At 59.4% G+C, this 55,132-nt stretch carries 62 protein-coding genes and 1 pseudogene (1 of these 63 cut by a window edge); 58 read left to right on the plus strand and 5 right to left on the minus strand.

Annotated elements, in window-relative coordinates; genetic code table 11:
- From ACQ4WZ_RS23160 to ACQ4WZ_RS23170, 3 genes are all read left to right on the plus strand, one after another.
- The coding region (locus tag ACQ4WZ_RS23160) for an EF-Tu C-terminal domain-related protein (RefSeq protein ID WP_436574616.1) at positions 1-430 on the plus strand (430 nt) is incomplete at its 5' end.
- Between the two features lie 179 nt (positions 431-609).
- Entirely contained in the window at positions 610-927 is a 318-nt protein-coding gene (gene rpsJ, locus ACQ4WZ_RS23165) for a 30S ribosomal protein S10 (RefSeq protein WP_010394389.1), read from the plus strand.
- Positions 928-1,142: 215 nt separating this feature from the next.
- Complete coding sequence (locus ACQ4WZ_RS23170; RefSeq protein WP_436574617.1) at positions 1,143-1,988, plus strand: DUF817 domain-containing protein; 846 nt, start codon at positions 1,143-1,145, stop codon at positions 1,986-1,988.
- A gap of 18 nt (positions 1,989-2,006) precedes the next feature.
- Here ACQ4WZ_RS23170 and ACQ4WZ_RS23175 read toward each other — a convergent pair whose 3' ends face one another.
- The gene (locus tag ACQ4WZ_RS23175; RefSeq protein WP_436574618.1) at positions 2,007-2,555 is read right to left on the minus strand and encodes a tetratricopeptide repeat protein; all 549 of its coding nucleotides are present in this window, start codon (positions 2,553-2,555) and stop codon (positions 2,007-2,009) included.
- 175 nt (positions 2,556-2,730) lie between these two features.
- Between ACQ4WZ_RS23175 and creB the strand changes: the two genes are divergently transcribed.
- The 33 genes from creB (at position 2,731) to dsbD (ending at position 23,420) form a co-directional block, all read left to right on the plus strand.
- Positions 2,731-3,462 (plus strand): two-component system response regulator CreB, encoded by a 732-nt coding sequence (gene creB, locus ACQ4WZ_RS23180; protein ID WP_101484825.1) that lies wholly within the window; start codon positions 2,731-2,733, stop codon positions 3,460-3,462.
- Positions 3,459-4,880 carry a two-component system sensor histidine kinase CreC gene (creC, locus tag ACQ4WZ_RS23185; RefSeq protein WP_436574619.1) on the plus strand — a complete coding sequence of 474 codons (1,422 nt, stop codon included), beginning with the start codon at positions 3,459-3,461 and terminating at the stop codon, positions 4,878-4,880. Before creB ends, creC begins: the two co-directional genes overlap by 4 nt.
- Positions 4,881-4,972: 92 nt before the next feature.
- Positions 4,973-6,370 carry a cell envelope integrity protein CreD gene (gene creD / locus ACQ4WZ_RS23190; RefSeq protein ID WP_436574620.1) on the plus strand — a complete coding sequence of 466 codons (1,398 nt, stop codon included), beginning with the start codon at positions 4,973-4,975 and terminating at the stop codon, positions 6,368-6,370.
- Positions 6,371-6,634: 264 nt separating this feature from the next.
- Positions 6,635-6,823, plus strand: a complete 189-nt coding sequence (locus ACQ4WZ_RS23195; RefSeq protein WP_101483582.1) for a hypothetical protein — start codon at positions 6,635-6,637, stop codon at positions 6,821-6,823.
- A gap of 366 nt (positions 6,824-7,189) precedes the next feature.
- On the plus strand, positions 7,190-7,846 hold the full coding sequence (gene rplC / locus ACQ4WZ_RS23200; protein WP_010394393.1) for a 50S ribosomal protein L3: 657 nt from the start codon (positions 7,190-7,192) through the stop codon (positions 7,844-7,846).
- 3 nt (positions 7,847-7,849) lie between these two features.
- Positions 7,850-8,470, plus strand: coding sequence for a 50S ribosomal protein L4 (gene rplD, locus ACQ4WZ_RS23205; protein ID WP_101483583.1), 621 nt, complete (start codon positions 7,850-7,852; stop codon positions 8,468-8,470).
- The gene (gene rplW, locus ACQ4WZ_RS23210; protein WP_010394398.1) at positions 8,467-8,784 is read left to right on the plus strand and encodes a 50S ribosomal protein L23; all 318 of its coding nucleotides are present in this window, start codon (positions 8,467-8,469) and stop codon (positions 8,782-8,784) included. The genes rplD and rplW overlap by 4 nt, the downstream gene beginning before the upstream one ends.
- Positions 8,784-9,611 (plus strand): 50S ribosomal protein L2, encoded by an 828-nt coding sequence (gene rplB, locus ACQ4WZ_RS23215; RefSeq protein ID WP_010394400.1) that lies wholly within the window; start codon positions 8,784-8,786, stop codon positions 9,609-9,611. The genes rplW and rplB overlap by 1 nt, the downstream gene beginning before the upstream one ends.
- A 10-nt stretch (positions 9,612-9,621) precedes the next feature.
- Positions 9,622-9,897, plus strand: a complete 276-nt coding sequence (gene rpsS / locus ACQ4WZ_RS23220; RefSeq protein WP_008444295.1) for a 30S ribosomal protein S19 — start codon at positions 9,622-9,624, stop codon at positions 9,895-9,897.
- Positions 9,894-10,226, plus strand: coding sequence for a 50S ribosomal protein L22 (rplV, locus tag ACQ4WZ_RS23225; RefSeq protein WP_170840583.1), 333 nt, complete (start codon positions 9,894-9,896; stop codon positions 10,224-10,226). Before rpsS ends, rplV begins: the two co-directional genes overlap by 4 nt.
- 9 nt (positions 10,227-10,235) lie before the next feature.
- A complete protein-coding gene (rpsC, locus tag ACQ4WZ_RS23230) occupies positions 10,236-11,060 on the plus strand; it encodes a 30S ribosomal protein S3 (RefSeq protein ID WP_034753199.1) in 825 nt (274 codons plus the stop codon).
- Between the two features lie 2 nt (positions 11,061-11,062).
- Positions 11,063-11,482 carry a 50S ribosomal protein L16 gene (gene rplP / locus ACQ4WZ_RS23235; protein WP_034753201.1) on the plus strand — a complete coding sequence of 140 codons (420 nt, stop codon included), beginning with the start codon at positions 11,063-11,065 and terminating at the stop codon, positions 11,480-11,482.
- Positions 11,483-11,494: 12 nt separating this feature from the next.
- On the plus strand, positions 11,495-11,686 hold the full coding sequence (rpmC, locus tag ACQ4WZ_RS23240) for a 50S ribosomal protein L29 (RefSeq protein WP_010394412.1): 192 nt from the start codon (positions 11,495-11,497) through the stop codon (positions 11,684-11,686).
- Positions 11,683-11,955, plus strand: a complete 273-nt coding sequence (gene rpsQ / locus ACQ4WZ_RS23245; protein WP_010394415.1) for a 30S ribosomal protein S17 — start codon at positions 11,683-11,685, stop codon at positions 11,953-11,955. Before rpmC ends, rpsQ begins: the two co-directional genes overlap by 4 nt.
- A 253-nt stretch (positions 11,956-12,208) precedes the next feature.
- Complete coding sequence (gene rplN, locus ACQ4WZ_RS23250) at positions 12,209-12,577, plus strand: 50S ribosomal protein L14 (protein WP_008444317.1); 369 nt, start codon at positions 12,209-12,211, stop codon at positions 12,575-12,577.
- 9 nt (positions 12,578-12,586) lie between these two features.
- Positions 12,587-12,901, plus strand: a complete 315-nt coding sequence (rplX, locus tag ACQ4WZ_RS23255; protein ID WP_034753204.1) for a 50S ribosomal protein L24 — start codon at positions 12,587-12,589, stop codon at positions 12,899-12,901.
- A gap of 6 nt (positions 12,902-12,907) precedes the next feature.
- Positions 12,908-13,447, plus strand: coding sequence for a 50S ribosomal protein L5 (gene rplE, locus ACQ4WZ_RS23260; protein ID WP_010394421.1), 540 nt, complete (start codon positions 12,908-12,910; stop codon positions 13,445-13,447).
- 2 nt (positions 13,448-13,449) lie between these two features.
- Positions 13,450-13,755 (plus strand): 30S ribosomal protein S14, encoded by a 306-nt coding sequence (rpsN, locus tag ACQ4WZ_RS23265; protein ID WP_010394423.1) that lies wholly within the window; start codon positions 13,450-13,452, stop codon positions 13,753-13,755.
- A gap of 14 nt (positions 13,756-13,769) precedes the next feature.
- Positions 13,770-14,165 (plus strand): 30S ribosomal protein S8, encoded by a 396-nt coding sequence (gene rpsH / locus ACQ4WZ_RS23270; protein WP_034753208.1) that lies wholly within the window; start codon positions 13,770-13,772, stop codon positions 14,163-14,165.
- A 10-nt stretch (positions 14,166-14,175) separates the two neighbouring features.
- On the plus strand, positions 14,176-14,709 hold the full coding sequence (gene rplF, locus ACQ4WZ_RS23275; protein WP_034778281.1) for a 50S ribosomal protein L6: 534 nt from the start codon (positions 14,176-14,178) through the stop codon (positions 14,707-14,709).
- 13 nt (positions 14,710-14,722) lie between these two features.
- Positions 14,723-15,085, plus strand: a complete 363-nt coding sequence (rplR, locus tag ACQ4WZ_RS23280) for a 50S ribosomal protein L18 (RefSeq protein ID WP_071079767.1) — start codon at positions 14,723-14,725, stop codon at positions 15,083-15,085.
- Positions 15,086-15,094: 9 nt separating this feature from the next.
- Entirely contained in the window at positions 15,095-15,613 is a 519-nt protein-coding gene (rpsE, locus tag ACQ4WZ_RS23285; RefSeq protein ID WP_010394433.1) for a 30S ribosomal protein S5, read from the plus strand.
- Positions 15,614-15,623: 10 nt separating this feature from the next.
- Positions 15,624-15,803 (plus strand): 50S ribosomal protein L30, encoded by a 180-nt coding sequence (rpmD, locus tag ACQ4WZ_RS23290; RefSeq protein ID WP_010394435.1) that lies wholly within the window; start codon positions 15,624-15,626, stop codon positions 15,801-15,803.
- Between the two features lie 30 nt (positions 15,804-15,833).
- Entirely contained in the window at positions 15,834-16,265 is a 432-nt protein-coding gene (gene rplO / locus ACQ4WZ_RS23295; RefSeq protein WP_034753211.1) for a 50S ribosomal protein L15, read from the plus strand.
- Positions 16,266-16,297: 32 nt separating this feature from the next.
- A complete protein-coding gene (gene secY / locus ACQ4WZ_RS23300; protein WP_010394438.1) occupies positions 16,298-17,632 on the plus strand; it encodes a preprotein translocase subunit SecY in 1,335 nt (444 codons plus the stop codon).
- An 18-nt stretch (positions 17,633-17,650) separates the two neighbouring features.
- The gene (gene infA / locus ACQ4WZ_RS23305) at positions 17,651-17,869 is read left to right on the plus strand and encodes a translation initiation factor IF-1 (protein ID WP_005663428.1); all 219 of its coding nucleotides are present in this window, start codon (positions 17,651-17,653) and stop codon (positions 17,867-17,869) included.
- Positions 17,870-17,911: 42 nt separating this feature from the next.
- Positions 17,912-18,025 (plus strand): 50S ribosomal protein L36, encoded by a 114-nt coding sequence (rpmJ, locus tag ACQ4WZ_RS23310; RefSeq protein WP_010394471.1) that lies wholly within the window; start codon positions 17,912-17,914, stop codon positions 18,023-18,025.
- A 14-nt stretch (positions 18,026-18,039) separates the two neighbouring features.
- Complete coding sequence (gene rpsM / locus ACQ4WZ_RS23315; protein WP_046681666.1) at positions 18,040-18,405, plus strand: 30S ribosomal protein S13; 366 nt, start codon at positions 18,040-18,042, stop codon at positions 18,403-18,405.
- Positions 18,406-18,422: 17 nt separating this feature from the next.
- The gene (gene rpsK / locus ACQ4WZ_RS23320; RefSeq protein WP_010394475.1) at positions 18,423-18,827 is read left to right on the plus strand and encodes a 30S ribosomal protein S11; all 405 of its coding nucleotides are present in this window, start codon (positions 18,423-18,425) and stop codon (positions 18,825-18,827) included.
- 257 nt (positions 18,828-19,084) lie between these two features.
- The gene (gene rpsD, locus ACQ4WZ_RS23325) at positions 19,085-19,708 is read left to right on the plus strand and encodes a 30S ribosomal protein S4 (RefSeq protein ID WP_010394478.1); all 624 of its coding nucleotides are present in this window, start codon (positions 19,085-19,087) and stop codon (positions 19,706-19,708) included.
- Positions 19,709-19,810: 102 nt separating this feature from the next.
- A complete protein-coding gene (locus ACQ4WZ_RS23330; protein ID WP_008444343.1) occupies positions 19,811-20,788 on the plus strand; it encodes a DNA-directed RNA polymerase subunit alpha in 978 nt (325 codons plus the stop codon).
- A gap of 134 nt (positions 20,789-20,922) precedes the next feature.
- The gene (rplQ, locus tag ACQ4WZ_RS23335) at positions 20,923-21,315 is read left to right on the plus strand and encodes a 50S ribosomal protein L17 (RefSeq protein WP_010394482.1); all 393 of its coding nucleotides are present in this window, start codon (positions 20,923-20,925) and stop codon (positions 21,313-21,315) included.
- Between the two features lie 158 nt (positions 21,316-21,473).
- Entirely contained in the window at positions 21,474-23,420 is a 1,947-nt protein-coding gene (dsbD, locus tag ACQ4WZ_RS23340) for a protein-disulfide reductase DsbD (protein ID WP_436574621.1), read from the plus strand.
- Positions 23,421-23,507: 87 nt separating this feature from the next.
- Here dsbD and ACQ4WZ_RS23345 read toward each other — a convergent pair whose 3' ends face one another.
- Positions 23,508-24,041, minus strand: coding sequence for a Spy/CpxP family protein refolding chaperone (locus ACQ4WZ_RS23345; protein ID WP_436574622.1), 534 nt, complete (start codon positions 24,039-24,041; stop codon positions 23,508-23,510).
- A 187-nt stretch (positions 24,042-24,228) separates the two neighbouring features.
- On the opposite strand from ACQ4WZ_RS23345, the gene ACQ4WZ_RS23350 reads away from it, so the two are divergent.
- The 5 genes from ACQ4WZ_RS23350 to ACQ4WZ_RS23370 all read left to right on the plus strand — a co-directional run bounded on the left by ACQ4WZ_RS23350 (position 24,229) and on the right by ACQ4WZ_RS23370 (position 31,848).
- Positions 24,229-24,957 carry a response regulator gene (locus ACQ4WZ_RS23350; RefSeq protein WP_101483586.1) on the plus strand — a complete coding sequence of 243 codons (729 nt, stop codon included), beginning with the start codon at positions 24,229-24,231 and terminating at the stop codon, positions 24,955-24,957.
- Positions 24,954-26,312, plus strand: coding sequence for an ATP-binding protein (locus ACQ4WZ_RS23355; protein WP_436574623.1), 1,359 nt, complete (start codon positions 24,954-24,956; stop codon positions 26,310-26,312). The genes ACQ4WZ_RS23350 and ACQ4WZ_RS23355 overlap by 4 nt, the downstream gene beginning before the upstream one ends.
- An 88-nt stretch (positions 26,313-26,400) precedes the next feature.
- Positions 26,401-27,573, plus strand: coding sequence for an efflux RND transporter periplasmic adaptor subunit (locus tag ACQ4WZ_RS23360; RefSeq protein WP_436574624.1), 1,173 nt, complete (start codon positions 26,401-26,403; stop codon positions 27,571-27,573).
- The gene (locus tag ACQ4WZ_RS23365; RefSeq protein WP_436574625.1) at positions 27,570-30,680 is read left to right on the plus strand and encodes an efflux RND transporter permease subunit; all 3,111 of its coding nucleotides are present in this window, start codon (positions 27,570-27,572) and stop codon (positions 30,678-30,680) included. Before ACQ4WZ_RS23360 ends, ACQ4WZ_RS23365 begins: the two co-directional genes overlap by 4 nt.
- 259 nt (positions 30,681-30,939) lie before the next feature.
- Positions 30,940-31,848 carry a hypothetical protein gene (locus tag ACQ4WZ_RS23370; RefSeq protein ID WP_180338561.1) on the plus strand — a complete coding sequence of 303 codons (909 nt, stop codon included), beginning with the start codon at positions 30,940-30,942 and terminating at the stop codon, positions 31,846-31,848.
- A 70-nt stretch (positions 31,849-31,918) separates the two neighbouring features.
- On the opposite strand, the gene yihA is transcribed toward ACQ4WZ_RS23370, so the two are convergent.
- A complete protein-coding gene (yihA, locus tag ACQ4WZ_RS23375; protein ID WP_077398853.1) occupies positions 31,919-32,656 on the minus strand; it encodes a ribosome biogenesis GTP-binding protein YihA/YsxC in 738 nt (245 codons plus the stop codon).
- 186 nt (positions 32,657-32,842) lie between these two features.
- Between yihA and ACQ4WZ_RS23380 the strand changes: the two genes are divergently transcribed.
- From ACQ4WZ_RS23380 to msrQ, 5 genes are all read left to right on the plus strand, one after another.
- The gene (locus ACQ4WZ_RS23380; RefSeq protein ID WP_101483590.1) at positions 32,843-33,514 is read left to right on the plus strand and encodes a c-type cytochrome; all 672 of its coding nucleotides are present in this window, start codon (positions 32,843-32,845) and stop codon (positions 33,512-33,514) included.
- A gap of 183 nt (positions 33,515-33,697) precedes the next feature.
- Positions 33,698-35,794 (plus strand): cytochrome c biogenesis protein ResB, encoded by a 2,097-nt coding sequence (locus ACQ4WZ_RS23385; RefSeq protein WP_101483591.1) that lies wholly within the window; start codon positions 33,698-33,700, stop codon positions 35,792-35,794.
- 49 nt (positions 35,795-35,843) lie between these two features.
- Entirely contained in the window at positions 35,844-36,995 is a 1,152-nt protein-coding gene (ccsB, locus tag ACQ4WZ_RS23390; RefSeq protein WP_219136222.1) for a c-type cytochrome biogenesis protein CcsB, read from the plus strand.
- Between the two features lie 149 nt (positions 36,996-37,144).
- Positions 37,145-38,122, plus strand: a complete 978-nt coding sequence (gene msrP / locus ACQ4WZ_RS23395) for a protein-methionine-sulfoxide reductase catalytic subunit MsrP (RefSeq protein ID WP_101483593.1) — start codon at positions 37,145-37,147, stop codon at positions 38,120-38,122.
- Positions 38,123-38,131: 9 nt separating this feature from the next.
- Positions 38,132-38,785 (plus strand): protein-methionine-sulfoxide reductase heme-binding subunit MsrQ, encoded by a 654-nt coding sequence (gene msrQ, locus ACQ4WZ_RS23400; RefSeq protein ID WP_101483594.1) that lies wholly within the window; start codon positions 38,132-38,134, stop codon positions 38,783-38,785.
- Here msrQ and lptM read toward each other — a convergent pair.
- Positions 38,782-38,964, minus strand: coding sequence for an LPS translocon maturation chaperone LptM (gene lptM, locus ACQ4WZ_RS23405; RefSeq protein ID WP_070221692.1), 183 nt, complete (start codon positions 38,962-38,964; stop codon positions 38,782-38,784). The genes msrQ and lptM overlap by 4 nt on opposite strands.
- A 40-nt stretch (positions 38,965-39,004) precedes the next feature.
- On the opposite strand from lptM, the gene cyaY reads away from it, so the two are divergent.
- Positions 39,005-39,334, plus strand: coding sequence for an iron donor protein CyaY (gene cyaY, locus ACQ4WZ_RS23410; protein WP_034753246.1), 330 nt, complete (start codon positions 39,005-39,007; stop codon positions 39,332-39,334).
- A 64-nt stretch (positions 39,335-39,398) separates the two neighbouring features.
- On the opposite strand, the gene ACQ4WZ_RS23415 is transcribed toward cyaY, so the two are convergent.
- The gene (locus ACQ4WZ_RS23415) at positions 39,399-41,744 is read right to left on the minus strand and encodes a penicillin-binding protein 1A (protein ID WP_101483596.1); all 2,346 of its coding nucleotides are present in this window, start codon (positions 41,742-41,744) and stop codon (positions 39,399-39,401) included.
- A 301-nt stretch (positions 41,745-42,045) separates the two neighbouring features.
- On the opposite strand from ACQ4WZ_RS23415, the gene pilM reads away from it, so the two are divergent.
- The 11 genes and pseudogenes from pilM to ACQ4WZ_RS23470 form a co-directional block, all read left to right on the plus strand.
- Positions 42,046-42,678, plus strand: coding sequence for a pilus assembly protein PilM (gene pilM, locus ACQ4WZ_RS23420; RefSeq protein ID WP_436574626.1), 633 nt, complete (start codon positions 42,046-42,048; stop codon positions 42,676-42,678).
- A 65-nt stretch (positions 42,679-42,743) separates the two neighbouring features.
- The gene (locus tag ACQ4WZ_RS23425; RefSeq protein ID WP_436574627.1) at positions 42,744-43,247 is read left to right on the plus strand and encodes a PilN domain-containing protein; all 504 of its coding nucleotides are present in this window, start codon (positions 42,744-42,746) and stop codon (positions 43,245-43,247) included.
- A gap of 12 nt (positions 43,248-43,259) precedes the next feature.
- The gene (locus ACQ4WZ_RS23430) at positions 43,260-44,297 is read left to right on the plus strand and encodes a pilus assembly protein PilP (protein WP_436574628.1); all 1,038 of its coding nucleotides are present in this window, start codon (positions 43,260-43,262) and stop codon (positions 44,295-44,297) included.
- Between the two features lie 98 nt (positions 44,298-44,395).
- Positions 44,396-45,721 (plus strand): annotated as a pseudogene (locus ACQ4WZ_RS23435) (type IV pilus secretin PilQ); the annotation flags it as partial.
- A gap of 46 nt (positions 45,722-45,767) precedes the next feature.
- Positions 45,768-46,610: an Ig-like domain-containing protein gene (locus ACQ4WZ_RS23440; RefSeq protein WP_436574629.1), complete on the plus strand. Its 843-nt coding sequence runs from the start codon at positions 45,768-45,770 to the stop codon at positions 46,608-46,610.
- Between the two features lie 165 nt (positions 46,611-46,775).
- Complete coding sequence (locus ACQ4WZ_RS23445; protein ID WP_436574630.1) at positions 46,776-47,144, plus strand: hypothetical protein; 369 nt, start codon at positions 46,776-46,778, stop codon at positions 47,142-47,144.
- A gap of 108 nt (positions 47,145-47,252) precedes the next feature.
- Positions 47,253-48,878, plus strand: a complete 1,626-nt coding sequence (gene aroKB, locus ACQ4WZ_RS23450) for a bifunctional shikimate kinase/3-dehydroquinate synthase AroKB (protein ID WP_436574714.1) — start codon at positions 47,253-47,255, stop codon at positions 48,876-48,878.
- Entirely contained in the window at positions 48,875-50,011 is a 1,137-nt protein-coding gene (locus tag ACQ4WZ_RS23455) for a deoxyguanosinetriphosphate triphosphohydrolase (RefSeq protein WP_101483602.1), read from the plus strand. Before aroKB ends, ACQ4WZ_RS23455 begins: the two co-directional genes overlap by 4 nt.
- Positions 50,012-50,239: 228 nt before the next feature.
- Entirely contained in the window at positions 50,240-50,950 is a 711-nt protein-coding gene (dsrO, locus tag ACQ4WZ_RS23460; RefSeq protein ID WP_071079747.1) for a sulfate reduction electron transfer complex DsrMKJOP subunit DsrO, read from the plus strand.
- Between the two features lie 3 nt (positions 50,951-50,953).
- Positions 50,954-52,066, plus strand: coding sequence for an NrfD/PsrC family molybdoenzyme membrane anchor subunit (gene nrfD / locus ACQ4WZ_RS23465; RefSeq protein ID WP_133988807.1), 1,113 nt, complete (start codon positions 50,954-50,956; stop codon positions 52,064-52,066).
- Between the two features lie 7 nt (positions 52,067-52,073).
- Positions 52,074-55,132: the 5' portion of a molybdopterin dinucleotide binding domain-containing protein gene (locus tag ACQ4WZ_RS23470; protein ID WP_436574631.1), read on the plus strand. It continues 166 nt past the right edge of the window; 3,059 of the gene's 3,225 nt are visible here — the first part of the coding sequence; the start codon lies at positions 52,074-52,076; its stop codon lies beyond the right edge, outside the window.

Here is a 55,132-nt window from a genome sequence, read left to right on the forward strand (position 1 = left end):
CAAAACGACTTGCACCGGCGTGGAAATGTTCCGCAAACTGCTGGACCAAGGTCAAGCAGGCGACAACGTTGGTCTGCTGCTGCGCGGCACCAAGCGTGAAGACGTGCAACGTGGTCAAGTTCTGGCAAAGCCAGGCTCGATCAAGCCGCATGCTCACTTCACCGGCGAGATCTATGTTCTGTCGAAAGACGAAGGCGGCCGTCATACGCCATTCTTCAACAACTACCGTCCACAGTTCTACTTCCGCACGACGGACGTGACTGGTTCGATCGAGTTGCCAGCAGACAAAGAAATGGTTATGCCAGGCGATAACGTGTCGATCACCGTCAAGCTGATCAACCCGATCGCGATGGAAGAAGGTCTGCGCTTCGCTATCCGCGAAGGCGGTCGTACCGTCGGCGCTGGTGTTGTTGCAAAAATCCTGGCTTAATTCTTAAGCCTGCATAAAAGAAGACGCGTCGTCGCCCGGCGCCCTTCTTTTTATTCAACTGCCGGGGTTGGCAAGCATTTTGGTGCTATCATGTCGACCCTGACGGTTGTTGCGTCAGAAATTCCCGTATGACCTCATTGCCGTGCAGACTGCGCGGTTCGTTCTTTTAAGGAAATATCATGTCGGCACCAAACCAAAAAATCCGTATCCGCCTGAAGGCTTTCGATTACAAACTGATCGACCAGTCCGCTCTGGAAATCGTTGAAACCGCGAAGCGCACCGGCGCTGTCGTCAAAGGCCCAGTACCACTGCCTACCCGTATTCAACGTTTCGATGTGCTGCGTTCCCCGCACGTCAACAAAACTTCGCGCGATCAGTTCGAGATCCGTACGCACCAACGCCTGATGGACATCGTTGACCCAACGGACAAAACCGTTGACGCGCTGATGAAGCTGGACCTGCCAGCTGGTGTTGATGTTGAAATCAAACTGCAATAAGAGTTTCAAGGGCAGCTGACAATACCGTAGCATCAGGTGTTGACAGTTGTTCCAGGCTGGCGGGGTGTCCCGCTGCCTGATGATGGGGCCGGGCCTGCTCACAATCGTGAGTGCGCCCGGCCCCATTGCTATTGGTGCTAGGTCGACAATGGCTGCAAGGCCGTACGCGAGCAAAATTGCTTTACAGCGTTGCGGCCGCTCGATAAAGTTCCGGCATGCTCAATGCCCTCGATACCCACCTGTTAAATGCCGCGCCCCGTAACCGCTTGCGCGGCTGGCCGCGTTTCCTGACCGAATTCCTGTATTTTGGCATCAAGGAGGCGAGGTCGTGCCTGTTCGTGGGGCTGTTTTTTACTGCCGTGTTCCTGGTGCCGCGCGCCGGCCTGTTCGGCCTGCCGCGTTATGACGTGCTTCTGCTGGTCGCCCTGGCGATCCAGGGCGCGATGGTCTGGCGCGGGCTGGAAACATGGGATGAGTTGAAAGCCATCTGCCTGTTTCACGCGGTCGGCTTCGCGTTGGAGGTGTTCAAGGTATCGGGGTCGATCCAGTCATGGAGCTATCCTGATTTCGCCTACAGCAAGGTGTTCGGCGTCCCCCTGTTCTCCGGCTTCATGTATGCGGCCGTCGGTAGCTACATCATCCAGACCTGGCGCCTGCTCGACATGCGGATACGCCACCATCCGCCGTACTGGATGGCGGTGCTGATCGCGCTGCTGATCTATGCCAACTTCTTTACCCATCACTACATCGGCGACTATCGCTGGTATCTGGCCGCCTGCGCGCTGGGCTTGTACGCGCGCACCACTGTGGTGTTTCGTCCGCTCGACCGCGACCGCAGCATGCCCTTGCTGCTCGGTTTCGTGCTGGTTGGCTTTTTTATCTGGCTGGCCGAAAACATCAGCACCTTCTGGGGCGTGTGGCGCTATCCCAACCAGCTTGGCGCCTGGTCGGTGGTGCATGTCAGCAAATGGAGCTCATGGTCGCTGCTGGTGGTGATGACGTTCACCATCGTGGCCCACCTCAAGCACATCAAGGCCAGCATCCACGTCGCCCAGCCCTAGGCCGGGCCCTGGGGCCACTTATTGCAGGCTGGCCGCGACTGCTGCAAAGCGTACGGCCAGCGCTGCTTGCGGGCCGCCTTGCAGCTGCCTGGCGTACTGGCGCAGCACTTCCGCCGAATACGTGCGCGCAGCGGGCGACAGCTTCGGCAGCAGCGGTAGCACGCGTTCCAGATAGCCCGTGCCTTCCTGCCACTTCCCTTGCGCCGCCAGCGCCGACGCCAGTTCCACCGTGCGACGGCCGACACGTGCCTCGCTGCGTGGCTGCGCCGCTTCTTCCGTGGCCAGGGCTTGCCGGTACAGTTGCTCCGCTTCGGCATTCTTGCCCTGCAAGCGCTTGATGCGGCCCAGGTTGTACTGGCGCTGGGAGAGGATGTCTGCGCTGGCACCGGCCTGCTCGGCGCTGCGCAGCGCCTGTACGCAAGCCAGTTCCGCTTCGCCAAACTGTCCCTTGAGTTCGGCCGCGTTGCAGGCGTCGTGTTGTGCGTTGGAGGTGGTGAGTGTCGCTGGCGCCGCGCAGGCGGCCAGCAGGCTGACAGCGCATAGCAGGCTGATGGTATGGTTCTTCATAGTCTCCTCGGACGGGTGTTGGACACGGTGTATCAGTGGAGTCATGCTGCGATAAATATACTATAAGTTTTTTTGGCTCGGTGGCTTTTTGCCGGCGCACCGCAAAGCGCGCGATTGACGCCGCTTGCGTGCGTCGGGGATACTCCGGGTCTGTCCACTAATGCGTGCCGCCGCCATGTCCAAGACTGTCCTGATCGTGGAAGATGAACAGGCGATTGCCGACAGCATCGCCTATGCCCTGCGCACGGACGGCTTTACGCCGCGTCATGTGATGTTGGGCGAGCAAGCCCTGGCCGCGCTGCGCCCAACGCCCGGCGAAGCGGCGCAGATGCCCGTTCTGGTGGTGCTCGACGTGGGCTTGCCTGACATGAGCGGGCTGGAAGTGTGTCGCCGCCTGCGCCAGTTTTCCGAAGTGCCAGTGATCTTCCTGACGGCCCGCAGCGACGAGATCGACCGCATCGTCGGCCTGGAAATCGGCGCCGATGACTACGTCACCAAGCCGTTTTCGCCGCGCGAACTGGTGGCGCGCATCCGCGTCATCCTGCGCCGCGCAGGTGTCGCGCCAGCGCCCCGCGAGACTGGCATGGCGATAGCCGCTCCTGTCGCCGCGACCGCTCCGGCCCGCTTCGCGTTGCGCGCGCTGGAGGCGAAAGTACTGTTTCACGGCCAGCCGCTGGACCTGACCCGCTATGAATACCTGTTGCTGAAGACCTTGCTCGAGCATCCGGGCCACGTCCTGTCGCGCGCGCAGCTGATGGAGCGTGTGTGGAGCGGGGCGCCCGACACGCTAGAGCGCACCGTCGATGCGCACGTCAAATCGCTGCGCGCCAAGCTGCGCGCCATCGATGCGCAGGTCGATCCCATTCATACCCACCGTGGCCTCGGCTACAGCCTGAGCGGCGCATGAAGATCGGCCTGCGCATCCTGCTCGGCTACTTCCTGATCGTCGGCCTTGCCGCGTGGTTCCTGTTGAACGTCTTCATGGAGCAGGTCAAGCCTGGCGTGCGCTCGACCCTGGAAGACACCCTGGTCGATACCTCGCAACTGCTGGCTAACCTGGTGGCGCCCGACGTGGCGGCGGGCACGCTGGCACAGTCGCCCATAGCCGAACGCATGCAGGACTACGCGCGCCATGGCGTGGACGTCAATATCAATGGCGTGCGCAAGCGCACGCTCGATTACCGCATTACCATCACGGACCGGCACGGCATCGTGCTGTTCGATTCCAGCGGGCGCGACGTAGGGCGCGACTATTCGCGCTGGAATGACGTGTATCTCACCTTGCAGGGCAAGTATGGCGCGCGCAGCACGCGCAGCCGGCCAGACGACGAGATGTCGACGGTGATGCACGTGGCCGCGCCGATTCGCGACGGCAATGAAGTGATCGGCGTGCTGACGGTGGCCAAGCCGAATGCCAGCGTGCAAGCGTTTGTCGAACGCAGCCAGCGCAAGATATTGCAGCGTGGCGCCATCCTGTTGCTGCTGTCGCTGCTGATCGGCCTGGCATTCGCCTGGTGGTTGCACCATGCGCTGGGCAAGCTGATGCATTACATCGGCGACGTGGAAGCAGGGCGCAAGGTGGCGCTGCCGGCGCTGGGCAAGAACGAGATTGGCACCTTGGGCCGGGCGCTGGAGGCGATGCGCACGCGCCTGGAAGGCAAGGAATATGTGGAGCAGCTGATGCACACGCTGGCGCATGAGTTGAAAAGCCCGATCGCCGCCATCCAGGCCTCGGCGGAACTGCTGCAGGAAGACATGCCGCCGGCCGAGCGGCGCCAGTTCCTGGCCAGTATCCTGGAACAGAACGCGCGTCAGCGGCAGCTGATCGACAAGCTGCTGGCCCTGGTGCGCGTGGAAAAGCAGCAGCGGCTGGAGCATCCCGAGCGCATCGCACTGAGGCCGTTGCTGGCGCAAGTGGCGCAGGACGCGGCCGCCACCCTGGCGACACGCGGCGTGCGCCTGCAGATGCAGGCGGACGAGGCGAGCGTGGCCGGGGACGCCCTGCTGCTGCGCCAGGCCCTGGGTAACCTGCTCGACAACGCGGCCGGCTTTGCGCCGCCGGGCAGCTGCATCGATCTGACGGCGCATTGCCAGGGCAGCCAGGTGGAAATTGCCGTGCGAGACCAAGGCGCAGGCATCCCCGCGTATGCGCTCGAACGCGTCTTCGAGCGCTTTTATTCCTTGCCGCGCCCGAGCGCGGGCAAGAGTACTGGCCTGGGCCTGCCCTTCGTGCGCGAGGTCGCTTCCCTGCACGGCGGCGCGGTCGAGGTGCTCAATCATGCGGAGGGCGGCGCCTGCGCGCGCCTGTGCCTGCCGCTGGCCTAGGCTCAGCGCACTTTATTTGCCGGCTTCACACAGACTGCATCGTCAGCGCATACAACTTTTTTACACTGGCATTCTTTATTCAAGGATGCGCCATGCAAAAAACTCTATTCGTCAAAGCGTTGATGGTGTTCGGCCTGATGCTGGTGATCGGCCTGCCTTTGCTGATGATTCAGGAAACGATCAAGGAGCGGATGGAATTCCGCCAGGAAGCCGTCGACAGCATCGCCGCCGATTCGGTGCGCGAACAAACTATCATCGGCCCCATCCTGGTGATCCCCTACACGGAACAATATGAAGAGCGCGTGGAAGTGGGGAAGGGCGATGACAAGACACAGGCAGAGAGTGGGCCTGTGCGCACGGAGTTGCTGCGCCGTACGGTGCAGCGCCGCTTGCTCGTGTACCCGAACCTTTTGCTGCAGGTGGGAACCATTGAGACCGACCGCCGCTACCGTGGTATCCACCAGGTGCTGGTGTACAGCGGCCAGCATGCGTTCAAGGGCGACTTCACGGTGCCGAGTCTTGACCAACTGCCGCGCAAGACGCCGGACGCGCGTATTGCCGTTGGTCAGCCTTTCATTGCGCTATCGATCGAGGATGTGCGTGGCATTCACAATATCCCGAAAATCGATTGGGGCGGGCGCCAAATCGAGTTTGAACAGGGCACCGACCTGTTTGCCTTCCGCAGCGGGCTGCACGCGCCGCTGGGCGCCATGGCGCTGGCGCAAACGCAAGAGGTGAAATTCAGCTTTGACCTGGGACTGGACGGCATCGAACGCCAGCATTTCGTGCCGGTGGCGAAAAACAGCCAGATCAGCATCAAGTCGAATTGGCCTCATCCGCAGTTTGGCGGGCGCTTCCTGCCGTCGCCGAAATATCGCCAGATCAACGCCGATGGCTTTCAGACCGAGTGGAACATCTCGTCGCTGGCCAGCAATGCGCAAACGCAGCTGAGCACCATCGAGGGGGAATTCAAGGTGCTCGACAGTGCGCCGCTGGGCCGGGTGGATCGCTTCAGCGTCGGCTTCATCGAGCCGGTGAACGTGTACTCGCAATCGGACCGCGCCACCAAATATGGATTGCTGTTCGTGGCGCTGACCTTTGCCGCCTTCTTCATCTTTGAAATTTTGAAAAGCCTGCCGATCCATCCGGTGCAGTATTTGCTGGTGGGCCTGTCGCTGGTGATCTTCTTCCTGCTGCTGGTGGGCCTGGCCGAGCATATCGCCTTCCTCGCCGCCTATCTGATTGCCAGCGCCGCCTGTATCGTGCTGACCAGCTTTTACCTGACTTACGTACTCAGGAGCACCGGGCGTGCGATCGGCTTTGGCGTGGCCCTGATGGTGCTGTATGGCGCCTTGTACGGCTTGCTGAACTCGGAAAACAATGCGCTGGTGATGGGCAGCATTCTATTGTTTGCCGTGCTGGCGGCCATCATGGTGGTAACGCGCAAGGTGGACTGGTATCAAATTGGCAGAGGATCAGCGCAAGAGTAGGGCGGCGATATGTGCCCGGCTGCGGCATGGCATTGGCGAGTTGCAGATGATTCCGCGGCTCGCCATTTGTATGGCTGAAGGCGAGCGCGCCAAACGCATAAACTTATCTGGTTTCTACATAAATTGGTGTTTGGTTGGTATTGTTTACGGTATTCTATTGGTGTTACTTTTTTAGTAATGGCGGGCCGTCCGTAGTGTCGTGATGGCGTGGCGGTCCTGCCGGTTCTTCCATCATTTTGTAGATAACCCGAACGGAGACATACCATGATCAAGAAAACCACGGCCTTCCTGTTTGCGCTCGGCCTGAGCGCTTCGTATGCGTTTGCCGGCAATGACTGCACGCTGGAGTGTGCCATCCGGGCCAATGTGTGTTCGGGCGGCATGCCCGGCTCGGCCTCCAGTCCCATCTGTGAGATGATTTACAAGCATTGCATCGAGCAGTGCAAGGTCTGAAATGAGGTGCGCCCGCGGGTGCACCATGCGTGATTGACGAGGTGAAGAGGGCGCGTATGCTGTGTACGCGCCCTCGTTGTTTCTGTCGCTGCCAGCGTGTGCCGCGCGCGCTGTTCATCGCTTCAAGGCCGCATGCGGCCGCGCTTTGGGTGCTTTGCATTGCCTTGCGGCAGCGTTTTTCAAGCCCGCCGACAACTCCCGCAGGGGCGTCGCGCAACACTTTGACATACCTCGTGTTAACTTGTTGCGTCAAGGGTTTTTGTGCTATATACTAGCCGGCTTCGGTATGGATTCGTCTTTTTTGAGTCCTACGTTACTTTGTAGTTAAACAAGCCCCGCCCAATCGCAGGTGGGAATGGAGAAAAAATGAGCCTAGGCCTTCTCGGTCGCAAGGTTGGTATGATGCGCATTTTCACGGATGAAGGGGATTCGATCCCGGTCACCGTGTTGGACGTATCGAACAACCGTGTTGCGCAAATCAAAACCCCTGAAACAGATGGTTACTCCGCTGTTCAGGTCGCATTCGGTCAACGTCGCGCTTCCCGCGTGACCAAAGCTGTTGCTGGTCATCACGCTAAAGCTGGTGTTGAAGCCGGTACTCTGTTGAAAGAGTTCCGTGTCGACGCTGCTAAAGCCGCTGAACTGAAAGCTGGCGATGTTGTCGCTGCTTCCCTGTTCGAAGTCGGTCAAAAGATCGACGTGCAAGGCGTTACCATCGGTAAAGGCTATGCAGGCGTTATCAAACGTTACCACTTCGCTTCTGGCCGTGCAACGCACGGTAACTCGCGTTCGCATAACGTTCCAGGTTCCATCGGTATGGCACAAGATCCAGGTCGCGTTTTCCCTGGTAAGCGCATGACCGGTCATCTGGGTGACGTTAACCGTACGATCCAGAACCTCGTGATCGCCCGTATCGATGCCGACCGTCAGCTGTTGCTGGTCAAAGGCGCGATTCCAGGTGCGAAAAATGGCCAGGTAGTTGTCTCGCCAGCCATCAAAACCAAAGCCAAGAAGGGAGCTTAAACGATGGAACTCAAGCTTCTGAATGCGCAAGGTCAAGCCGCCTCGAACGTTGCTGCAGCCGATACGATTTTCGGCCGTGACTACAATGAAGCGCTGATCCACCAAGTCGTCATCGCTTATCAAGCGAATGCACGTAGTGGTAACCGCAAGCAAAAAGACCGTGAAGAAGTTCACCACACGACGAAAAAGCCATGGCGCCAAAAAGGTACCGGCCGCGCTCGTGCTGGTATGTCGTCGTCGCCACTGTGGCGCGGCGGTGGTCGGATTTTCCCGAACTCGCCTGACGAAAACTTCACCCACAAAGTGAACAAAAAAATGTATCGCGCAGGTATCTGCTCGATCCTGTCGCAGCTGGCTCGCGAAGAGCGCCTGATCGTCATCGACGATCTGACGATCGACGCGCCAAAAACCAAGCTGCTGTCGCAAAAATTGAGCGGCCTGGGCTTTGATTCGGTTCTGATCATCACCGACGTTCTGAACGAAAACCTGGAACTGGCATCGCGCAACCTGCCTAACGTACTCGTCGTTGAGCCACGTCACGCAGACCCGATGTCCCTGGTGTTCTACAAGAAGATCTTGGTCACCAAAGCTGCATTGGCTAAGATTGAGGAGATGCTGGCATGAGCGCGATTTTGAAACATAGCGAAGAACGCTTGATGAAGGTGCTGTTGGCGCCGGTCATTTCCGAAAAGGCCACCATGGTCGCGGAAAAGAACGAGCAAATTGTATTCCGCGTATTGCCGGATGCAACCAAGCCTGAAATCAAGGCAGCGGTCGAACTGCTGTTCAAGGTTGAAGTTCTGTCCGTGCAAACTGCAAACCGCGAAGGTAAGCAAAAGCGCACCGGCAAGTTCAACGGTCGTCGTAACCATACCAAGCGTGCTTTCGTGTGCCTGAAGCCTGGCCAGGAAATCAACTTCTCCGAGGAGGCTGCATAATGGCACTCGTTAAGATGAAACCAACCTCGCCAGGCCGTCGCGGCATGGTAAAGGTGGTGAACCCAGATCTGTACAAAGGTCGTCCGTTCGCTGCCCTGGTTGAAAAGAAATCCAAGACCGCTGGTCGTAACAACAACGGTCACATCACCACCCGTCATATCGGTGGTGGTCATAAGCAACACTATCGCTTGATCGACTTCAAGCGCACCAAAGATGGTATTCCAGCGAAAGTGGAACGTATCGAATACGATCCAAACCGCACCGCGAATATCGCTCTGCTGTGCTACGCCGACGGCGAACGTCACTACATCATCGCAACCAAAGGCATGGCCGTTGGCGACAGCGTGATGAACGGTTCGGAAGCACCGATCAAATCGGGTAACTGCTTGCCAATCCGTAACATCCCAGTCGGCACCGTGATGCATTGCGTCGAGATGCTGCCAGGTAAAGGTGCCCAAATGGCACGTACCGCTGGTGCTGGTGTTGTGCTGATGGCGCGTGAAGGTACCTACGCTCAAGTGCGTCTGCGCTCGGGTGAAGTACGTCGCGTGCACATCGAGTGCCGTGCAACGGTTGGTGAAGTCGGCAATGCCGAGCACAGCCTGCGTAAAATCGGTAAAGCTGGCGCGATGCGCTGGCGCGGTGTTCGTCCTACCGTTCGCGGTGTGGTCATGAACCCGGTCGATCACCCGCACGGTGGTGGTGAAGGTAAAACAGCAGCTGGTCGTCATCCAGTTTCGCCATGGGGCCAACAGACCAAGGGTAAGAAAACACGCAGCAACAAGCGTACGACTTCCATGATCGTCTCGCGCCGCGGCAAGAAATAAGGGGTAGCACATGACACGTTCATTGAAAAAAGGGCCGTTCTGTGACGCCCACCTGGTGAAAAAAGTTGAAGCCGCGCAAGCAGCCAAAGACAAAAAGCCAATCAAAACCTGGTCGCGTCGTTCGACAATCATGCCTGACTTCATCGGCCTGACGATCGCGGTTCATAACGGCAAGCTGCACGTGCCGGTTTATGTTTCCGAAAACATGGTTGGTCACAAGCTCGGCGAATTCGCACTGACCCGTACGTTCAAGGGCCATGCAGCTGACAAAAAGGCTAAGAAATAATGGAAACTAAAGCTATCCTCAAAGGTGTGCGCCTGTCGGACCAAAAGGGCCGCCTGGTTGCTGACCTGATCCGTGGCAAGAAAGTTGACGCTGCACTCAACATCTTGCAATTCAGCCCGAAAAAAGGTGCTGCGATCATCAAACGCGTTCTGGAATCCGCTATTGCGAATGCCGAGCACAATGATGGCGCGGACATCGACGAATTGTTCGTGAAAACGATCTACGTCGAAAAGGGCCCCGTCCTGAAGCGCTTCACCGCGCGTGCAAAAGGCCGTGGCGACCGTATTTCGAAACAATCCTGTCACGTTTACGTGACTGTCGGTAACTAAGGAGCCACGATGGGTCAGAAAATTCATCCAACCGGTTTCCGTCTGGCGGTCACCCGTAACTGGGCTTCGCGCTGGTATGCAGGCAACGGTAATTTCGCTGCCATGCTGAACGAAGACTTGAAAGCACGTGCTTACCTGAAAAAGAAACTGAAGAACGCTTCCGTTGGCCGCATCGTTATCGAGCGCCCAGCCAAGAACGCGCGCTTCACGATCTACAGCTCGCGTCCAGGCGTGGTCATTGGTAAAAAAGGCGAAGACATCGAAGTACTGAAGTCCGCGCTGACCAAGATCATGGGCGTACCTGTTCACGTGAACATCGAAGAAATTCGCAAGCCAGAAATCGACTCGCAACTGATCGCCGATTCGATCGCTCAGCAGCTGGAAAAACGGATCATGTTCCGCCGCGCCATGAAGCGTGCAATGCAAAATGCAATGCGCCTGGGTGCTCTCGGTATCAAGATCATGTCGTCCGGCCGTCTGAACGGTATCGAAATCGCGCGTAAAGAGTGGTACCGCGAAGGCCGCGTGCCTCTGCATACCCTGCGCGCCGATATCGACTACGGTACCAGCGAAGCGTCGACCACCTACGGCATCATCGGTGTCAAGGTGTGGGTATACAAAGGTGACCGCGCGCCTAACGGCGATGCACCAGTCATCGATACCCCAGCTGACGAGAAGAAAAGCCGCGGCCCACGCCGTGACGATGGCAAGCCAGCTGGCCGTCCACGTCCAGCCGGTGCCGGTGCGAAACCATCCACAGCACCAGGTGCACGTGTGCGTACCGCCGCTAAACCGGCCGCCGCAGCAGCACCAGCTGAGAAAGCAGGAGAATAATCATGCTGCAACCAGCACGCAGAAAGTATCGTAAAGAGCAGAAAGGCCGTAACACCGGTATTTCGCACAGCCGCGGCACCGCCGTGTCGTTTGGCGAATTCGGTCTGAAGGCAGTTGCGCGCGGTCGTATCACTGCGCGTCAAATTGAAGCGGCGCGTCGTGCAATGACGCGTCACATCAAGCGCGGTGGCCGTATCTGGATCCGTATTTTCCCGGACAAACCGATTTCGAACAAACCGGCTGAAGTCCGTATGGGTAACGGTAAAGGTAATCCTGAGTACTACGTCGCTGAAATTCAGCCAGGCAAAGTACTGTACGAAATGGATGGCGTTGATGAAGCGCTGGCACGGGAAGCATTCCGTCTTGCCGCCGCTAAACTGCCACTGGCGACGACGTTTGTCATCCGCCAAGTCGGCCAATAATTGGAGTTGTATATGAAAGCATCTGAACTCCGCGGCAAGGACCAGCCAGCTCTGCAAAAAGAGCTGAATGACCTGTTGAAGGCACAGTTCGGCCTGCGCATGCAAATCGCTACGCAGCAGCTGAGCAACACTTCGCAGCTCAAGAAGGTACGCCGCGATATCGCGCGTGTGAAGACGGTAATGAATCTGAAGGAAGCCAAATGAACGAACCAGTGAAACAGTCGCTCAAGCGCACGCTGATCGGTAAAGTGGTTTCGGACAAGATGGACAAGACCGTTACCGTTCTGATCGAGCGCCACGTAAAACATCCTTTGTATGGCAAGATCATCATGCGCTCGAACAAGTATCACGCGCATGACGAGACCAACCAAGTCAAGGCCGGTGATACGGTCGAGATCCAGGAAGGTCGCCCGATCTCCAAAACGAAGGCATGGACGGTGACACGTGTGGTTCAAGCCGCACCAACCGTTTAAATAAAAACCACCGTTTCGGCGGTGGGTTTTAATTAGTACTTGCAGGCCCGCAAATTGTATGTAATACTTGCGGGCTTCGTTCATGTAACGCCGCAAAGTGTCTGGCCACAGACAGTAGCATTCGCGGTCAGTTGATGTATGAAGGTCATGCACCCAAACAGTGAAGCCCAGCAGGGCGGCTCTGGCGGGACCAAGACTGACCGTGGGTCTACATTGTGTGGATTCTTCGGCTTAAGTTGGGAAAGAGAATACTATGATTCAAACTGAAAGCCGGCTCGAAGTGGCTGACAATACCGGTGCCAAAGAAGTAATGTGCATCAAGGTATTGGGCGGCTCCAAGCGCCGTTATGCTGGCATTGGCGATGTGATCAAGGTAACCGTTAAGGTTGCTGCGCCACGTGGCCGTGTCAAAAAAGGTGAAATTTATAACGCCGTGGTTGTGCGCACCGCTAAAGGTGTTCGCCGCCAAGACGGTTCCCTGGTGAAGTTCGACGGCAACGCCGCCGTTCTGTTGAACGCCAAGCTGGAACCGATCGGTACCCGTATTTTTGGACCTGTCACACGCGAACTGCGTACTGAGAAGTTCATGAAAATCGTGTCCCTGGCACCGGAAGTCCTGTAAGGAGTCGTAATGGATAAGATTCGTAAAAACGACGAAGTCATCGTTCTGACCGGGAAAGACAAGGGCAAACGTGGTGTGGTACAGCAGCGTATCGATGCTGAACATATCGTGGTTGATGGCATTAACATCGCTAAAAAAGCGACTAAGCCAAACCCGATGACTGGCGTAACTGGTGGTATCGTCGATAAGACCATGCCAATTCACGTGTCCAACGTTGCATTGTTTAATGCAGCGACTGGCAAGGCAGATCGCGTGGGTTTCAAAGAAGTGGACGGCAAGAAAGTCCGCATCTTTAAATCCTCCGGCGAAGTAGTGAAGGCTTAAGAAATCATGGCACGTCTCCAAGAATTCTATAAAGAAAAAGTCGTTGCCGACCTGACCAGCAAGTTTGGTTACAAGTCGGTAATGGAAGTTCCACGCCTGACCAAAATCACCCTGAACATGGGTGTTGGTGAGGCTATCGCGGATAAAAAAGTTCTCGAGCACGCAGTTGCTGACTTGACCAAGATCGCCGGCCAGAAGCCAGTGACCACCAAGTCCCGCAAAGCGATCGCAGGCTTCAAAATCCGTGAAGGTTACCCGATCGGTACGATGGTCACCCTGCGCGGCGCTCGCATGTACGAGTTCCTGGATCGCTTCATTACCGTGGCTCTGCCGCGCGTACGCGATTTCCGTGGTGTGAACGGCCGTGCATTTGATGGTCGTGGTAACTACAACATCGGTGTCAAGGAACAGATCATTTTCCCTGAAATCGAATACGACAAGATTGACGCGTTGCGCGGTATGAATATCAGCATCACGACAACCGCTAAGACCGATGACGAAGCCAAAGCTTTGCTCGCCGCCTTTAAATTCCCTTTCAGGAACTGATCATGGCCAAACTGTCACTGATTAATCGTGAGATCAAGCGTGCTGACCTGGTGGCGAAATTCGCCCCTAAGCGCGAAGCTCTCAAGGCCATCGTCGATGACCAATCGAAATCGGAAGAAGAGCGCTACGAAGCTCGCCTGAAATTGCAGGCGCTGCCACGTAACTCGAACCCGACGCGTCAACGTAATCGTTGCGCCATCACCGGTCGTCCGCGCGGCACATTCCGTAAATTCGGTCTGGGTCGTATCAAGCTCCGTGAATTCGCCATGCGTGGTGAAATTCCGGGTATGACAAAAGCAAGCTGGTAATAGGAGAATATGCAATGAGTATGAGCGATCCTATCGCCGATATGCTGACCCGCATTCGCAATGCACAAGGCGTGCAAAAGACGACCGTGGCCATGCCATCGTCGAAAGTCAAAATTGCGATTGCCAGCGTCCTGAAGGACGAGGGTTACATTGAAGATTTCGCTGTTGCCGAAGCTGGTGGCAAAGCGGAACTGAAAATCGGTTTGAAGTATTATGTTGGCCGTCCCGTTATTGAGCGCTTGGAGCGCGTGTCCCGTCCGGGTCTGCGCGTCTACAAGGGTAAAGACGAGATCCCTGTTGTGATGAATGGCTTGGGTGTGGCGATCGTGTCGACTCCGCAAGGCGTCATGACTGACCGCAAAGCACGCGCTACCGGTGTCGGCGGCGAAGTTATTTGCTACGTGGCTTAAGGAGTTACACATGTCTCGAGTAGCTAAAATGCCTATCGTAGTGCCAGCTGGCGCCGAAGTCGCCATCTCCGCACAAGCGATCACCGTAAAAGGCCCGCTGGGCGTACTTTCCCAGGCCCTTACCGGTCAGGTCAAAGTAGAAAACAATGCAGGAACCCTGAGTTTCGACGTGGCGAACGACAGCCGCGAAGCCAATGCCATGTCCGGCACGCTGCGCGCACTGGTCAACAACATGGTTGTTGGTGTCACCAAGGGTTTCGAGAAAAAGCTGAACCTGGTAGGCGTGGGTTACAAGGCGCAAGCTCAAGGCGACAAGTTGAATCTGTCCCTGGGTTTCTCGCACCCTGTAGTGCATGACATGCCAGCTGGCGTTACCTGCGCAACACCAACCCCGACCGAGATCCTGATTAAAGGTATCGACCGTCAACAGGTTGGCCAGGTAGCCGCTGAAGTTCGTGCTTACCGCGCTCCTGAGCCTTATAAAGGCAAGGGCGTTCGCTATGCGGACGAAGTGGTTAAGCTTAAAGAAACCAAGAAGAAGTAATTAGGGGCTGACGATGGATAAGAAAGAATCACGGCTTCGCCGCGGACGCCAAACCCGCATCAAGATTGCGGAATTGAAAGTAAATCGCTTGTCGGTGCATCGCACCAACCTGCACATTTACGCCAACCTGATCAGCCCGGATGCAAAAATCCTGGTTTCGGCCTCGACGGCTGAAGCGGAAGTTCGCGCTGAACTGGCAGGCCAATCCGGCAAAGGCGGCAATGCCGCTGCTGCAGCCTTGATCGGCAAGCGCGTCGCTGAAAAAGCGTTGAAAGCAGGGATTACCGAAGTTGCGTTTGACCGCTCCGGTTTCCGTTACCACGGCCGTGTGAAAGCGTTGGCAGAAGCCGCACGCGAAGCCGGTCTGAAGTTCTAAGGATCAATCATGGCAAAAATGCAAGCAAAAATGCAAAGCGACAAGCCGGATGATGGCATGCGCGAAAAAATGATCGCGATCAACCGCGTGACCAAAGTGGTCAAGGGTGGTCGTATCATGGGTTTCGCCGCGCTGACCGTAGTTGGTGATGGCGATGGCCGCGTCGGCATGGGCAAGGGCAAATCGAAAGAAGTGCCAGTTGGCGTGCAGAAGGCAATGGAAGAAGCCCGTCGCAATCTGATCAAAGTACCGCTCAAAAACGGTACCTTGCATCACACGGTTGTTGGTCGTCACGGCGCCTCCAAGGTCCTGATGAACCCAGCTAAGCCTGGTACTGGCGTTATCGCTGGTGGCGCAATGCGCGCTATCTTCGAAGTGATGGGCGTGACGGACGTGGTGGCGAAATCCACCGGTTCGAACAACCCATACAACCTGGTACGCGCTACGCTGGACGGCCTGTCGAAAATGAGCACTGCTTCCGATATCGCTGCCAAACGCGGCAAGTCGGTCGAAGACATTCTGGCTTAAGGTGGACAAAATGACAAACACAGTCAAAGTGCAATTGGTCAAGGGCTTGATCGGTACGCGCGAATCGCATCGCGCTACCGTGCGCGGTCTGGGTCTGCGTCGTGTAAATTCGGTTTCCGAATTGCAAGACACCCCATCCGTACGCGGCATGATCAATAAAGTATCGTATCTCGTTAAAGTTGTCGGGTAAGCCTTCGGGCTTACACGAACGGAGCAAATCATGGAATTGAATACTATTGCACCAGCCGAAGGCGCTAAGCACTACAAGCGTCGCGTCGGTCGCGGTATCGGCTCCGGCCTGGGTAAAACCTCGGGTCGTGGTCACAAAGGTCAGAAATCGCGTTCGGGCGGCTTTCATAAAGTCGGTTTCGAAGGCGGTCAGATGCCTCTGCAACGCCGTCTGCCTAAGCGCGGTTTCAAATCGATGCACGCAACCTTCAAAGCTGAAGTGCGCCTGTCCGATCTGAACAACCTGGCTGTTGGCGATGTCGACATTCTGGTCTTGAAGCAAGCTGGCGTTCTGGGCGTGTTGGCCCGTGACGTGCGCGTGATCTTGTCCGGCGAAATCACCAAAGCGGTGAATTTGAAGGGCTTGAAAGTGTCCGCTGGCGCGAAAGCAGCCATCGAAGCAGCCGGCGGCTCGGTAGCCTGAGTTGACCGCTAACAGCTTGATCGGAGCGAAAATTGGCGACTAATCCACAACTTGCTAAAAGTGCAGCGGCCGGTTTCCCTTGGGGACGGCTCTGGTTTTTGCTTGGCGCATTGGTGGTTTATCGTATCGGTGCTCACGTCCCGGTTCCCGGGATTGACCCGACACAATTAGCCTCGCTGTTCAAGGAGCACGAAGGCGGCGTCCTGGGCATGTTCAACATGTTCTCGGGCGGTGCCTTGTCTCGTTTTACAGTGTTTGCGCTGGGTATCATGCCTTATATCTCGGCCTCGATCATCATGCAGTTGCTGTCGATCGTGTCACCGCAGATGGAAGCGTTGAAAAAAGAAGGCGAAGCAGGTCGTCGCAAGATCACCCAGTACACCCGGTATTTCACGGTTGCCCTGGCACTGTTCCAAGCGTTGGGCATTGCAGTCGCACTGGAGTCGCAAGCTGGTCTCGTGTTGGAACCTGGTCTTGCATTCCGCTTCGTGACGGTCGTCACTTTGTTGACCGGTACAATGTTTTTGATGTGGTTGGGTGAGCAAATTACCGAGCGTGGTTTGGGTAATGGCATCTCGATCATCATTTTTGCCGGGATTGCAGCAGGTCTGCCGTCGGCGTTGGGTGGCTTGTTCACTCAGGTGTCGAATGGTTCGATCGGCAGCTTCAGCGCGATTTTCATCGTGATTCTGGTAGCACTGGTAACGTACTTCGTTGTATTCGTCGAACGTGGTCAGCGCAAAATATTGGTCAATTACGCGAAGCGCCAGGTAGGCAACAAGATTTATGGCGGTCAAACCAGCCATTTGCCGTTGAAGCTGAACATGGCCGGCGTGATCCCGCCGATCTTTGCTTCTTCGATCATCTTGTTTCCGGCCACTATCGTGGACTGGTTTTCGAAGGGCGCCGACAACGCTAACCCTGCGGTGCGGTTCTTGAAAGATTTGGCAGCATCGATGGGGCCTGGTGAGCCTATCCATGCGCTGTTGTACGCAGTGGCGATCGTGTTTTTCTGTTTCTTCTATACAGCGCTGGTGTTTAACAGCAAGGAAACAGCGGATAACTTGAAGAAAAGCGGTGCGTTCATTCCCGGGATCCGTCCAGGCGAGCAAACAGCCCGTTACATCGACAAGATCCTGACACGCTTGACACTTGCCGGCGCAGTCTACATCACCCTGGTGTGTTTATTGCCGGAATTTATGCAAGCCCAGTGGAAAGTACCATTCTATTTCGGCGGTACTTCTTTATTGATTATTGTAGTTGTCACCATGGATTTCATGGCGCAAGTACAGAACTACGTGATGTCGCAGCAATATGATTCGCTGCTGCGCAAAGCAAATTTCAAGGGCGGAATTCCGACGCGTTAAGCGCGGTAAACATACCGAATGGCAAAAGACGACGTCATACAGATGCAGGGCGAGATTCTTGAGAATCTCCCAAATGCAACATTTCGAGTGAAGCTGGAGAACGGACACGTGGTGCTCGGGCATATTTCAGGTAAAATGCGGATGAACTATATTCGCATTCTCCCTGGAGACAAGGTGACGGTGGAGTTAACGCCGTACGACCTGAGCCGAGCCCGCATTGTGTTCCGTACCAAGTAACACACTGAATCAAACCAAAGAAGCGAAAGAAAGAGCCCAAAAATGAAAGTTCTCGCATCAGTCAAGCGGATCTGCCGCAACTGCAAGATCATCAAGCGCAAAGGCGTAGTCCGCGTAATCTGCGTGGAACCACGTCACAAGCAGCGTCAAGGTTAATCGAGGAATAACAAATGGCACGTATTGCAGGGGTTAATATCCCAAATCATCAGCATACCGTTATCGGCCTGACGGCCATCTACGGTGTGGGCCGTCCACGCGCAGAGAAAATCTGTGCATCGACCGGTGTAGCAACCAACAAAAAGATCAAAGATCTGGATGACAGCGAACTGGAAAAACTGCGCGATGAAGTAGGTAAATTCATCGTCGAAGGCGATCTGCGTCGTGAACTGTCCATGAACATCAAGCGTTTGATGGATCTGGGTTGCTACCGCGGCATGCGTCATCGTAAGGGTCTGCCTTGCCGTGGCCAGCGTACGCGTACGAACGCACGTACCCGCAAGGGACCGCGTAAAGCCGCTCAATCGCTGAAAAAATAATCCGCTAGGGAATAATTATGGCTAAGTCGCAAAATAACGCCGCATCAGCACGCGTGCGTAAAAAAGTTAAAAAGAACGTCGCTGAAGGCATTGCACATGTCCACGCTTCGTTCAATAACACCATCATTACCATCACCGATCGTCAAGGCAATGCCTTGTCGTGGGCTACCTCCGGCGGTGCAGGCTTCAAGGGTTCGCGTAAATCGACCCCGTTCGCAGCGCAGGTCGCCGCGGAAGCCGCTGGTAAAGTGGCTGTTGAGTGTGGCGTCAAGAACCTGGAAGTACGTATCAAGGGCCCAGGTCCTGGTCGTGAGTCCGCCGTTCGCGCGCTGAACAACCTGGGCATCAAGATCACCGAGATCCAGGACGTGACGCCGGTACCGCACAACGGTTGCCGTCCACCGAAACGTCGTCGTATCTAAGATAGTGTTGCAGAGGGCGCTTCGGCGCCAGCTGCTTTGCTGTCTGTTGTAACTCAGTACAGTTGTGTGAAATCGCTGGAGCAGGGAGCCGGAAACGGTTATACTGCCCGGCTGTTCTTGCCTGTCAAATTCAATTTGACGGGTTTTTCGTTTTCAGCCACCGTCTGATTGAAACCAAATCAGACTAGCGCCTAACCGCATCAGTGTGTTTCATCATGCATGTGGCTGGGGCGTTATCATTAAAAAAAGGAAGTATCGTGGCACGTTATATCGGACCTAAAGCAAAACTCTCCCGCCGTGAAGGTACTGACCTGTTCCTGAAGAGCGCACGTCGCTCGCTGGACAGCAAGTGCAAACTGGATGTCAAACCAGGCCAGCACGGTGTCAAATCCGGCGCCCGCACCTCGGACTACGGTAACCAACTGCGCGAAAAGCAAAAAGTCAAGCGCATGTACGGCGTGCTGGAACGTCAATTCCGCCGCTACTTCGCTGAAGCAGACCGTCGTAAAGGCAACACCGGCGAAACGCTGTTGAAGTTGCTGGAAACGCGTCTGGACAACGTTTGCTACCGCATGGGCTTTGGCTCGACCCGCGCTGAAGCGCGTCAATTGGTCAGCCACAAAGCGTTCACCGTGAACGGTATCGTTGTCAACATCGCTTCATACGCTGTCAAAGTTGGCGACATCGTTGCTGTTCGTGAAAAATCGAAAAAGCAAGTGCGTATCGTTGAAGCACTGTCGCTGGCTGAACAAGTCGGCATGCCTAGCTGGGTTTCGGTTGATGCCAAGAAAATGGAAGGTACCTTCAAGTCCCTGCCAGAGCGTAACGAAATCGCTAACGACGTCAACGAATCGCTGATCGTCGAGCTGTACTCGCGTTAATAGTAGTTAGCACCATCACCGCCCACTCGATCGAGTGGGCGTTTTACTAATGCCATCAGCCTTATCGGTGTAATGAGCCGAGGGTATTGAAAAGGACATTTCATGCAAAACAGTTTGTTGAAGCCACGTATTATCGATGTTGAAGCTCTCGGTGCCGGTCACGCCAAAGTCGTGATGGAGCCGTTCGAGCGCGGCTATGGCCACACATTGGGTAACGCGTTGCGCCGCGTTCTGCTGTCGTCGATGGTAGGCTATGCGCCAACCGAAGTGACGATCGCTGGCGTCGTCCACGAATATTCCTCCCTCGATGGCGTGCAAGAAGACGTCGTCGATCTGTTGCTGAACTTGAAGGGTGTGGTTTTCAAAGTCCACAACCGCGATTCGGTAACCCTGACCCTGAAAAAAGAAGGCGAAGGCGCGATCCTGGCCTCCGACATCGACCTGCCGCATGACGTCGAACTGATCAACCCTGACCACGTGATCGCCCACCTGACCGCCGGTGGCAAGCTGGACATGCAGATCAAGGTTGAAAAAGGCCGCGGCTACGTTCCTGGTAACGTGCGTCGCCTGTCGGAAGACACGAACAAGACCATCGGTCGCATCATCCTGGACGCGTCGTTCTCGCCAGTGCGCCGTGTATCGTACTTCGTTGAATCGGCCCGCGTTGAACAGCGTACCGACCTGGACAAGCTGATCATCAACATCGAAACCAACGGCGTGATCTCGCCGGAAGAAGCGATCCGCCAGTCGGCCCGCGTTCTGGTGGACCAGTTGAATGTGTTCGCTGCCCTGGAAGGCACGGAAGCTGCCGCCGAAGCGCCATCGCGCGCTCCGCTGGTCGATCCTATCCTGTTGCGTCCAGTCGACGACCTGGAGTTGACCGTGCGTTCGGCGAACTGCCTGAAAGCGGAAAACATCTACTACATCGGCGACCTGATCCAACGTTCGGAAAACGAACTGCTGAAAACGCCAAATCTGGGTCGCAAGTCCCTGAACGAAATCAAGGAAGTGCTGGCATCGCGCGGCTTGACCTTGGGCATGAAGCTGGAAAACTGGCCGCCTGCAGGCCTGGAAAAGTAATTCGTAGTTGTAGCAAACTGCCTGGGACAGGTGTCCCAGGCTTTTATTTTTGAAGTAACAAACCGGCCCGCGATGTTGCACTAGCTTCATCGATCGAAGAGCTGGAATTTAAACACTCACCGAAAGGATTTATCATGCGTCACGGTCACGGCCTCCGTAAACTGAATCGTACCTCGTCCCACCGTCTGGCAATGCTGCGCAACATGACAGTATCGCTGCTGCGTCACGAAGCGATCAAAACCACCCTGCCAAAAGCAAAAGAACTGCGCCGCGTTGTCGAGCCAATTCTGACCCTGGGCAAAACTGACTGCCTGGCAAACAAGCGTCTGGCTTTCAACCGCCTGCGCGATCGTGAAATGGTCTTGAAGCTGTTCGCTGAACTGGGCCCACGTTACGCCAACCGTAACGGCGGCTATGTGCGTATCCTGAAAATGGGTTTCCGCGTCGGCGATAACGCTCCTATGGCGTTCGTTGAACTGATGGATCGTCCAGATACGACCGAAGCAGTTGAAATCGCTGGCGAGTAATCCCAGTAATTGCATCTAAGAAAGCCAGGCCTAGCCTGGCTTTTTTGTTTTCTGCTGCAGCTATCCTTTCAGCGGTGTACTATTCTCCTTTCGCGCCGGCCCGGCACATGCGCTGCCTGCTCCGCGCGTCCTCTGTCGAATGGTTGAAAAGGTAGTTCATGTCCCGTTTCCCCTCCAGCGCCACTGCGGGCGCCGCGCCGCGCCATCCTTTCCTCACCTGGTTTGCGGCCTGCCTCTTCCTGTTGATCGCCGTTTTTGGCGCCGGCCATGCCCGTGCCGACGATGAGTTCCTTGATCCCGAACTGGCTTTCAAATTTTCCGCCCGCATGCAGGACCCGGCCACCATCGCCGTCACCTATGTGATTGCCGATGGTTACTATATGTACCACGAGCGCTTCAAGTTCGACGCCGTGGGCGCCAAGCTGGGCACGCCCGTGTATCCGGCCGGCAAGGTCAAGTTTGACGACACTTTCCAGAAGAACGTGGAAACGTTCCGCAAGACACTCACCATCACCATTCCTGTCGAGGCGGCTGGTGCGTTTACTCTGAAGGCGACGGGACAGGGCTGTTCCGACAAGGGATTGTGCTATGCGCCGCAGGATGCTGCGGCCCAGCTGGTGGGTGGTGGCGGCGGCCAGAGCATGGCGCCCGGTGGCGTGGCATCGAAGTTCGCCTTGCCGGCCGCGCCGGCAGCCGACACGGCGGCCGTCAACGGCCCGCAGGCGCAAGCGTCGCCTGGCGTATCAGTGATAAGCATCGCCACCCCCGATATCACGGCCACGCCCGACCCGGTGGCGGTGGCTCCCGTGGCGGCAAACCCGGCGCCGGCGCAGAACGAGCTGGGCAAGATCGAATCGGCGCTGAAGGGAGGCAAGCTGCTGGTCATCTTGCCCCTGTTCATGTTGCTGGGCCTGGGGCTGGCGTTCACCCCGTGCGTGCTGCCGATGGTGCCGATCTTGTCGTCGATCATCATCGGCGATGGTGCCAAGGTCAGCCGCTCACGTGGCTTGCTGTTGTCGCTGACATACGCGCTGGGCATGGCCATCGTCTACACGGCGCTGGGCGTGGCAGCCGGCTTGGCGGGCGAAGGCCTCGCGGCCAAGCTGCAAAATCCGTGGGTGCTTGGCGTTTTCGCCTTGCTGATGGCGGGCCTGGCGCTGTCGATGTTCGGCTTGTATGAGTTGCAAGTGCCAGCTTTCCTGCAGGGCAAGCTGACATCCGTGTCGAACCAGCAGTCCTCGGGCCGCCTGGCGGGCGTATTTGTCATGGGCGCCATTTCCGCCCTGATTGTGGGGCCATGCGTGGCCGCGCCGCTGGCCGGCGCCTTGCTGTACATCAGCCAGACGCGCGACGTCGTCATCGGCGGCGGCGCCCTGTTCGCCATGGCCGTGGGCATGAGCGTGCCTTTGCTGTTGGTGGGTATTTCGGCCGGCACCTTGCTGCCCCGTGCCGGAGCCTGGATGGATGCCGTCAAGCGCTTCTTTGGTGTGCTGCAATTGGGCGTGGCTTGGTGGCTGGTCTCGCCCGTGCTACCGGGAGCCGTGCAGATGCTGGGCTGGACGGTGCTGTTCGTCGGTTACGGCATGTATCTGCTGGTGGGCAAGAGCGGTGCGAAGAACGCCTGGGTAGCCAAGGCCTTCGGCCTGGTGTTTGCCGTGTTGGGCGTGCTGCAACTGGTCGGCGTGGCCAGCGGTGGGCGCGACCCGCTGGCGCCGTTGGCCCACCTGGGCGGCGGACAGGTACATGCGCAGCCGTTTACGCGCGTGAAAACCGTGGCGCAGCTCGACGCGGCGCTGGCGCAGCTCAATGGCAAGCCAGCCTTGCTGGATTTTTATGCGGACTGGTGCGTGTCCTGCATTGAAATGGAAAAGCTGACCTTTGTCGACCCTGCCGTGCGCGAGAAGATGGGACAAGCCGTGCTGCTGCAAGTGGACGTGACGGCCAATGACGCCGACGACAAGGCCATGCTGAAGCGTTTCCAGTTGTTCGGCCCACCGGGGATCATCATGTTCAACCAGCAGGGGCAGGAAATCGCCCAGTCGCGCGTGATCGGTTTCCAAAATGCATCGACGTTCCTGACTTCCCTGCGCAAGCTCGAGGAGTAGGTCGGGTTAGCCCGTCAGGGCGTAACCCGACACCACCGTACACGCCAACAAAGTTGTTGGGTTACGGTCCTGCGGACCTAATCCTACTTATCCAGCTTTGGGATGCTCCTGCATGCCGTGGTGGCCACCACGATGGCCGCCATGCTTGCCGCCAGGCACGTTGTCATCAAATACTTTCTTTTGCTCCGGCGTCAGTACGGCATAGAAGGTTTTCAGCGAGGCCAAACGGCTTTCCTGGCCAGCGATGCGTTCCTTCGACATGGCAATCCATTGCTCCATACGTTCCGGCGCCGACAGCTTGGCCATCGCTTCGTGCCTGGCCTTCCAGTCGCCCATCGGCTTCTTCGGCGCGTTGGCGGCCGTGAAGGTGGTCCAGGCCGGTTCCTGTGCGGCTGTCAGTTTCAGCTTGTCGTGCAGGCGGGCCTGGTATTTGGCCATGCGTTCGGCGGGATTGCCACCACGGTGCTGGCCGCGCTGGCCGTCATGTTGCATCTTGGTACTGGCGGCAGGCGCACTGGCCGCCGCTTCCTGGGCGTGGACGGTCAGCGATGCCGCACCCATGCCGAGTACGCTCATGGCGATGATCAAGTTCTTGCGCAAGGTTGTCATTGAGGCGTTCATCTGGATTCCTTTGTAAAAGATGAGGGATGTACATGTTGCTGCACATGAATCCATGTTGGACGCGCCATGTTTCCCCGAAGTGTCCGCTGCCAGACAGTTTGTATCTATATGTTTCTTCGGGTCTCCTATATACAAGACGATACAAATGCGTTGTGCAAGGGCGGGGGAAGTGGGGATAATTCGTACCATGGAACCCACTTCTACAATTCTCATCGTCGATGATGACCGCGACATCCGCAGTTTGCTGGCGGACTACCTGGAAACGAACGCCTACCGCACCCTGGGCGCGGCAGATGGCACGGCCATGTGGAAAATCCTCGATGAAACGCGGCCCGACCTGATCGTGCTCGACTTGAACCTGCCGGGTGACGACGGCCTGACCTTGTGCCGCAAACTGCGTGCCCAATCGACGGTGCCGGTGATCATGCTGACGGCGCGCAATGAGCCGCTGGACCGCATCCTGGGCCTGGAAATGGGTGCCGACGATTATTTGCCGAAACCGTTCGAGCCGCGTGAATTGCTGGCGCGCATACGCAGCGTGCTGCGCCGCAGTCACGCCATGCCGTCGAATGCCCCGTCCGACAAGGCGCAGCAAATCCGCTTTTCCGGCTGGACCCTGGACTTGACGGCGCGCCACCTGCTCAATCCCACCGGCCTGGTGATCATGCTGTCGGGCGCCGAGTTCCGCCTGTTGCGCGTGTTCCTGGAACATCCGAACCGCGTGCTCAACCGTGACCAGCTGCTGAACCTGACGCAGGGGCGCGACGCCGACCCGTTCGACCGCTCCATCGATATCCAGATCAGCCGCTTGCGGCAAAAACTCGGTGAAGATGCCCGTTTGCCGCAAATCATCAAGACCGTACGCAACGGCGGCTATGTGCTGGCCGGGCAAGTCAACGTGGAGCCGCACGCGTGAAGGCCTTCCTGGGGTCGATGACGGGCCGTGTATTCATGTTTCTGCTGATCGGCATCGTCGCTTCGGCCGCGCTGACGCAGTGGCTGGCCGTGGGCGAACGCCAACGTGCCATTGAGCAATACCGCGACTATCACGCCGTCGAGCGGGCCGAGCAGCTGGTGATGGCGGCCGACGTGGTGCCGCTGGCTTCGCGCGCCGCCTACCTGAAAGTGGCCAACAAGGGCAGCGTGCGCCTGGAACTGCGTCCCGACACAAAACATGTGCCCGGGGCGCCGACGGAATTTTCCAGCGCCCTGCAAGCCAAGCTGGGCGAGGGCTTCAAGGTCAGCGCGCTGGCCGAACGTCCGGCTGCCTGTATCGAGCCACGCCAGTCGCCGGGCATGTTCGGTGCCAAACCATGGGGCGGTACCTGTGAAAACCTCGACGTGCGCATGCAGGACGGTCACGTGCTGCGTCTGATGGTCTTGCCGCCACGCCAGCAGCCACCGTTCAATGAACATAACGACTGGATGACCCTGCTGCCTTTCCTGATCAGCATCGCCATCCTCGCTTACCTGGTCACGCGCATGACCATGCGTCCGCTCAAACAGCTGGCGCAGGCGGCGAAAGACCTGGGCAACGACATCAACCATCCGCCGCTGACCCTGTCGGGCGCCAGCGAGATCCGGCAGGCCAGTGCCGCCTTCAATGCCATGCAGGCGCGCATACGCCAGCATATTTCCCAGCGTACACAAATGCTGGCCGCCATCACGCATGATTTGCAAACGCCGTTGACGCGCCTGCGCCTGCGCCTGGAAAAAGTGGCCGATACAGAGTTGTATGACCGTCTGGTAGGCGACCTGTCGGCCATGCAGAGCATGGTCAAGGAAGGGCTGGACCTGGCCCGCTCGATGGATAGCACAGAAGCAATGCAGGCGCTCGATCTCGATTCCCTGCTCGACAGCGTCTGCTCCGACGCGGCCGATGCCGGCCAGAATGTAACCCTGGCCGGGCAGGCCAGCATGGCCTTGATGGCCCGTCCCATCGCCATGCGGCGCTGCCTGGTGAACTTGATCGACAATGCCGTCAAATATGGCATATACGCGCAGGTCACCGTCGAGCGTATCGCCGGCGCGGCGCGCATCCGCATCCGCGACGGCGGGCCGGGTATTGCGCCAGATCAACTGGCCAAGGTATTCGAACCGTTTTACCGCATCGAGACATCGCGTTCGCGCGAATCGGGCGGAACGGGCCTGGGCCTGACCATCGCGCGCAACATCGCCGAGCAGCATGGCGCCACGGTCTTGCTGGCCAATCATGGTGACGGTGGACTGGAAGTCACCCTTATCGTGCCAGAGTATTACGCAGGAAAGTGAGCATTTCCGTGCGACAATATTGTGCTTTATGCCCCCCTGGCAACTACATTCAACCTGCAGCCCTGCGCTGCAACAGCGTGACAGAACAATGAAAAAGACTAGTCTGGCAATCCTCGTGGGTGCGGCCCTGTGTATCGGTGGCGGCATCTGGTATTTCAATCATCAGTCCGGCGCGTCGACCGGTGGGCACGATGGCAAAGGGGGCAAGGGCGCACAGGGACCGACCACCGTGAGCGTGGTTGCGCCGCTGCGCCAGGATGTGCCGATGGTGCTGCAAGCCAATGGCAGCGTGATGTCCATCAGCAGCGTCGATCTGCATCCACAGACGACCAGTACGATTACCAAGGTGCACATCCGCGAAGGCCAGTTCGTCAAACAGGGCGAGCTGATGTTCACGCTGGACGCCCGCAGCGAGCACGCGAATGTTGACAAGGCGCAAGCGCAGGTCTTGCGCGACCGCGCCTCGGTGCTGGATCTCGAACGCCAGCTCAAGCGCAGCCAGGATTTGCTGAGCAAGAACTTCATCGCCCAGGGCGCCGTGGACACCCTGCAAAGCCAGCTGGACGCGGCACGCGGCTTGCTGGCTGCCGACCAAGCCGCCTTGCGCGCCGCCCAGGTCGATTCCAGCTACACCGTCCTGCGCGCGCCGCAGGGGGGCCGTGTGGGCGCCATCAGTGTCTACGCGGGCAGCCTGGTGCAGCCGACCACTTCGCTCACAAGCATCACCCAGCTCGACCCGATCGATGTGGTGTTCACTTTGCCGGAAAGTAGCCTGTCGGGCTTGCTGACGGCGCAGAAGGCGGGCGAGGTAGCGGTCAAGGCGCTGCTGTCGGACGCGGGTGGCAAGCAGCTGGAAGGCAAACTGAACTTTATCGATAATGCCGTCGATCCCGCCACGGGCGTGATCAAGGTCAAGGCCCGCTTCAATAATGGCGGTACCGACTTGTGGCCCGGCCAGTATGTGAATACGCAGCTGACGGTGCGCACGCTCAAGGATGCGCTGGTCATCCCGCAAAACGCCATCATCACCAATACCACGGGCGTCTTCGTGTATTCGATGGAGCCAGATAACACCGCCAAGGTGCGCAAGATTGCGCGCGTGTATGCGTTTGGCCCGAATGCCGTCGTGACCGGATTGACCGGTGATGAAAAAATCATCGTCGATGGCAAGCAGAACCTGCGTCCGGGCGGCAAGGTGCGCCTGGCGGAAAAACACAAGGCAGCCGATGGCGCCGCCGCACCGCAAGGCAAGCCAGCATGAATCTGTCCGAACTGAGCATCCGCCGCCCCGTCATGGTGGTGCTGCTATCCCTCTCCATCATCCTGGCCGGCGTGCTGGCGTATGGCCACATTCCCGTGGCGGCCTTGCCGAGCTACAACACGCCCGTCATCAACGTCAGCGCCGACCTGGCAGGCGCCAGCCCCGATACCATGGCGTCGTCCGTGGCCTTGCCGTTGGAGAAGCAGTTTTCCACCATTGCCGGCCTGAGCCTGATCACCTCCACGAGTACCCTGGGCAATACATCGCTGACCCTGGAGTTTGACGCCAGCATCAATGTCAACGAGGCCGCCGTCGACGTGCAGGCGGCCCTGCTGCGCGCTCAGCGCCAGTTGCCGACGGAAATGACGGACTTGCCGTCCTACCGCAAAGTCAATCCGGCCGATGCGCCCGTGCTGTTCATCCAGATGACGTCGCCATCGCTGAACTTGTCGGATCTGAATGATTATGCGGAAAACCTGATCGCGCCCAGCCTGTCGACCTTGCCTGGCGTGGCCCAGGTCAGCGTGAATGGCCAGAAACGCTTTGCCGTGCGCGTGCGCGCCCGTGCCGACCTGATGAACGCGCGCAACCTGACCATGGACGAGCTGGCCACAGCGCTGCGCGCCTCGAACACGAATTCGCCGCTGGGCATCCTCGACGGCCCCAGCCAGACCTTGACCATCCAGGGCAACCCGCAGATGATGAAGGCGGCCGATTTTGCCGAACTCATCGTCGCCACGCGCAACGGCCAGCCTGTGCGCCTGAAGGAAGTGGCCGAGGTGGAAGACAGTTTCCAATCGACCAAGACGGCCGGCAGTTTCAATGGCGAGCGCTCGATCACCTTGCTGGTGCAGCGCCAACCGGATGCGAACACCGTGCAAGTGGTCGATGCCGTGCGCAAGCTCTTGCCGGGTTTCAAGGCACAATTGCCTGCTTCCATCCAGATCAGCCTGGTCAATGACCGTTCCGTCTCGATCCGTGAAGCCATTCACGACGTCAACCTGACCCTGGCCTTGACGGTGATCCTGGTGGTGCTGGTGATCTTTTTGTTCCTGCACCGTGCGGCGGCCACCTTCATTCCGGCCGTCACCATGCCCATTTCCCTGCTCGGTGCGCTGGCCCTGCTGTACTGGCTTGGCTACAGCCTCGACAACGTTTCCCTGCTGGGCATTACCCTGGCCGTGGGCCTGGTGGTCGACGATGCCATCGTGGTGCTCGAAAACATCGTGCGCCATATCGAGATGGGCAAGAAGCCGATCCAGGCGGCCCTCGTGGGCGCCAAGGAAATGGGGTTCACCATCATCTCGATTTCCGTCTCGCTGGTGGCCGTGTTCATCCCCATTTTCTTCATGCCGGGCGTGATCGGCTTGCTGTTCCACGAGTTTGCCGTCGTCGTCTCGCTGTCCATCCTCGTGTCGGCCATCGTGTCGCTGACCCTGGTGCCGATGCTGGCCAGTCGCTTCCTGCCGGCCGATACACGCGAACACAATGACAGCGATCCCACGCATGGCGAGAAGTCCTTCATCGGCCGCCATTTCGAAGCGGGTTTCACGAAATTGCGCAACGGCTATGTCCATTTGCTCGACAAGGCCCTGGCGCATCGTAACGTGGTGCTGTTCATCGCCGTGTGCACGTTTGCGCTGACGGTGCTGCTGTATGCGACCATTCCGAAAGGTTTCTTCCCCGAGGAAGACCTGGGCCAGATCCAGGTGAATACGGAAGCGTCGGAGGATATTTCCTCGGCGGCATTGCAGGACTTGCAAGCCCGCGTGGCGGCCGTGCTCAAGGCGGACCCCAGCGTGCAGGATGTGACCTCGTTCGTCGGCGGCGGCAACACGGGCCGCATGTTCATGGTATTAAAACCGCGCAGCGAGCGGCCGAAAATGCCCGTGGTGCTGGAAAACCTGCGCCGCGCGACGAGCACCGTGCCCGGCATGGCCGTGTATTTCCGCCCCGTGCAAAACTTGCAGTTGGGTGGGCGCCAGAGCAAGAGCCGCTACCAGTACACCTTGCAAAGCGTCAGTCCCGATGCCTTGAATGACTGGGCGGAAAAGTTTATTGCCGGCATGCGCGCCGATCCCGCCTTCCGCGACGTCACCAGCGATTCGCAGATCAAGGGCTTGCAGGCCTCCCTCAGGATCGACCGCGACAAGGCCAATCTGCTGGGCGTGCAAATGTCCGATATCCGCACGGCCCTGTACAGCGCCTTCGGCGAGCGGCAAGTATCGACCATCTATTCCTCGGCAGCGAGCTACTACGTGATCCTGGAAGCGGCCACGCAGGACCGCCAGTATGACGATGCGCTCACGCGCGTGTCCGTGCGCAGCAAGACGGGCGAGCTGGTGAAACTGTCGAGTATTGCCTACGTGGAACGCACCATCGGTCCCACGGCCGTGAATCACCAGGGGCAACTGCAGGCCGTCACGATCGCCTTCAACCTGGCGCCGGACGTGCCGCTGGGCATCGCCACGGGCAAGATCGATGTGATGGGCAAGGAAATGAGCTTGCCGGCCTCCATCATCACGCGTTACGGCGGCGATGCGGCCGTGTTCCAGGATTCGCAGTCCAGCCAGATCATCCTCATCATTGCCGCGCTGGCCGTCATCTATGTGCTGCTCGGCGTGCTGTATGAAAGTTATATCCACCCGCTGACCATCCTGGCCGGCTTGCCGTCGGCGGCCGTGGGCGCCTTGCTGACCCTGCGCCTGTTCGGCATGGATCTGACGATGATCGCCATTATCGGCATCTTGATGCTGATCGGTATCGTCAAGAAAAACGCCATCATGATGATCGACTTTGCCCTGCATGCGCAGCGCAACGAAGGCATGAGCCCGCCTGAAGCCATCCGCCAGGCTTGCATCTTGCGTTTCCGCCCCATCATGATGACATCGGCGGCGGCCCTGATGGGCGCCTTGCCCATCGCCCTGGGCCTGGGCGCCGGCGCCGAACTGCGCCAGCCGCTGGGCTTGGCAGTGGTCGGTGGATTGTTGTTTTCACAAGTGATTACCCTGTTCATCACCCCCGTCATCTATTTGTTCCTGGACAAGTACAGCGGCACGGGGCCGATGACGGACGAGCAACTGGTGCTACTCGACAACAAGGCTTGAGCGCGTGCGTGCCCCGTGGGCCCTTGACCGGCGCCCCATTCCTGCGTGAATGGGGCGCCGGTTTTGTATGGGCAGTGATACATACGGTAACAACCGTCAAGAGACGGCTCGGGTACTCTGTTTAGCGCTGCAAGGAATGTCTCTATCCTGTACGCTTCGGGTTGGAAAGGCCGAGGAAGTGTTCCCAAAAGCAAGGGACTCTGGCACTATGGCTGCCCTGTAATGTTATTTCTTCGCTACACAGAAAGCACGATTCATTTTGCATGACACGACCCATTTGTTGGCTGCCGATTCCGATGTTTGCCCCACTTGCGGGCAAGTAATCCAGCCACCACCGGCCTACGGGTCCAAGACCAGCACCACGCGCAAGGTTGCGCTCGGGGTGTCCGTCTTGCTGCACGTGCTGCTGGCGGCGTATGTCCTGTTGCGCAGCGACAAGATCGAAAAGATTCCGCCGCCGAAGAAGGAAAGCGCGATGGTCTACATCGCGCCGCTGAAGGACAAGCCGCAACCGAAGCCGCAGCCCAAGCCCACGCCGAAACCCAAAGACACGAAAGTGGCCAAGGTGAAACCGCCGCCGGCCCCGAGCAAGCGCGTGGTCACAAAAGACGTGCCGCGCGACAAGCCGAAACTGGAAACCTACACGCCGCCGCTGGTGTCGAAAGTGCCGTTGCCGCCGCCGCCGGCTGAAGACATGAGCTCGATGATCGAGCAGCGCCGCAAGCAGCGCGAGGCGCAGAACCCCACGCCACCGGCCGAGGAAAGCGAAAACGACCGCGCCATGCGCGTGGCCAAGGCGAATATCGCTGGCGCCCAGGGGCGTAATTCCGGTAGCGACCGCGAGGATTCGGGTGGCGTGTTTTCCATCGTCAACCAGACTTCGTTCAGCGCGGAAGTCAAGTTCAAGGGCTGGAATGGCAACTTCAAACGCAACTGGCTGAAGCAGGAAAAAGTCGAACTGGGCAATGAGCCCGATATCGAAACGGCCATCATCAAGAAGATGATCCAGCTGATCCGCGCCGAAAAACCTGGTGATTTCATCTGGGAATCGCGGCGCCTGGGGCGCAACGTCAACCTCAGCGCCAGAGTGGAAGACACGGCCGAGCTGAGCGCTTTCCTGCGCCAGGAATTCTTTTCGGAGAAGCGGCCAGGGCCGGGACGGCGCTAGGAACTCGCTGCAATAAAAAAGGCTGCACCGTGTGAACGGGCAGCCTTTTTTTACGTCGCGTTGATGTCGATCAAGCCGGTTTGTCCGACTCCGGCTCGACGTCGTCTTCCATGTCGATCAGTTCGACCATCTGGGCCGCACCGTCTTCGCTGATGCCGGCCAGTTCCATGATCTTGTCATTGGCTTCGTCGATGCCGACGCGTTTCAAGGCCGAGAACAGTTGCACGGTGAACGGGAAGCCGACGCCGTCTTCATCCACATAGCTGTCGAGCTTGGCTTTCGCCTGGCGCAGCGCGTTGACAGACTCATTGCGGTTGAGCTTATCGACCTTCGTCAGGATGCAGTGGATCGGCTTGCCCGTCGGGGCGAACCATTCCAGCATCTGGATGTCCAGGTCGGTGAACGGACGGCGCGAATCCATGATCAGGATCAAGCCGGCCAATTGTTCGCGGCGTTGCACGTAGTCGCCCAGCAGGCGCTGCCAGTGCAATTTGGCCGAGCCCGAAACTTCCGCGTAGCCGTAGCCAGGCAAGTCGACCAGCAGGCATTCGATCTCTTCGACGATGGTGGCATCCTTGCGGTGCTGCGCCACGTGGGCGCCGCCGATGGAGAAGTAGTTGATGTGCTGGGTACGGCCAGGTGTCTTGGAGGCGAACGCCAAGCCTTTCTGATTACACAAGATGTTGATGGCGGTCGATTTACCGGCATTGGAGCGGCCGGCAAAGGCGATTTCCGGCACCGTGGTATCGGGCAGGTCACGCAATTGGTTGACGGTCGTAAAGAAGCGGGCTTGCCAGAGTTTTGACATGGGAGTAGTAAAGCAACAAAAGAGAGCGATAAGGGAGCGATAACGCCAAGAAGCTATTGTACAATAAGGGGTTGTTTATTGTTGCCGGCGTAGCAGCGATGCGGCTTGCGGCCCTGAAAATAAAGCAAAAATCCACAGGGCGCGGCAATGTCCACCACTAATTTCTCACTGTCTCAGGGTGCCTGAATGAATCGTGCGTTTTCACCGTTGTTCAAATCCATGTTGCTCGCTTTGCTGGCTGTATCGGCAACTGCTTCCGCTGTCGAAGCACCGAAACCGGCCGTCAAGGCCGACGCTGCCAAGGGTGCTACCCTGTACGCCGATGGAGATGCGGCGCGCGGCTTGCCTGCCTGCGTATCCTGCCATGGTGCTGCCGGCAACTCGACCATCACGGTCAACCCGAAGCTGGCCGGCCAGCATGAAAGCTATATCTACAAGCAACTGGTCGATTTCACCACGCCGGAGCGCAACCAGCCCGTCATGACGACCTATGCCAAGATGCTCAGCGACGCCGACAAGAAGAATATCGCCGCTTACCTGGGCGCGCAGCTGTCCAAGCCGGGTGCCGCGAAAAACAAGGATACTATCGATTTGGGCAAGAAAATTTACCGTGGTGGCATTGCTTCCAAGCAAGTTGCTGCCTGCGCCAGCTGTCATGGCGCGACGGGCAATGGTCTTCCCGTTCAGTATCCACGCATCGCCGGCCAGCACCAGGACTACACAGTGGCCCAGCTGAGCATGTTCCGCAGCACCAAGGCTGATGCCCGCAAGAACAGCGCGCAAATGCACACCATTGCCGCCCGCATGTCGGATGACGAGATTGCCGCCGTAGCCGACTATATCGCCGGCCTGAAGTAAGTTTTCATATTGGCAAGAGATTGCCAGGCGCACCAGCGCGCATGAAGAGGGCGGCCGTCTCAACGGGCTGCCCTTTTTTATGGCAGGGGGCAAACAGGAGTATGCTGCCGCCTTGCGCGGAGAAACTATCTGCTCCATGCCACATTTTCTTGAAGATTGCATATCCCGTATGAGTATCCACGTATGAGCACAGGCACGACCGGAATCGAGTTAAAGACACAACGCCGCAGCCTGGCTGAATTCGTCGAGCTGGTCTCGTCGATGCGCTTTGCCATCAGCTTGCTGACCCTGATCGCTGTCGCCTCTATTATCGGCACCGTGCTCAAGCAGAACGAGCCCATGCCCAATTATGTGAACCAGTTCGGTCCGTTCTGGTTCGCCGTCTTTGACAAGCTGAGCCTGTATTCAGTGTATTCGGCCTGGTGGTTCCTGGTGATCATGGGTTTCCTCGTCGCCTCGACCTCGCTGTGCATCGTGCGCAATGCGCCGAAGATGCTCAAGGATATGCGCAGCTGGCGCGACAATGTGCGCGAGCAATCCTTGCGCAATTTCCATCACAAGATGGAATGGCAGGCGCCGCTGCCGCGTGCCGTGCTGGCGCAGCAAATGGTGATGCGCCTGAAAGACAGCGGCTATGCTGCCAAGGTGGTCGAGAAGGACAATGCCACCCTGGTGGCGGCCAAGCGGGGCGCCGCCAATAAATGGGGCTATATCTTTGCCCACGGCGCCATCGTCATTATCTGCGTGGGCGGCTTGCTCGATTCGGAAATGCCGATCCGCGTACAGCAATGGTTCTTTGGCAAGACGCCGTTTTCCGGCAGCGGCGTGATCGCCGACATTCCCGCCCAGCACCGTTTGAGCCTGTCAAATCCCACTTTCCGCGGTAACACCATGATCCCGGAAGGCTCGTCGAGCAACACGGCCATCATTCCCCAGGCCGATGGCGTGCTGATCCAGGATCTGCCGATCACGATTTTGCTGAAGAAATTCCATATCGATTTCTACAGCACGGGCATGCCCAAGCTGTTTGCCAGCGATGTCGTCATCACCGATCATGTAACGGGAGAAAGTTTTCCTGCCACCATCAAAGTCAACCAACCCTTGCTGTACAAGGGCCTGGCCCTGTACCAGTCCAGCTTTGAGGATGGCGGCAGCAAGCTCAAGTTGACGGGTTTTCCCATGACGGGCAAGACGACGAAACGTTTCGATATCGGCGGCGAAGTGGGCGGCAGTACGCCGCTCGAGCGCAGCGACGGCAATTCCTACACGGTGGAATGGTCGGGTTTCCGTCCGTTTAACGTGGAAAACCTCAGCGCCGGCCAGGATGTGCGCGCCGTCAGCAAGGCGGAGAGTTTCAACGATAAATTTGCCGTCGGCCTGGACAAGCGCCTCGGTTCGGCCGCGAAGAATGCCCATAACAAGGATCTCAAGAATGTGGGCCCCTCGGTGCAATACAAATTGCGCGACAAGACGGGCCAGGCACGCGAATACCAGAATTACATGCAGCCCGTCACCGTGGATGGCACGACGGTGTTCCTGGCCGGCATGCGCGTCAATCCCAGCGACCCGTTCAGCTATCTGCGCATTCCCGCCGATGACAATTACAGCGTAAGCGAGTGGATGCGTTTGCGTGCCGCACTGCAAGATCCCGCGCTGCGCCAGCAGGCTGCCACGCGCTATGCGGCGCGCGCCATGCCGCAAGCGGGGGCGGAAGCCTTGCGCGGCCAGTTGCAGGAATCGGCGGCGAAGAGCCTGGGTATTTTTGCCGGCAATGGGCAAGAGGGCGGTTTCCTGGCCATTTCGCGTTTCCTGGAGAAAATCCCCGCCGCCGAGCAGGAAAAAGCGGCCGATATCTTCATGAAGATCTTGAATGGCAGCCTGTGGGACTTGTGGCAGGCGGCGCGCGCCCAGGATGGCTTGAAAGCCATCGAGGCCGATGACAAGCACGGCCGTTTCCTGCAACTGGCAACGAATGCGCTGTCCGACAGCTTTTTCTATGGCGCACCCGTGTATTTGCAACTGGACGACTTCACGGAAATCAAGGCGTCCGTGCTGCAGGTGACGCGTTCGCCGGGCAAGAGCGTGGTGTACCTCGGTTGTCTGTTCCTCGTGATCGGCGTGTTTTCCATGTTTTATATCCGCGAGCGCCGCCTGTGGGTGTGGATCAAGGATGGAGAAGGCGGCAGCGAAGCCTTGATGGCCATGAGCACGCAACGCAAGACGCTGGATTTTGAAAAAGAATTTGAGACTTTGAAGGCAAAGCTGCCGCAATCGGCGTAAGCTGCGCTGTGTCCGGGACGCTTGCGCGTCGCCGGGAATGGAGAAAATGATGGAATTGGCAAACAAGCAAATATATACGCAGGAACCAGGATTTTTCAAGCGCCTGAGTCTGATCGATTGGCTGTATGGCGCCGGCTTGCTGGCGGCCTCGCTGTTCGGCTTGATGCGCTTTGGCGCCTTCATGGATATCTATGAAAAGGCCATCTTGCTGGCAGCGGCGCCCACGTTCGCGTGGCTAGGCTGGTACTGGAAGCCCGTGCGCTGGCTGATCCCCCTGGCGGCCGTGCTGTCGCTGTTCGCCATCGAGCTGTACTCGGGCCATCTGGAGATGGCGAATCAGAAATTCTTCCTGAAATATATCTTGTCGAGCCAGTCCGCCATCCTGTGGATGGGTACCCTGTTCGTGCTGTCGACGCTGTTCTACTGGATCGGCCTGGTAGCGCGCTCGGAATTCGGCTCGTCCGTCGGCTCCCTGCTGTGCTGGGCCGGCGTGGTGCTGGGCCTGACAGGCATGCTGGTGCGCTGGTACGAGTCTTACCTGATCGGCGCCGACGTGGGCCACATTCCCGTGTCGAACCTGTATGAAGTGTTCATCCTGTTCTCGCTGATCACGGCCATGTTCTACCTGTATTACGAGCAGCATTATGCGACGCGCCAACTGGGCGCCTTCGTCATGCTGGTCATTTCGGCGGCCGTGGTGTTCCTGATGTGGTACACGGTCACGCGCGACGCGGCGGAAATCCAGCCGCTGGTGCCGGCCTTGCAAAGCTGGTGGATGAAGATCCACGTGCCGGCCAACTTCATCGGCTACGGCACCTTTGCCCTGTCGGCCATGGTGGCGGCGGCGTATCTGCTCAAATCGAGCGGCTACCTGGTTGACCGCCTGCCGTCGCTGGAAGTGCTCGACGACGTCATGTACAAGGCCATTTCCGTGGGCTTCGCTTTCTTCACGGTAGCGACCATCCTGGGTGCGCTGTGGGCGGCCGAAGCATGGGGCGGCTACTGGTCGTGGGACCCGAAAGAAACCTGGGCGCTGATCGTCTGGCTCAACTATGCAGCCTGGCTGCACATGCGCCTGATGACGGGCTTGCGCGGCCGCGTCGCTTCGTGGTGGGCGCTGGTGGGCTTGCTGGTGACGACGTTTGCCTTCCTGGGCGTGAATATGTTCCTGTCCGGCCTGCATTCTTACGGTAAATTGTAAAAGCGCCCGAGAAAAAGCCCATGGCAGCCTTGCCTTGCCCTGAACTTTTTAGGACACTTTGCTAACGATTTTTTTCATGACAGAAGCGTCATGAACGGCCCGGGAAAACTGGTGTAAGGTATAAACAATCACCTTTTCCCGGAGCCGCCATGTTGATCAAGCGCAGTCCAAACGGCATCGAATTGCCGTATTCTTCCGAAATTACGCCGCGTGCCGTGTTTGAATCGCGCCGCAGCTTCATCAAGCAAGTAGCGCTGGGTTCGATATCCAGCGCGGCCTTGCTGGAAATGGCCAGCCGCGAAGCGTTCGCGCAAGGCACGAATCCCAAGCTGGCTGCCAAGCTCAATCCCGCCTATTCAGCGCTGGAAAAGCAGACGGCCTATAAAGACGCCACCAGCTACAACAATTTCTACGAATTCGGCACGGACAAGAGCGACCCTGCGCAAAACGCTGGCACCCTGCGCACGCGGCCGTGGACAGTCAGTATCGAAGGCGAAGTGAAAAAGCCGATGACCCTGGATCTCGATGCCTTGCTGAAGCTGGCGCCGCTGGAAGAGCGCGTGTACCGGCTGCGCTGCGTGGAAGGCTGGTCGATGGTCATCCCGTGGGTCGGTTATTCCTTCTCGGAAATCATCAAGAAGGTCGAGCCGACGGGCAATGCCAAGTACGTGGAATTCATCACCCTGGCCGACAAGAAGCAAATGCCGGGCGTGGGCAGCCGCGTGCTGCAGTGGCCCTATACGGAAGGCTTGCGCATCGATGAAGCGAACCATCCGCTGGCGCTGCTGACCCTGGGCATGTATGGCGAAACCTTGCCGAACCAGAACGGCGCGCCCGTGCGCATGGTCTTGCCGTGGAAATATGGTTTCAAGTCAGCCAAATCCATCGTCAAGATCCGTTTCGTCAAGGAACAGCCGCGCACCTCGTGGAACCTGTCGGCGCCGTCCGAATACGGTTTTTACTCGAATGTGAACCCGAACGTCGATCATCCGCGCTGGTCGCAAGCTTCCGAGCGGCGCATTGGCGAAGACGGTTTTCTCGCGCGCAAGCGCAAGACCCTGATGTTCAACGGCTACAACGATGTCGCTTCCTTGTATGCGGGCATGGATCTGAAGAAGTTTTTTTAAGGAAAGACCATGGCCATCAATCCCACGACCAGGCAGCTGTCACTGCTGAAAAGCCTGATTTTCTTGCTGGCGCTGCTGCCGTTTGCACGCATGGTCTGGCTGACGTACACGGGGCAACTGGTGGAACCGCTGGAATTCATCACGCGCGGCACGGGCGACTGGACCCTGTATTTCCTGTGTATCAGCCTGGCGGTCACGCCCTTGCGGCGCCTCACCCAATGGAATTGGCTGATCAAGCTGCGGCGCATGCTGGGCCTGTTCGCGTTTTTCTACGCGGCGCTGCATTTCACCACGTTCCTGTGGTTCGATCACTTTTTTGATGTGCAGGAAATGTGGAAGGATGTGCTCAAGCGTCCGTTCATCACGGTGGGCTTTATCGCCTTCGTCTTGCTCATCCCGCTGGCCGTGACGAGCACGAACGGCATGGTGAAACGCCTGGGCGGAAAGCGCTGGCAGTGGCTGCACCGCCTGATCTATGTCATCGCGCCCCTGGGCATCCTGCATTTCTGGTGGATGAAGGCGGGCAAGAATAATTTCGCGCAACCCATTCTTTTTGGCAGCATCGTCGCGCTACTTCTGCTAATTCGCGTTTATTTCGCCTGGAGTAAACGAGAGAAAAGCGCCAGGACGGCCAAAGCAGCCACCCCGGTGCGTTCCGTTTAAGTGGCTGGTACGATCACGGGCGGCGGCGGCACGGGTGCCGGTTCGACCGGCCCTTTGGCTGGTGCTCCCTTGGCCGCTGGCGGCTTGGGCAGGTACAGGGGGCCGGGCTGGCCGCAGCCGGCCAGGACGCTAGAGACCACAATGGCGATGCCGATATAAAACGCTGAGGATGACTTCACGATTAGAATCACGGTTTGATTAAGATCTTTGGAGTGTAGCATGAGCGAATCGGAATTCCTGGCCCTGGCCGAAGCCACCCTGACCCAGATCGAGGCGGCGCTGGACCGGCTGAACGATGAAGACGTGCTCGACGTCGAATGCAGCCGGAGCGGCAATGTGCTGGAAATCGAGTTCATCGACAACGGCACGAAAATCATCGTCAACAGCCAGGCCCCCATGCGCGAAATGTGGGTGGCTGCCCGTTCCGGCGGTTTCCACTACAAGCGCGTAGGCGACGAGTGGATCAACACGCGCGACAGCTCGGAACTGTTTGCGGCCCTGTCGGCCATGGCCAGCGAGCAGGCCGGTGCACCCGTGGTCCTGAAATAAGCTTTTCGCCGCGGCAATCAAAAAGGGCAGACTTTGCAGTCTGCCCTTTTTGCATCAAACGATCTTAGAACAGTTCGTTCTTGACGGCTTCCTTGGCTTTTTCTTCCTCCGGCGTGCCGCGTGCCGCGCCTTCCAGGCTGCCTACGCCCGTGCCCGGTGGATTTTCCGCATAGTAATACTCGTCGCCCACGTGGATCAGGCCTTCCGGTACCGCGCGTTCCTCGACGGGAATGCTTTTCAGGGCTTTTGCCATGTAGCTGATCCAGATCGGCAAGGCCAGGCCGCCGCCCGTTTCCCGGTTGCCCAGGTTGCGCGGCTGGTCGTAACCGATCCAGGCGATACCTACCAGCTTGGCCTGGTAACCGGCGAACCAGGCGTCGATGGAATCGTTGGTGGTGCCCGTCTTGCCGGCCAGGTCAGGGCGCTTCAAGGCCATGGCCTTGTTCGCCGTGCCGAAGCGCACGACGTCGTTGAGCATGCTATTCATCATGAAGGCATTGCGCTCGTCGATGACGCGGTTGGCTTCTTCGCCCGCCAGGTCCGGCTTGGCTTGCGACAGGATATTGCCATCGCTATCGGTCACCTTGGCGATCAGATACGGATTGATCTTGTAGCCACCGTTGGCAAACACGGCGTAGGCGCCCGCCATCTGCAGCGGCGTCACGTTGCCGGCGCCCAGGGCCAGGGTCAGGTACGGCGGGTTCTTGTCCGCGTCAAAGCCGAAGCGCGTCGCGTATTCCTGGCCATACTTGGCGCCGATCTTGTGCAGGATGCGGATGGAAATCATGTTCTTCGATTTCATCAAGCCCTTGCGCATGGTCATCGGACCATCGTATTTGCTGTCGTAGTTCTTCGGTTCCCACGCCTGGCCGCCCGTCTGGCCCGCGTCGAACGAGATCGGCGCATCGTTGATGATGGTGGCTGGCGACAGGCCGCGTTCCAGCGAAGCGGAATAGATGAAGGGCTTGAAGGCCGAACCTGGCTGGCGCCACGCCTGCGTGACATGGTTGAACTTGTTGCGGTTGTAGTCGAAGCCGCCCACCATGGCGCGGATGGCACCGTCGGTGGTGCTGGCCGAAACGAAGGCCGATTGGACTTCCGGCATCTGCGTCAAGACCCAGGTGTTGCCTTCCTGCATGACGCGGATCACGGCGCCGCGCTTGATACGGCGGTTCGGTGCCGCTTTTTCCGACAGCCAGGCCGCGCCGAATGTCAGGCCGGGGCCCGTAATGGTGATTTCTTCGCCGGCCGAAGTGACTGCCTGCAGCGATTTGGGCGAGGCTTGCAGCACCATGGCGGCGATGATGTCGTCGCTGTCCGGGTGGTCGGCCAGTTCTGTCTCGATGGCGTCATCCGCTTCTGCCTTGGTTTTCGGAATCTCGATGTAGGCTTCCGGACCGCGGTAGCCGTGGCGTTTCTCGTAATCCATCACGCCCTTGCGCAAGGCAATGTAGGCGGCGTCCTGATCGGCTTTGGTGATGGTGGTGTAGACGTTCAGGCCGCGCGTATACGTGTCTTCCTTGAATTGCTCGTAGACCAGCTGGCGCGCCATTTCCGACACGTATTCCGCGTGCACGCCGAAGGCGCTGCTGTCGGTTTTCACTTTCAGCTCTTCATTCTTGGCTTCCGTGTACTGCTCTGGCGTAATGTAGCCCAGCTGCGCCATGCGCTGCAGAATGTATTGCTGGCGCATGCGCGCGCGTTTCGGGTTGACGACTGGATTGTAGGCCGACGGCGCTTTCGGCAAGCCGGCCAGCATGGCCGCTTCGGCCACGGTGAGATCCTGGATATTCTTGCCGAAATAGATTTGCGCGGCCGAGGCGAAACCGTAGGCGCGCTGACCCAGATAAATCTGGTTCATATACACTTCGAGGATCTGGTCCTTGCTGAGGTTTTTCTCGATCTTCCACGCCAGCAAGACTTCATACGCCTTGCGCTTCAAGGTCTGTTCACTGGACAGGAAGAAATTGCGCGCCACCTGCTGCGTGATGGTCGAGGCGCCTTGCTTGGCGCCGCCCGTCAGGTTGTGCAGGGCCGCGCGGGTGATGCCCAGATAGTCGACACCGCCATGTTCATAGAAGCGGTCATCTTCGATGGCCAGCACGGCTTTCTTCATGACATCGGGAATATCCTTGATATGCACCATGTTGCGCCGTTCTTCACCGAACTCGCCGATCAGCACACTGTCGGACGTGAACACGCGCAGCGGCATTTTCGGCTTGTAATCGGTCAAGGTATCGAGCGCAGGCAGGTTCGGATAGGCCATGGCCAGGCCAAAAACCACCAGCAAGACGCCGACGATGCCCAGGCCCAGCAGCGATACCAGCGCCATCAGCAGAAAACGTTTGGGTTTGCTGCCCTTGGTGGGCGGCTTCGAGCCAGCGGAGCCAGCGGTGTTTGAAGATGTCATGCGTCGTATGTCTTTCGGTTAATTATGCCGGTCAATTATAAGCGAGCTTGCCGGGGTGGCAGCGCGCCGTGGCGCTTGCCGGGGGAAGTGTCGACACTTGTCGATACTCTATATAAGCGTGTATTGGCCCGCTGGCAACCAGGATTTGGTAACAATTATTCTGCGCCAGATCATAGCCGGGCCAGATAGGCGCCGCACGCCGCAGACACCAGCGTGAAATCCATTTACAAGCCAGCGCTGCCAGGACTAGGCTTTCGGATGGCAGGAACCCCTCCCACGCTGACGTTTCTCTATGAAAAACATGTCCATCCGCAGTTTTATTGGCATCGGTTTGCTGGGCGTCGACATGGCGGACGATGCCGTGCGCGTGGTCGAGTTAACACGCCGGCGGGGTAAATTGTCATGCAGGCATTGCGGCAGCGCCGCGCTGGCGGCAGGGGTGATGCTTGAGGGCAATGTCGAAGATGTGCAGGGCCTGGCCACCACCGTGCGTCTGGCTTGGCGCAACAGTGGCAGCGGCTGCACCCGCGTGGCGCTGGCCATGCCGACCACGGCCTTGATCACGCATGTGATACGCCTGCAGGCGGGCTTGCCGGAGGAGCAGCTCGAAATCCTGGTGGAACTGGAGGCGGCGCAATACATGCCGTTTGCGCTGGAAGACGCCAGCCTGGATTTTTACCAGCTCGGGCCGGCACCGCCGCTTGCCGGCCAGACGGAGCGGGAGATCGAAGTGCTGCTGGTGGCTGCACGACGCGCCAGCGTGCAGCGCCGCCTCGATGCGGCTACGGCGGCCGGCTTGACGCCCGTCGTCATGGATAGCGAAGCGCTGGCGCGCCAGGCGGCCGTTGCACAAGGGGGATGGCAAGCTTTGCCGGACAGCGGCCTGGCATTTCAGCTGGCCTGGGGGCTGGCTTTGCACCGGTACGCCCGATGAAGGCCGTGGCGCAAGTGCCATGTATCAACCTTTTGCCGCATCGGCAGGCGACACGGCGCCGGCGTATGCAGGTGCTGCTGTGGCAGCTGGCCGGCGGGGCGCTGCTGGGATTGCTGCTGGCCCTGGTTGCAGGCGCCTGGCTGCAGCAGCGGCTCGACGCGCAGCTGCACCGTCAGGAGGGCTGGCGCAATGCCATGCAGCAAGTCAATGCCATCCTTGTCACCGGCAAGCTGGTGCAGGGCGAGATGGCGGCGCTGTTGCTGCGCCAACAGGCCATTGCCAGTTTGCAAGAACAACGCAATGCCTGGGTGCGCATGCTGGACGTGCTGGCCCAGGCGATGCCGGCCGGCGTGGCCTTGCACAGTGTGCGCCAGGAAACGGCGATGGTGCGCTTGCAAGGGCATGCAGTCTCGCAGGACAAGGTCGCGTCAATGCTGTTGGCGCTGGAACAGGCAGCGCCCTGGTCCCGCCCGGAATTGTTGGAAGTGCGGCTGGAAGTGCGCGGTGCGGCAGATGGTGCGGTGGAATGGACGATACGGCTGGCGTTGGCTAGCGCTGGGCAATCTTAGTCGTGGAGGTTGATGATGCTGAGCTTGAAGACCGCATCGCTGTGGCCGCTACCCGTGCGTCTCGCTTGCGCTGCCCTGTCTGGCATGCTGGTGGCCGCCCTGCTGCACGCCGCATGGCTGGATGACATGATGGCTGCCGTGCAGGCGGCGCAAAGGGAAGAAGGCCGCTTGCGCGCCGAGTATGTGTCGGCGCAGGCCCGGGCGAAGCACTTGCCGCAGTGGCGTGCGCAGCAGCGCCAGGCTGGCGCCGAACTGGCCCTCCTGGAACAGCAGCTGCCCGACCAGCAAGCGATGGCGGTGCTGTTGACGGACATCAACGCCGCAGGCCAGTCGCGCGGTCTGCAATTTTCACTGTTCAAGCCGGGTGCGCCCCGGCCGCGAGCACCATATGTCGCCTTGCCGATCACCATACAGTTGCGCGGCAGCTATCACGCCATGGGGGCGCTGCTGGCAGACCTGGCGCGTCTGCCGCGCATCGTCACGGTGCATGAGCTCGCCTTGACTCTCGGCAAGGATCGCTTGCTGACGCTCGATGCCGTACTGCAGGCGTATCGCTTGCCCGAAGCGGGAGAACGGGCGGCGCAAGCTGCCTTGTCGTCCAAGGCGGGCCGCTCCGCAGCCGCGCCTGCATGGCATCCGCTTGCCACGGTCGCGCCATATCCCTACGAGGCCGCCGCCTTGGCCGACCCTTTTGGCGCATTGCCTACAGCGCCCGCGCCCGGCCAGCGGGGCAGCGTGGCGGGGCCCGACCCGCGCCGTGTGCGCGAACCGCTGGAAAGCGTGGCATTGCCGGCCATCAGCATGGTGGGCAGCGTGCAACAGGCCGGGCGCCTGAACGCGCTGCTGCTGGCGGGCCAGCGCGTGTACCGGGTGGCGGCAGGGCAGTATCTGGGGCCGGACCATGGCCTGGTCACGCAAATCAGCGAACAGGCGCTGCAGTACCGGGAGTTGCTGCAGGATGCGGGGGGCGGGTGGCGCGAACGGCATGGCAGCCTGTCCCTGCAAAAGCCGGGTGACACCAAGGCCAGCGTACCGGAGGCCACGCCATGAAGCCGTTTATGTGGATGTGCTCGATGTGTTGGCCACTGCTGCATGGCGTCGTTCTGGCCGGGGACGAGGCGGTGGTGCTGGTGACTGCGCCGCGCCTGTATGCCGGCGAGAAAATCTCCGTCGATTTCCAGAACGTGGGTGTGCGCGCGGCCCTGCACATCCTGGCCGACGCGTCGGGGCAAAACATCATCGCCAGCGACAGCGTGACGGGCAACCTGACCCTGCGCCTGCGTGACTTGCCGTGGGACCAGGCGCTCGACGTGTTGCTGCAGGCGAAGGGCCTGGACATGCGGCGCAATGGCAATGTGCTGTGGATCGCGCCGCGCGAGGAAATGCTGGCGCGCGAAAAACTGGAACTGGAGCAGCGCGCGCAGATCGCGGAACTCGAACCCTTGCAGTCGGCCATCTTCCAGCTCAATTACCAGAAAGCGGAAGCGTTCCGCACGGTGTTCGGCCTGGACGCGGGGGAAGGGCGCAGCCGGCTGTTGTCGCGCCGTGGCAGCGTGCTGATCGAGCCGCGCACGAATCAGCTGTTCGTGACCGACGTGCCGGCGCGCCTGGAGCAGATCCGTCAACTGATTGCCAAGACTGATATTGCTACGCGGCAAGTGATGATCGAGGCACGCATCGTCGAAGCGAACGACAGTTTCAGCCGCAACCTGGGCGCGCGCCTGGGTTTTACGGACCAGCGCCTGGCACAGGGCCAGCAGCCCGGTTTTTCTTTGGGCGGCAGTGGACGCCGCGCGGCCATCGGCGGCAGCTACCAGGGTGTGGGCGAGGCGACGGGGCAAACGGTGGCCGGCGCCGGCGCTTTTGTGCCGAACACGCAATTCGTCAACTTGCCGGCCGCCAGCATCAATGGCCTGCCGCCGGCCAGCTTCGCCCTGAGCCTGTTTTCGGCGGCCGCCAACCGCTTTTTGAACCTGGAACTGTCCGCGCTGGAAGCGGACGGCAGGGGCAAGATCATTTCCAGCCCCCGCGTGGTGACGGCCGACAAAGTGCTGGCGCTGATCGAACAGGGCATCGAATTGCCCTACCAGGTGGCCACCAGCAGCGGCGCCACGTCGATCACGTTCCGCAAGGCGAACCTGCGCCTGGAGGTAACGCCGCAGATCACACCGGACGGCAACGTGGTGCTGGAAGTGGACGTCAACAAGGACAGTGTGGGCCAGGAAACCCGTTCCGGCTTCGCCATCGACACCAAGCACGTGCGCACGCAGGTGATGGTGGAAGACGGCGGCACGGTGGTGCTGGGCGGTATTTATCAGCAGTCCGAACGGGGCACGGACAGCAAGGTGCCGATTCTTGGCGACATCCCCGTGTTGGGTGTTTTTTTCCGCAGTACGGGCCGCAGTCAAGAAAAAACGGAACTCATGGTGTTTATTACGCCGAAAATAGTGGCAGATCGCCCAGCAACACGTTAATGTCACATCTTTACGTTTAAGTAACAATGCAAACGAAAGCGGACTGATGACGACTATGCGGAATTTTTCTTTAGGCAATACTTCTTGGAGTGCGGTATCGAATTGGCTGACCTTGCTGTTGCTGGGTGCCTCGCTGGCCGCGTGTGGCGGTGGTGGCGGCGATCCGACCATCGATGGTGGCATCAGCGGCGGCACGACGGGTCCCGTGGCCGCGAAAGTCAGCGTGACCTTGTATAACGCGGCAGGCCAGTTCAGCATTGCATTGAGCAATACGACGCCATTGACGGTCAAGGCTTCCGTCGTAGACGCGAATGGCGCGCCTGTGAGCAATGCACTGGTGACATTTTCCACCGATAAGTCGCTCGCGACGCTTTCTACGACGAATAGCACGACGCTCACCGACGCCAAGGGGATCGCCAGCATTACTTTGGCAGCATTAAATTCGACGGTCACGGGGGCTGGCAAGGTGACCGCTACAGTGGCGGCAGGCCCCGCCAGCGTAAGCGGTGAGGTGAATTACGAGATAAAGACGGCCCAGGCATCGAGTGCCCAGCTGGCGCTGTCCTTGTTGCGCGGAACCAACGCCAGTCATGCACTGTCGAGTGCTACGCCGCTGACGGCAAGGGCACTGCTCAGTGACCTGAGTGGCACACCGGTCTCGGGGGACCGGCTGGTATTCTCGACTGACCATACTCTTGCGGACATATCCTCGTTGACCGGGATCGCGTTGACGGATGCCGCTGGCCAGGTCCATATGACTTTGCGGCCTTTGAGCCTGTCAGAGAGTGGCGGCGCCACCTTGCTTGTGACAGCAGCGGTCAGTGCCGCTATAGCCAGTAATCAAGGCAACTATTCTGGCGGCGCGACTGAACTTGCCTTGGCAATCTGAATTTGTTGCCCGCCAGCATACCTGCCTATGGCCCTTCCGTGATCTCTGTGAGTGTGCTCGCTGGCGGTGCCCTGTACACGGGCCAGAAAGGCAATGTGCGTTTCAGCTCCAGTTGTGAACGGCTGTTCTTGCACCAGTACGCCAGCCACGCCTGCGGCCACCATCATGGCCTTCCTGGGCGACCAGGCGGGCACCCCTGTTGCTGATGCTATGCCTGTCGTTTTCCAGAGCACCTTGGGCGCGGTCGGCTCCTGCGGCATGGGCGGCTGTACGACGACGAATGCACTCGATAGCGCTGTATCCGTATCACCAAGCCTCGTACAAAATGTTTTCCCGCCCCATGCACTCGGCGTGGCTGACCGGATGGGAAGCAACATTCAGGGTAACCAGGGAAGCTGGCATACCGTTACAATTAACAGCCTGACGCCAGCAAATTATGTGGTGGGAGTGGATAGTACGTTCTATGTGGCAAACACTACGCCGTGGGGCAATGTGACCAGTTACCCGTTTACGCTGAAGTTCTCTTGTTCTTGAGGCAAGGGAAAAACGGGCGGTGTTGAGTTTGAATGCGCGCCCGTTTATTTTCTGAATGATATAAAAGTGTCCGAAATTTCCAACAGCAATATTTTTCTTGTCGGCCTCATGGGCGCAGGCAAAACGACGATCGGGCGCATCCTGGCCCGCAAGCTGGGCTTGCGCTTTGTCGATTCCGACCATGAAATCGAGGCACGCACGGGAGCGACCATCCCGTGGATCTTTGAAATCGAGGGCGAGGCCAGCTTTCGCCGGCGCGAGGCCGAAGTCATCCGCGACCTGAGCGCCCAGGAAGGCATCGTCATGGCCACCGGCGGCGGCGCCATCCTCAACGCCGACAGCCGTGCCTACCTGAAGGAACGGGGCACGGTCGTGTACCTGCGCGCCAGCGTCAGCAACATCCTGGCGCGCACCAGCCACGACAAGAACCGCCCCCTGCTGCAGACGGCAGACCCGCGCCGCAAGCTGGAAGAATTGACATCACAGCGCGAGCCCCATTACATGGAAGTGGCCGACATTGTGATCGACACGGGCCGTCCTAACGTACAATCGATGGTTCAGACCATCCTGATGCAGCTGGCCAGCCTCGAATGCGAGGCGTCGCCCAACTGCGTCATTCATGCAGAGCCTTCGATGAACGAGCAATCCAAAATGTTGTTGAGCGTAGACCTCGACGAACGCAGTTATCCGATCGCCATCGGTCCCGGCCTGCTGGCCGACGCCGATGCGCTGCTGCGCCATATCAGCGGCCACAAGGTGGCCATTGTCACCAATACCACCGTCGCTCCCCTGTACCTTGGCCGTCTGCAGGCGGCACTGGCCAGCGATGGCCGCGAAGTGATCTGCATCGTCCTGCCGGACGGCGAAGAATATAAAAACTGGGCCAGCCTGATGCAGATCTTCGACGCGCTGCTGGCCAATAAATGCGACCGCAAGACCACACTGGTGGCGCTGGGTGGCGGCGTGATCGGCGACCTGACCGGCTATGCGGCCGCCAGCTACATGCGCGGCATCGGCTTCGTGCAAGTGCCGACCACCCTGCTGGCGCAGGTTGATTCCTCCGTCGGCGGCAAGACGGGCATCAACCACCCGCTGGGCAAGAACATGATCGGCGCCTTCTACCAGCCGCGCGCCGTGATCGCCGACACCTCGACCCTGGAAACCCTGCCGGCGCGTGAGCTGTCGGCGGGTCTGGCCGAAGTGATCAAGCATGGCGCCATCATCGATGCTGCCTTCTTCGACTGGATCGAGGCGAACATGGCCAAGCTGATGGCACGCGACAAGGGGGCTTTGGCGTATGCGATTGCCCGTTCGTGCGAAATCAAGGCTGACGTGGTGCGCCAGGACGAGCGCGAAGGCGGCTTGCGCGCCATCCTGAACTTCGGCCACACTTTCGGCCACGCCATCGAGGCGGGCCTGGGCTATGGCCACTGGCTGCATGGCGAAGCCGTCGGCTGCGGCATGGTGATGGCCGCCGACCTGTCCTGCCGCATGGGCTATATCGACCAGGCAGCCGTGGAGCGCGTGCGCAAGCTCGTCGCCGCCGCCGGCTTGCCGATCAAGGCGCCTGACCTGGGTGTCGATCGCTGGCTGGAACTGATGGAAGTGGACAAGAAGAACGAGGGCGGCGCCATCAAGTTCATCCTGTTGAAACCTCTGGGTAGCCCGTGCATCACGTCCGCGCCGCATGAACTGGTGCTGGCCACCCTGGCCGCCGGAGTACAGCAAGCATGACCCCCGAAGACTTCCTCGCCCCGTATGCGGCCCATTCGGCACAGGGGCAGGGACGTCGCTTTGCCGAAGCGGCACACGCCTCGCGCAGCCAGTTCCAGCGCGACCGCGACCGCATCATCCATTCATCGGCCTTCCGCCGCCTCGAATACAAGACCCAGGTTTTCCTCAACCACGAGGGAGACCTGTTCCGCACGCGCCTGACGCACAGCCTGGAAGTGGCGCAAGTGGGCCGCTCCATCGCGCGCAACCTGCGCCTGAACGAAGACCTGGTCGAGGCGATCGCGCTCGCGCATGACCTGGGCCACACGCCGTTCGGCCACGTGGGCCAGGACGTGCTCAATGAGTGCATGCAGGCGCACGGCGGCTTCGAGCACAACTTGCAAAGCCTGCGCGTGGTCGATACCCTGGAAGAGCACTACGGCGCCTTCGATGGCTTGAATCTGATGTTCGAGACGCGCGAAGGTATTCTGAAACACTGCTCGCTGGCGCATGCGCGTGAACTGGGTCCCGTGGCCCAGCGTTTCATCGACCGCACGCAGCCGACGCTGGAAGCGCAGCTGACCAACCTGGCCGATGAAATCGCTTACAACAGCCACGATATCGACGATGGCCTGCGCTCCGGCCTGATCACCATCGCCCAGCTGGAAGAGGTGGAATTTTTCGGCCGCCTGTGGCGCGACGTGCAGCAGGCGTTTCCCGGCCTGTCGGGCCGGCGCGCCATCTACGAGACCCTGCGCCGCCTGATCACGGCGCTGGCCGACGATTTGATCGTCACGTCAAATGCCTTGATCCTTGACGCGGCACCGCGCGACGTCAGCGAAGTGCGCGCCTGTGCGCCGCTGATCCGTTTTTCGGATGCCATGCGCACGGACGCGACGGAGCTGAAACGCTTCTTGCGGGTGAATCTGTACCGCCACTACCAGGTCAACCGCATGCGCGTGAAAGCGAGCCGCATCGTGCGCGAACTGTATGACAGCTTCATGGCCGAACCGGCCCTGCTGCCGCCCGACTATCAACTCAAGGATGGCGACGTCACGCAGCAGGCGCGCAAGATCGCCGACTACATCGCGGGCATGACGGACCGCTACGCGATTCGCGAGCACCGCCGGCTGTATTCTCTGGATGAATTGTAGGTCGGGTTAGCCGGAACGGCGTAACCCGACACCACCTCCATCCCTGCCAACAAGGTTGTCGGATGACGCGCTTGCGCGCTAATCCCATCTACTCCGCATTATCGATCCTGTCAATTGGCATGATCATCTAGGTCCCCACCCGATCACCCCAATACCCCCGCAGCACCTTCTTTTCTATCATGGCAGCAAGTCAACAAGGGCTTGCCGCCCATAGTCAAGGAGAGTGTCATGATTGAATCGCGCCGCAGTTTTTTGCGCGCCTTGCCAGCCGTCACCATCGGGGCGGCCATCGCGCCGCTGCCCGGCAAGGCTGCCACCAAGGGTGAAGGCGGTCAGCGCTGGGCGATGGTGGTCGATGTGCAGAAATGCATCGGCTGCCAGGCGTGCACGGTCTCCTGCATCATGGAAAACGCCGTGCCGGAAAACAGCTTCCGCACCGTTGTCTCGACCTATGAAGTGAAGGAAGAGAACCGCTGCGGCACCTACATGCTGCCGCGCCTGTGCAACCACTGCGCCAATCCTCCCTGCATTCCCGTCTGCCCCGTAGGCGCCACTTTCCAGCGCAAGGATGGCGTCGTCGTCGTCGATGGTGACCGCTGCGTGGGCTGCGCCTACTGCGTGCAAGCCTGCCCGTACGACGCGCGCTTCATCAACCACGAGACGGGCAAGGCCGACAAATGCACGTTCTGTGCGCACCGCGTGGACGAAGGCTTGCTGCCGGCCTGCGTGGAAACCTGCGTGGGTGGCGCGCGCATCTTCGGCGACCTGAATGATCCGGAAAGCATGGTGCACCAGCTGCTCACCGAGAACAAGGTGAAAGTGCTGAAACCCGAACAGGGTACCCAGCCCCACGTGTTCTATCTGGGATTGGACACGCGCTTCGCCGGCCACGTCGAGGGCGAAGCGACACTTTGGCAACCGAGCAAACACGGGAAATAAACCATGGACAGCCACATCACCGAAATTCTCAACGTCACGCGCGAAGCGGCATGGCTGCCGTGGGCGGTGCAGTATTTTTTCCTTATCGGCCTCAGTTACGGCAGCTTCATGCTGACCCTGCCGTACTTCGTCTTCGGCCGCAAGGCGTATGAACGCTTGGGGCGCATCGCGCTGCTGGCATCCCTCGTGTGCGGCATGACGGCGCCCGTGGCGCTGCTGGCCGACCTGCACGGGCCGGGCCGCTTCTATCACTTCTATATTTACTTCCAGCCGCAGTCGTGGATGTCGTGGGGCTCGTTCTTCATTCCCCTCTACCTGGGCTGTCTGATGCTGTATGCATGGCTGGCGCTGCGCGTGGACTTCGCCACGCGGGGACAGGGCCAGGACCGTTTGGCCTTCCTGTACCGCCTTGCCGGGCGCGGTGGCGCCGCTTCGCGCAAAGCCATCCGTATCGCCGCCGCCTTCACCTTGCTCGCCGCCTTTGTCGTGGGTCTGTACACGGGCATGGAAGTGATGGTGGTGCGCGCCCGTCCCCTGTGGTTCACGCCCTTCCTGCCGGCGCAATTCGCCGCCACAGCCTTTGTGGGGGCCGTTGGCCTGGCGCTGCTGTTCAACCGCTTCCTGCCGGGCCGCGACAAGGCACTGGAAGTGTCGCTGAACCGCGCGCTGGCCCTGTCGCTGGCGCTGGTGCTGGCGCTGGGCGGCGGCTGGCTGTTCGTCAGCCTGTCCGGCGTGAGTGCCAGCCACAGCATGGCGTTTACCCAGGTGGCCGGCATGCCGCAATGGCAGTTCACGGCTGTCTGGGCCGTGCTGTCGTCCATCGTGCCGATGGCCCTGGCCATCTGGCGCCCGGCCACGAGTGGCCTGGTCAATGGCCTGATCGCGCTGCATAGCGCCTGGATGATGCGCTGGACCATTTTCATCGGCGGCCAGACGATCCCGAAAACGGGCGCGGGCCTGTACGACTACCACCTGCCGATGGGGAACGACGGCTTGCTGGGGATCATCGGCACGGCCGGCCTGTGGATCGCGCTGCTGTTGCTGATGCTGGAATTTTTGCCATGGGCGGGACGCGCGATCGCTACCCGTAGCCGTCCTGCCATGGCCACGCACTGAGGAGTTAATGATGAACGATCAAGTACATAACAACGCAAACAACGGCGCCCCTGAAGACGAAAACGAAAAGCGCCGCAAGCTGCTGCGCTACGGCGCCATCGGCGGCGGCCTGGCCGCCTTTGCCGCCAGCTTTTCCACCACGGCAGGCCGCATGGTCGACCACGCGCTGGGCAAGGACAAGCCGGTGCAGAAACTGCACGGCAATTCCCTGCAACCCGAGTTTTCCGTCGATACCGCCACGGGAAAATTGACGCTCAATCCCGACCAGCAGGTCAGCTACACCATGTGCATGGGCTGCACCACGTTTTGCGGCGTGCGCGTGCGCCTCGACAAGAAAAGCGGCAAGGTGCTGCGCGTGGCGGGCAATCCCTACAGTCCCATGTCGGCCGACCCGGCGCTGCCATATCAAACCTCGATCCGCGACAGCTTTGTATCGCTTTCGCGTTTCCAGGAAAAGGGCCTGAAAGGCCGCTCGACCGCTTGTGGCCGGGGCAACGGCGTGCTGGAACAGATGGAGTCGCCGTTTCGCGTGCTGGCGCCCATGAAGCGCGTGGGACCGCGTGGCGGCGGCCAGTGGGAGCCGATCGCCTTCGATCAGCTGGTGAAGGAAGTGACGGAAGGCGGCGATCTGTTTGGCGAAGGTCACGTGCAGGGCTTGCGCGCCTTGCGCGAGCTGGAAAAACCCATCGATCCGGCGCAGCCGGAACTGGGCCCGCAAGTCAACCAGGTGGGCCTGATGTGCAGCACGGACGATGGCCGCCTGGCGTTTGGCACGCGCTTTTTCAAGCAGTCGTACGGCAGTCTGAACTTGGTCAACCATGGCTCGTATTGTGGCGGCGCTTACCGCAGCGGCTCCGGCGCCATGTTCGGCGACATGAAGAAAATGCCGCATGCGAAAGTGGACCTGGAAAACACGGAGTTCTGCATTTTTGTCGGCACGGCGCCGGGCAATGCGGGCAATCCATTCAAGCGCCAGGGCACGCTCATAGCGAAAGCCCGCTCGGGCAAACGTGATTTCAGCTATGTCGTCGTCGATCCGGTGCTGACGAATGCGGACAGCCTGGCAGCGGGCGACCGCAGCCGCTGGGTACCGATCAAGCCGGGTACGGATGGCGCGCTGGCCATGGCGATGATCCGCTGGATCATCGAGCAGGAGCGCTATGACCGTCATTTCCTCGCGCAGCCCAACCTGAAGGTGGCGGAAGCGGCGGGCGAGGCCGCCTGGTGCAATGCCACGCATTTGATCATCAACGAGAAAGGCCATCCGCGCGATGGACGCTACCTGCGCGCGTCCGACATCGGCGCGGTGGAGCTGGCGGAAGAGGAGCGCTACAAGGATGGCGACGCATTTTGCGTGATCGACGCTGCCACGCAAGCCATCTTGCCGCACAACGCCGCCAAGGGCGAGGGTCGCTTGTTCTTCGATGGTCCGCTGGAAGTGGCAGGCGCGCCGCTGCACCTGAAGACGGCAATGACGATGCTGAACGAGGAAGCGCAGCGCCACAGCATGGATGAATACGCAGCCGCCTGCGGCATCTCGCGCGACATCATCGAAGGGCTGGCGCAGGAACTCACCAGCCATGGCAAGCGCGCAGCCGTCAATGCGCATGGCGGCATGATGTCGGGCGCCGGTTTCTACAACGCGTATGCGCTGGTCATGCTCAATACCCTGATCGGCAATTTGAACCGCAAGGGCGGCACCCTGGTCAATGGCGGCAGCTTCAAGGATGCGGGCCCCGGTCCGCGCTATAACCTGGAGAGTTTCGACGGCGAGATCAAGGCGGCGGGCATGCCGATCGGGCGTAATGTGCCATATGAAAAAACCTCGGAATTCAAGCTGAAGAAGGAAGCCGGCAAGGCGTATCCGGCCAGGGCGCCGTGGTATCCGAACGCGCCGGCACTGGCGACCGAATGGCTCACCAGTGCCATGAATGGCTACCCGTACACCTTGAAGGCGCTGATACTGTGGAGCTGCAATCCTGTCTACGGCATCACGGGCTTGCGCGCGCAGATCGGCAAGGAGCTGGCCGATCCGAAGAAGATTCCGCTGATCGTCGCCATCGATCCCTTCATCAACGAAAGCTCGGCGTTTGCCGATTACCTGTTGCCCGATACCTTGCTGTATGAAAGCTGGGGCTGGGCCGGCGCCTGGGGCGGCATGCCCGTCAAAATGAGCACGGCGCGCTGGCCCGTGGTCGAACCGCGCGTGCAGAAAACGCCGGACGGCCAGACCATCTGCATGGAGTCGTTCTTCATTGCGCTGGCCAAAACGATGGCCTTGCCCGGCTTCGGCCCCGAGGCCTTGCAAGACATGGATGGCCAGCGCTTCCCCCTGCAGCGCGCGGAAGACTGGTATCTGCGCGGCGGTGCCAACATCGCCTGGCAGGGCAAGACAGCTGTGCCAGAGGCGAGCGACGACGATATCGAATTGTCCGGCGTGGCACGCATCCGCTCCGAACTTGAGCGCACACTGAAACCGGAAGAGTGGCGCAAGGTGGCCTTCATGCTGGCGCGGGGAGGACGCTACCAGAGCTATGGCGAGATGTTCGGCCTGCGCCTGCCGCCACCGGCGAATGCGAAGGCGCCCGTGGTTCCCGCTCCGCTGGTCGACGAGACGCCGTATCCGCAGGACTGGTCCACGCACCGCTATCTGAAGCCCATGATGCTGTACAACGAGGGCCTGGGCGTGAGCAAGAACAGCTTGAGCGGCAAACGCTTCCCCGGTACACCTGCCTGGAGAGTGGCGGCGTTTGCCGACGGCACGCCCGTGCGCAAGGCCTACCCGGCCAGCGAGTGGCCATTCGAGTTGATCAGTTTTAAATCAGCGCTGCAGAACTCCTACAGCATCGGCGCGCGGCGCTTGCGCGGCATCCATCCTGACAACCCGGTTGCCGTGCATCCCGACGATGCGGCCCGTTTGAAACTGGAAAATGGCGATGAAATTTACCTGGAAACGCCGGGCGGCAGGGCCAGGGCCACGGTGATGCTGCGCCATGGCGTGCAGCGGGGCGTGATCGCCGTCGAACACGGTTTCGGCCACAAGGAGCATGGCGCGCGGGCTCACCG

Origin of the sequence: Janthinobacterium darwini (assembly GCF_051380905.1) — a bacterium.
Lineage (GTDB): Bacteria > Pseudomonadota > Gammaproteobacteria > Burkholderiales > Burkholderiaceae_D > Janthinobacterium.

Bases quoted from the DNA above. Each gene is read 5' to 3' on its own strand.
- rplC (WP_010394393.1), top strand. From the start codon at position 7,190: ATGAGCCTAGGCCTTCTCGGTCGCAAGGTTGGTATGATGCGCATTTTC.
- rpsC (WP_034753199.1), top strand. From the start codon at position 10,236: ATGGGTCAGAAAATTCATCCAACCGGTTTCCGTCTGGCGGTCACCCGT.
- creD (WP_436574620.1), top strand. From the start codon at position 4,973: ATGCAAAAAACTCTATTCGTCAAAGCGTTGATGGTGTTCGGCCTGATG.
- ACQ4WZ_RS23430 (WP_436574628.1), top strand. From the start codon at position 43,260: ATGATGCTGAGCTTGAAGACCGCATCGCTGTGGCCGCTACCCGTGCGT.
- ACQ4WZ_RS23425 (WP_436574627.1), top strand. From the start codon at position 42,744: ATGCAGGTGCTGCTGTGGCAGCTGGCCGGCGGGGCGCTGCTGGGATTG.
- cyaY (WP_034753246.1), top strand. From the start codon at position 39,005: ATGAGCGAATCGGAATTCCTGGCCCTGGCCGAAGCCACCCTGACCCAG.
- rplQ (WP_010394482.1), top strand. From the start codon at position 20,923: ATGCGTCACGGTCACGGCCTCCGTAAACTGAATCGTACCTCGTCCCAC.
- ACQ4WZ_RS23445 (WP_436574630.1), top strand. From the start codon at position 46,776: ATGGCCTTCCTGGGCGACCAGGCGGGCACCCCTGTTGCTGATGCTATG.
- creC (WP_436574619.1), top strand. From the start codon at position 3,459: ATGAAGATCGGCCTGCGCATCCTGCTCGGCTACTTCCTGATCGTCGGC.
- rpmJ (WP_010394471.1), top strand. From the start codon at position 17,912: ATGAAAGTTCTCGCATCAGTCAAGCGGATCTGCCGCAACTGCAAGATC.
- rplO (WP_034753211.1), top strand. From the start codon at position 15,834: ATGGAATTGAATACTATTGCACCAGCCGAAGGCGCTAAGCACTACAAG.
- ACQ4WZ_RS23350 (WP_101483586.1), top strand. From the start codon at position 24,229: ATGGAACCCACTTCTACAATTCTCATCGTCGATGATGACCGCGACATC.
- rplE (WP_010394421.1), top strand. From the start codon at position 12,908: ATGGCACGTCTCCAAGAATTCTATAAAGAAAAAGTCGTTGCCGACCTG.
- rpmC (WP_010394412.1), top strand. From the start codon at position 11,495: ATGAAAGCATCTGAACTCCGCGGCAAGGACCAGCCAGCTCTGCAAAAA.
- ACQ4WZ_RS23455 (WP_101483602.1), top strand. From the start codon at position 48,875: ATGACCCCCGAAGACTTCCTCGCCCCGTATGCGGCCCATTCGGCACAG.
- rpsJ (WP_010394389.1), top strand. From the start codon at position 610: ATGTCGGCACCAAACCAAAAAATCCGTATCCGCCTGAAGGCTTTCGAT.
- nrfD (WP_133988807.1), top strand. From the start codon at position 50,954: ATGGACAGCCACATCACCGAAATTCTCAACGTCACGCGCGAAGCGGCA.
- ACQ4WZ_RS23380 (WP_101483590.1), top strand. From the start codon at position 32,843: ATGAATCGTGCGTTTTCACCGTTGTTCAAATCCATGTTGCTCGCTTTG.
- pilM (WP_436574626.1), top strand. From the start codon at position 42,046: ATGTCCATCCGCAGTTTTATTGGCATCGGTTTGCTGGGCGTCGACATG.
- rplR (WP_071079767.1), top strand. From the start codon at position 14,723: ATGGATAAGAAAGAATCACGGCTTCGCCGCGGACGCCAAACCCGCATC.
- rplX (WP_034753204.1), top strand. From the start codon at position 12,587: ATGGATAAGATTCGTAAAAACGACGAAGTCATCGTTCTGACCGGGAAA.
- creB (WP_101484825.1), top strand. From the start codon at position 2,731: ATGTCCAAGACTGTCCTGATCGTGGAAGATGAACAGGCGATTGCCGAC.
- rpsE (WP_010394433.1), top strand. From the start codon at position 15,095: ATGGCAAAAATGCAAGCAAAAATGCAAAGCGACAAGCCGGATGATGGC.
- ACQ4WZ_RS23440 (WP_436574629.1), top strand. From the start codon at position 45,768: ATGACGACTATGCGGAATTTTTCTTTAGGCAATACTTCTTGGAGTGCG.
- ACQ4WZ_RS23345 (WP_436574622.1), bottom strand. From the start codon at position 24,041: ATGAACGCCTCAATGACAACCTTGCGCAAGAACTTGATCATCGCCATG.
- rpsQ (WP_010394415.1), top strand. From the start codon at position 11,683: ATGAACGAACCAGTGAAACAGTCGCTCAAGCGCACGCTGATCGGTAAA.
- rpsH (WP_034753208.1), top strand. From the start codon at position 13,770: ATGAGTATGAGCGATCCTATCGCCGATATGCTGACCCGCATTCGCAAT.
- rpsK (WP_010394475.1), top strand. From the start codon at position 18,423: ATGGCTAAGTCGCAAAATAACGCCGCATCAGCACGCGTGCGTAAAAAA.
- ACQ4WZ_RS23330 (WP_008444343.1), top strand. From the start codon at position 19,811: ATGCAAAACAGTTTGTTGAAGCCACGTATTATCGATGTTGAAGCTCTC.
- ACQ4WZ_RS23170 (WP_436574617.1), top strand. From the start codon at position 1,143: ATGCTCAATGCCCTCGATACCCACCTGTTAAATGCCGCGCCCCGTAAC.
- rpmD (WP_010394435.1), top strand. From the start codon at position 15,624: ATGACAAACACAGTCAAAGTGCAATTGGTCAAGGGCTTGATCGGTACG.
- rpsN (WP_010394423.1), top strand. From the start codon at position 13,450: ATGGCCAAACTGTCACTGATTAATCGTGAGATCAAGCGTGCTGACCTG.
- rplF (WP_034778281.1), top strand. From the start codon at position 14,176: ATGTCTCGAGTAGCTAAAATGCCTATCGTAGTGCCAGCTGGCGCCGAA.
- infA (WP_005663428.1), top strand. From the start codon at position 17,651: ATGGCAAAAGACGACGTCATACAGATGCAGGGCGAGATTCTTGAGAAT.
- rpsS (WP_008444295.1), top strand. From the start codon at position 9,622: ATGACACGTTCATTGAAAAAAGGGCCGTTCTGTGACGCCCACCTGGTG.
- ACQ4WZ_RS23360 (WP_436574624.1), top strand. From the start codon at position 26,401: ATGAAAAAGACTAGTCTGGCAATCCTCGTGGGTGCGGCCCTGTGTATC.
- rplW (WP_010394398.1), top strand. From the start codon at position 8,467: ATGAGCGCGATTTTGAAACATAGCGAAGAACGCTTGATGAAGGTGCTG.
- rpsM (WP_046681666.1), top strand. From the start codon at position 18,040: ATGGCACGTATTGCAGGGGTTAATATCCCAAATCATCAGCATACCGTT.
- aroKB (WP_436574714.1), top strand. From the start codon at position 47,253: ATGGGCGCAGGCAAAACGACGATCGGGCGCATCCTGGCCCGCAAGCTG.
- rplN (WP_008444317.1), top strand. From the start codon at position 12,209: ATGATTCAAACTGAAAGCCGGCTCGAAGTGGCTGACAATACCGGTGCC.
- rplD (WP_101483583.1), top strand. From the start codon at position 7,850: ATGGAACTCAAGCTTCTGAATGCGCAAGGTCAAGCCGCCTCGAACGTT.
- ACQ4WZ_RS23195 (WP_101483582.1), top strand. From the start codon at position 6,635: ATGATCAAGAAAACCACGGCCTTCCTGTTTGCGCTCGGCCTGAGCGCT.
- rplP (WP_034753201.1), top strand. From the start codon at position 11,063: ATGCTGCAACCAGCACGCAGAAAGTATCGTAAAGAGCAGAAAGGCCGT.
- msrQ (WP_101483594.1), top strand. From the start codon at position 38,132: ATGGCCATCAATCCCACGACCAGGCAGCTGTCACTGCTGAAAAGCCTG.
- rplB (WP_010394400.1), top strand. From the start codon at position 8,784: ATGGCACTCGTTAAGATGAAACCAACCTCGCCAGGCCGTCGCGGCATG.
- ACQ4WZ_RS23175 (WP_436574618.1), bottom strand. From the start codon at position 2,555: ATGAAGAACCATACCATCAGCCTGCTATGCGCTGTCAGCCTGCTGGCC.
- ACQ4WZ_RS23365 (WP_436574625.1), top strand. From the start codon at position 27,570: ATGAATCTGTCCGAACTGAGCATCCGCCGCCCCGTCATGGTGGTGCTG.
- dsbD (WP_436574621.1), top strand. From the start codon at position 21,474: ATGTCCCGTTTCCCCTCCAGCGCCACTGCGGGCGCCGCGCCGCGCCAT.
- ACQ4WZ_RS23385 (WP_101483591.1), top strand. From the start codon at position 33,698: ATGAGCACAGGCACGACCGGAATCGAGTTAAAGACACAACGCCGCAGC.
- msrP (WP_101483593.1), top strand. From the start codon at position 37,145: ATGTTGATCAAGCGCAGTCCAAACGGCATCGAATTGCCGTATTCTTCC.
- ccsB (WP_219136222.1), top strand. From the start codon at position 35,844: ATGGAATTGGCAAACAAGCAAATATATACGCAGGAACCAGGATTTTTC.
- ACQ4WZ_RS23415 (WP_101483596.1), bottom strand. From the start codon at position 41,744: ATGACATCTTCAAACACCGCTGGCTCCGCTGGCTCGAAGCCGCCCACC.
- yihA (WP_077398853.1), bottom strand. From the start codon at position 32,656: ATGTCAAAACTCTGGCAAGCCCGCTTCTTTACGACCGTCAACCAATTG.
- dsrO (WP_071079747.1), top strand. From the start codon at position 50,240: ATGATTGAATCGCGCCGCAGTTTTTTGCGCGCCTTGCCAGCCGTCACC.